The sequence below is a fragment of the Cupriavidus sp. YR651 genome (genome assembly GCF_900101625.1).
Lineage (GTDB): Bacteria > Pseudomonadota > Gammaproteobacteria > Burkholderiales > Burkholderiaceae > Cupriavidus.
The window spans coordinates 339,857-386,362 of the sequence record NZ_FMYZ01000007.1 but is presented as its reverse complement, the minus strand read 5'-3'; the positions used below and the strand labels follow the sequence as shown (position 1 = coordinate 386,362).

General features: G+C 62.9%; 49 protein-coding genes and 2 pseudogenes (1 of these 51 running past the window's edge). 26 read left to right on the top strand and 25 right to left on the bottom strand.

The genetic code is table 11. From position 1 onward, the window contains the following. The 6 genes from BLR29_RS21015 to BLR29_RS32060 form a co-directional block, all read left to right on the top strand. The coding region (locus tag BLR29_RS21015; protein WP_176861011.1) for a cbb3-type cytochrome c oxidase subunit I at positions 1-479 on the top strand (479 nt) is incomplete at its 5' end. A gap of 16 nt (positions 480-495) precedes the next feature. Continuing rightward, positions 496-1,107 (top strand): cbb3-type cytochrome c oxidase subunit II, encoded by a 612-nt coding sequence (locus BLR29_RS21010; RefSeq protein ID WP_092139117.1) that lies wholly within the window; start codon positions 496-498, stop codon positions 1,105-1,107. A gap of 16 nt (positions 1,108-1,123) precedes the next feature. Beyond that, a complete protein-coding gene (locus tag BLR29_RS21005) occupies positions 1,124-1,726 on the top strand; it encodes a c-type cytochrome (RefSeq protein ID WP_255371339.1) in 603 nt (200 codons plus the stop codon). A gap of 6 nt (positions 1,727-1,732) precedes the next feature. After that, positions 1,733-2,464, top strand: a complete 732-nt coding sequence (locus BLR29_RS21000) for an SCO family protein (RefSeq protein ID WP_092139115.1) — start codon at positions 1,733-1,735, stop codon at positions 2,462-2,464. Then, a complete protein-coding gene (locus BLR29_RS20995; protein WP_092139113.1) occupies positions 2,461-3,060 on the top strand; it encodes a hypothetical protein in 600 nt (199 codons plus the stop codon). Before BLR29_RS21000 ends, BLR29_RS20995 begins: the two co-directional genes overlap by 4 nt. Positions 3,061-5,777: 2,717 nt before the next feature. Next, positions 5,778-7,868: a hypothetical protein gene (locus BLR29_RS32060; RefSeq protein ID WP_143018493.1), complete on the top strand. Its 2,091-nt coding sequence runs from the start codon at positions 5,778-5,780 to the stop codon at positions 7,866-7,868. A 40-nt stretch (positions 7,869-7,908) separates the two neighbouring features. On the opposite strand, the pseudogene BLR29_RS20985 reads toward BLR29_RS32060, so the two are convergent. Both BLR29_RS20985 and BLR29_RS20980 read right to left on the bottom strand, forming a co-directional pair. Then, positions 7,909-8,385 (bottom strand): annotated as a pseudogene (locus BLR29_RS20985) (DUF1348 family protein). Positions 8,386-8,686: 301 nt separating this feature from the next. Beyond that, entirely contained in the window at positions 8,687-9,586 is a 900-nt protein-coding gene (locus BLR29_RS20980) for a DNA adenine methylase (protein ID WP_255371338.1), read from the bottom strand. A gap of 474 nt (positions 9,587-10,060) precedes the next feature. Here BLR29_RS20980 and BLR29_RS20975 point away from each other — a divergent pair, with 474 nt between their 5' ends. The 3 genes from BLR29_RS20975 to BLR29_RS20965 are packed head-to-tail and all read left to right on the top strand — an operon-like array spanning position 10,061 to position 11,927. After that, positions 10,061-10,492: a hypothetical protein gene (locus tag BLR29_RS20975; RefSeq protein ID WP_143018492.1), complete on the top strand. Its 432-nt coding sequence runs from the start codon at positions 10,061-10,063 to the stop codon at positions 10,490-10,492. A 56-nt stretch (positions 10,493-10,548) separates the two neighbouring features. After that, positions 10,549-11,202 carry a hypothetical protein gene (locus BLR29_RS20970; RefSeq protein WP_092139106.1) on the top strand — a complete coding sequence of 218 codons (654 nt, stop codon included), beginning with the start codon at positions 10,549-10,551 and terminating at the stop codon, positions 11,200-11,202. After that, entirely contained in the window at positions 11,199-11,927 is a 729-nt protein-coding gene (locus tag BLR29_RS20965) for a PIN domain-containing protein (protein WP_092139104.1), read from the top strand. Before BLR29_RS20970 ends, BLR29_RS20965 begins: the two co-directional genes overlap by 4 nt. Positions 11,928-11,984: 57 nt before the next feature. Here BLR29_RS20965 and BLR29_RS32055 read toward each other — a convergent pair whose 3' ends face one another. The 3 genes from BLR29_RS32055 to BLR29_RS32045 all read right to left on the bottom strand — a co-directional run bounded on the left by BLR29_RS32055 (position 11,985) and on the right by BLR29_RS32045 (position 13,349). After that, positions 11,985-12,455 (bottom strand): hypothetical protein, encoded by a 471-nt coding sequence (locus BLR29_RS32055; RefSeq protein WP_143018491.1) that lies wholly within the window; start codon positions 12,453-12,455, stop codon positions 11,985-11,987. 105 nt (positions 12,456-12,560) lie between these two features. Then, entirely contained in the window at positions 12,561-12,776 is a 216-nt protein-coding gene (locus tag BLR29_RS32050; protein ID WP_143018490.1) for a hypothetical protein, read from the bottom strand. A gap of 198 nt (positions 12,777-12,974) precedes the next feature. Continuing rightward, entirely contained in the window at positions 12,975-13,349 is a 375-nt protein-coding gene (locus BLR29_RS32045; RefSeq protein ID WP_143018489.1) for a DUF6173 family protein, read from the bottom strand. Positions 13,350-13,756: 407 nt separating this feature from the next. Here BLR29_RS32045 and BLR29_RS20960 point away from each other — a divergent pair, with 407 nt between their 5' ends. Next, positions 13,757-14,428 carry a hypothetical protein gene (locus BLR29_RS20960; RefSeq protein ID WP_092139102.1) on the top strand — a complete coding sequence of 224 codons (672 nt, stop codon included), beginning with the start codon at positions 13,757-13,759 and terminating at the stop codon, positions 14,426-14,428. A gap of 239 nt (positions 14,429-14,667) precedes the next feature. Then, positions 14,668-14,829 carry a hypothetical protein gene (locus BLR29_RS32510; protein ID WP_176861010.1) on the top strand — a complete coding sequence of 54 codons (162 nt, stop codon included), beginning with the start codon at positions 14,668-14,670 and terminating at the stop codon, positions 14,827-14,829. Between the two features lie 195 nt (positions 14,830-15,024). On the opposite strand, the gene BLR29_RS20950 is transcribed toward BLR29_RS32510, so the two are convergent. Together BLR29_RS20950 and BLR29_RS20945 are read right to left on the bottom strand one after the other, a co-directional pair. Next, positions 15,025-15,414 (bottom strand): hypothetical protein, encoded by a 390-nt coding sequence (locus BLR29_RS20950; protein ID WP_092139098.1) that lies wholly within the window; start codon positions 15,412-15,414, stop codon positions 15,025-15,027. Between the two features lie 562 nt (positions 15,415-15,976). Next, complete coding sequence (locus tag BLR29_RS20945; RefSeq protein ID WP_092139096.1) at positions 15,977-17,062, bottom strand: PA0069 family radical SAM protein; 1,086 nt, start codon at positions 17,060-17,062, stop codon at positions 15,977-15,979. Between the two features lie 147 nt (positions 17,063-17,209). On the opposite strand from BLR29_RS20945, the pseudogene BLR29_RS20940 reads away from it, so the two are divergent. After that, a pseudogene (locus BLR29_RS20940) lies at positions 17,210-18,088 on the top strand (PA0069 family radical SAM protein); the annotation flags it as partial. Positions 18,089-18,297: 209 nt separating this feature from the next. Here BLR29_RS20940 and BLR29_RS20935 read toward each other — a convergent pair. The 5 genes from BLR29_RS20935 to BLR29_RS20920 all read right to left on the bottom strand — a co-directional run bounded on the left by BLR29_RS20935 (position 18,298) and on the right by BLR29_RS20920 (position 22,011). Beyond that, positions 18,298-19,236 carry a LysR family transcriptional regulator gene (locus tag BLR29_RS20935; RefSeq protein ID WP_092139094.1) on the bottom strand — a complete coding sequence of 313 codons (939 nt, stop codon included), beginning with the start codon at positions 19,234-19,236 and terminating at the stop codon, positions 18,298-18,300. Positions 19,237-19,281: 45 nt separating this feature from the next. Beyond that, positions 19,282-19,773 (bottom strand): NINE protein, encoded by a 492-nt coding sequence (locus BLR29_RS20930; RefSeq protein ID WP_092139184.1) that lies wholly within the window; start codon positions 19,771-19,773, stop codon positions 19,282-19,284. Between the two features lie 98 nt (positions 19,774-19,871). After that, complete coding sequence (locus BLR29_RS32505; RefSeq protein WP_176861009.1) at positions 19,872-20,021, bottom strand: hypothetical protein; 150 nt, start codon at positions 20,019-20,021, stop codon at positions 19,872-19,874. 266 nt (positions 20,022-20,287) lie between these two features. Continuing rightward, positions 20,288-20,695, bottom strand: a complete 408-nt coding sequence (locus BLR29_RS20925; protein WP_092139092.1) for a hypothetical protein — start codon at positions 20,693-20,695, stop codon at positions 20,288-20,290. A 185-nt stretch (positions 20,696-20,880) separates the two neighbouring features. Then, positions 20,881-22,011 (bottom strand): PQQ-dependent sugar dehydrogenase, encoded by a 1,131-nt coding sequence (locus tag BLR29_RS20920; RefSeq protein ID WP_092139090.1) that lies wholly within the window; start codon positions 22,009-22,011, stop codon positions 20,881-20,883. 178 nt (positions 22,012-22,189) lie between these two features. On the opposite strand from BLR29_RS20920, the gene rpsP reads away from it, so the two are divergent. The 5 genes from rpsP (at position 22,190) to BLR29_RS20895 (ending at position 25,340) form a co-directional block, all read left to right on the top strand. Then, entirely contained in the window at positions 22,190-22,441 is a 252-nt protein-coding gene (gene rpsP, locus BLR29_RS20915; RefSeq protein WP_092139088.1) for a 30S ribosomal protein S16, read from the top strand. 52 nt (positions 22,442-22,493) lie between these two features. Then, positions 22,494-23,162, top strand: a complete 669-nt coding sequence (gene rimM / locus BLR29_RS20910) for a ribosome maturation factor RimM (protein WP_092139086.1) — start codon at positions 22,494-22,496, stop codon at positions 23,160-23,162. Between the two features lie 48 nt (positions 23,163-23,210). Then, positions 23,211-23,993 (top strand): tRNA (guanosine(37)-N1)-methyltransferase TrmD, encoded by a 783-nt coding sequence (gene trmD, locus BLR29_RS20905; protein WP_092139084.1) that lies wholly within the window; start codon positions 23,211-23,213, stop codon positions 23,991-23,993. A 76-nt stretch (positions 23,994-24,069) separates the two neighbouring features. Then, positions 24,070-24,459, top strand: a complete 390-nt coding sequence (gene rplS, locus BLR29_RS20900; protein WP_092139082.1) for a 50S ribosomal protein L19 — start codon at positions 24,070-24,072, stop codon at positions 24,457-24,459. 200 nt (positions 24,460-24,659) lie between these two features. Next, positions 24,660-25,340 carry a CoA pyrophosphatase gene (locus BLR29_RS20895; protein ID WP_092139081.1) on the top strand — a complete coding sequence of 227 codons (681 nt, stop codon included), beginning with the start codon at positions 24,660-24,662 and terminating at the stop codon, positions 25,338-25,340. An 88-nt stretch (positions 25,341-25,428) separates the two neighbouring features. Here the strand turns inward: BLR29_RS20895 and BLR29_RS20890 are convergent, their stop codons facing one another. Next, positions 25,429-26,292, bottom strand: a complete 864-nt coding sequence (locus BLR29_RS20890; protein WP_092139079.1) for a sulfurtransferase — start codon at positions 26,290-26,292, stop codon at positions 25,429-25,431. A gap of 196 nt (positions 26,293-26,488) precedes the next feature. Here BLR29_RS20890 and dnaE point away from each other — a divergent pair, with 196 nt between their 5' ends. Together dnaE and BLR29_RS20880 are read left to right on the top strand one after the other, a co-directional pair. Beyond that, positions 26,489-29,998: a DNA polymerase III subunit alpha gene (dnaE, locus tag BLR29_RS20885; protein ID WP_092139077.1), complete on the top strand. Its 3,510-nt coding sequence runs from the start codon at positions 26,489-26,491 to the stop codon at positions 29,996-29,998. A 4-nt stretch (positions 29,999-30,002) separates the two neighbouring features. After that, on the top strand, positions 30,003-31,238 hold the full coding sequence (locus BLR29_RS20880) for a glycosyltransferase (RefSeq protein WP_255371337.1): 1,236 nt from the start codon (positions 30,003-30,005) through the stop codon (positions 31,236-31,238). On the opposite strand, the gene BLR29_RS20875 is transcribed toward BLR29_RS20880, so the two are convergent. Further along, on the bottom strand, positions 31,171-31,953 hold the full coding sequence (locus BLR29_RS20875) for a glycosyltransferase family 2 protein (RefSeq protein WP_092139075.1): 783 nt from the start codon (positions 31,951-31,953) through the stop codon (positions 31,171-31,173). The genes BLR29_RS20880 and BLR29_RS20875 overlap by 68 nt on opposite strands. Positions 31,954-31,966: 13 nt before the next feature. Here BLR29_RS20875 and BLR29_RS20870 point away from each other — a divergent pair, with 13 nt between their 5' ends. The 3 genes from BLR29_RS20870 (at position 31,967) to BLR29_RS20860 (ending at position 34,751) form a co-directional block, all read left to right on the top strand. Then, complete coding sequence (locus BLR29_RS20870) at positions 31,967-32,308, top strand: hypothetical protein (RefSeq protein ID WP_143018488.1); 342 nt, start codon at positions 31,967-31,969, stop codon at positions 32,306-32,308. Then, entirely contained in the window at positions 32,305-34,071 is a 1,767-nt protein-coding gene (gene msbA, locus BLR29_RS20865) for a lipid A export permease/ATP-binding protein MsbA (protein ID WP_092139071.1), read from the top strand. The genes BLR29_RS20870 and msbA overlap by 4 nt, the downstream gene beginning before the upstream one ends. Before the next feature lie 86 nt (positions 34,072-34,157). Further along, complete coding sequence (locus BLR29_RS20860; protein ID WP_092139069.1) at positions 34,158-34,751, top strand: peroxidase-related enzyme; 594 nt, start codon at positions 34,158-34,160, stop codon at positions 34,749-34,751. A gap of 65 nt (positions 34,752-34,816) precedes the next feature. On the opposite strand, the gene BLR29_RS20855 is transcribed toward BLR29_RS20860, so the two are convergent. From BLR29_RS20855 to phnG, 9 genes are all read right to left on the bottom strand, one after another. Further along, complete coding sequence (locus BLR29_RS20855) at positions 34,817-35,335, bottom strand: hypothetical protein (protein ID WP_092139067.1); 519 nt, start codon at positions 35,333-35,335, stop codon at positions 34,817-34,819. 152 nt (positions 35,336-35,487) lie between these two features. Next, positions 35,488-36,060: an MOSC domain-containing protein gene (locus tag BLR29_RS20850; RefSeq protein WP_092139066.1), complete on the bottom strand. Its 573-nt coding sequence runs from the start codon at positions 36,058-36,060 to the stop codon at positions 35,488-35,490. 1 nt (position 36,061) lies between these two features. Beyond that, on the bottom strand, positions 36,062-37,276 hold the full coding sequence (locus tag BLR29_RS20845; RefSeq protein WP_092139064.1) for an alpha-D-ribose 1-methylphosphonate 5-triphosphate diphosphatase: 1,215 nt from the start codon (positions 37,274-37,276) through the stop codon (positions 36,062-36,064). A gap of 33 nt (positions 37,277-37,309) precedes the next feature. Next, entirely contained in the window at positions 37,310-38,035 is a 726-nt protein-coding gene (gene phnL / locus BLR29_RS20840) for a phosphonate C-P lyase system protein PhnL (protein WP_092139062.1), read from the bottom strand. 5 nt (positions 38,036-38,040) lie between these two features. Next, positions 38,041-38,817, bottom strand: a complete 777-nt coding sequence (gene phnK, locus BLR29_RS20835; RefSeq protein WP_092139060.1) for a phosphonate C-P lyase system protein PhnK — start codon at positions 38,815-38,817, stop codon at positions 38,041-38,043. Then, complete coding sequence (locus tag BLR29_RS20830; protein ID WP_092139058.1) at positions 38,814-39,713, bottom strand: alpha-D-ribose 1-methylphosphonate 5-phosphate C-P-lyase PhnJ; 900 nt, start codon at positions 39,711-39,713, stop codon at positions 38,814-38,816. The genes phnK and BLR29_RS20830 overlap by 4 nt, the downstream gene beginning before the upstream one ends. After that, on the bottom strand, positions 39,710-40,876 hold the full coding sequence (locus BLR29_RS20825; protein WP_092139056.1) for a carbon-phosphorus lyase complex subunit: 1,167 nt from the start codon (positions 40,874-40,876) through the stop codon (positions 39,710-39,712). Before BLR29_RS20825 ends, BLR29_RS20830 begins: the two co-directional genes overlap by 4 nt. 1 nt (position 40,877) lies before the next feature. Then, the gene (phnH, locus tag BLR29_RS20820) at positions 40,878-41,522 is read right to left on the bottom strand and encodes a phosphonate C-P lyase system protein PhnH (protein WP_255371336.1); all 645 of its coding nucleotides are present in this window, start codon (positions 41,520-41,522) and stop codon (positions 40,878-40,880) included. Position 41,523: 1 nt separating this feature from the next. Further along, on the bottom strand, positions 41,524-42,021 hold the full coding sequence (phnG, locus tag BLR29_RS20815) for a phosphonate C-P lyase system protein PhnG (RefSeq protein ID WP_092139054.1): 498 nt from the start codon (positions 42,019-42,021) through the stop codon (positions 41,524-41,526). 191 nt (positions 42,022-42,212) lie between these two features. On the opposite strand from phnG, the gene phnF reads away from it, so the two are divergent. From phnF to phnN, 4 genes are all read left to right on the top strand, one after another. After that, positions 42,213-42,947 carry a phosphonate metabolism transcriptional regulator PhnF gene (gene phnF / locus BLR29_RS20810; RefSeq protein ID WP_092139052.1) on the top strand — a complete coding sequence of 245 codons (735 nt, stop codon included), beginning with the start codon at positions 42,213-42,215 and terminating at the stop codon, positions 42,945-42,947. A 93-nt stretch (positions 42,948-43,040) separates the two neighbouring features. Continuing rightward, entirely contained in the window at positions 43,041-44,258 is a 1,218-nt protein-coding gene (locus BLR29_RS20805; protein ID WP_092139050.1) for an alpha-D-ribose 1-methylphosphonate 5-triphosphate diphosphatase, read from the top strand. Then, complete coding sequence (locus tag BLR29_RS20800; RefSeq protein ID WP_092139048.1) at positions 44,255-44,986, top strand: DUF1045 domain-containing protein; 732 nt, start codon at positions 44,255-44,257, stop codon at positions 44,984-44,986. The genes BLR29_RS20805 and BLR29_RS20800 overlap by 4 nt, the downstream gene beginning before the upstream one ends. Beyond that, complete coding sequence (gene phnN / locus BLR29_RS20795) at positions 44,983-45,600, top strand: phosphonate metabolism protein/1,5-bisphosphokinase (PRPP-forming) PhnN (RefSeq protein WP_092139046.1); 618 nt, start codon at positions 44,983-44,985, stop codon at positions 45,598-45,600. Before BLR29_RS20800 ends, phnN begins: the two co-directional genes overlap by 4 nt. Before the next feature lie 146 nt (positions 45,601-45,746). Here the strand turns inward: phnN and BLR29_RS20790 are convergent, their stop codons facing one another. Then, the gene (locus BLR29_RS20790; protein WP_092139044.1) at positions 45,747-46,202 is read right to left on the bottom strand and encodes a GNAT family N-acetyltransferase; all 456 of its coding nucleotides are present in this window, start codon (positions 46,200-46,202) and stop codon (positions 45,747-45,749) included. Then, positions 46,202-46,506, bottom strand: partial view of a phosphonate degradation HD-domain oxygenase gene (locus tag BLR29_RS20785; protein ID WP_092139042.1) — the 3' portion only. 238 nt of this gene lie beyond the right edge of the window; only the last 305 of its 543 coding nucleotides appear in the window; its start codon lies off the right edge, out of view; it ends in the stop codon at positions 46,202-46,204. Before BLR29_RS20785 ends, BLR29_RS20790 begins: the two co-directional genes overlap by 1 nt.

Genomic DNA, 46,506 nt, shown 5'->3' with positions numbered 1-46,506 from the left:
TCGGCTTTGGCGGCCTGATGTACACGGTCAGTTCGATCCAGGGGGCCTTCGAAGCGCTGCGCAGCCTCAATGTGGTCGTCCATTTCACGCACCATACAGTTGGCCACGCGCATCTGGGGCTGTACGGCTTTGTCACGATGGTGTTCTTCGGCGCCATCTACTTCATCGTGCCGCGCGTGTCCGGCCGTGAGTGGCCATCCCAGTTCCTCATCAGCGCGCACTTCTGGCTGGCTGCGATCGGCATCACGATCTACTTCGTGAGCCTGAGCTACGGCGGCTGGCTGCAGGGTGAAGCGATGCTGGACGCGAGCCGCCCGTTCATTGATTCGGTCACGTTGACGCTGCCTTACCTGAGGGCACGCAGCATAGGCGGGGCGCTGATGGTGCTCGGTCATCTCGCCTTTGTCACGCATTTCGTGATGTTGCTACGCGCCAGGCCGGCCGGCAGCAGCACGCCCGCATTGCTGAAGACCGTCTAAGCGCAGGGAAGATCAGATGGAAAACGAAGCAAAACTGTTTGCTGGCGGCATGGCAATGCTCGGCATCGCAACGAGTGCGCTGGTGGTCGTACCCTATATGACGGCACGAGATGTCAAGCCGGCCGAAGGACTCAAGCCCTATACCAGCGTCGAGCTGCGCGGGCGTCAGCATTACATCGCCAACGGCTGTGTCTACTGCCATTCGCAGCAGCCACGCGCACGCAGTTTCGCACCGGACTTCGAGCGGGGGTGGGGTCGCGCGAGCGTCGCCGGCGACTATGCCTATGACTCGCCGCTTCTGCTCGGCAGCATGCGCACCGGGCCCGACCTGCTCAATATCGGTGCGCGCCAGCCCAGCGAGCAATGGCACCTCGGCCACCTGTACCAGCCGCGCGCCTATGTGCCGGGCAGTGTCATGCCCAGTTACCGTTATCTGTTTGAAGCTAAGGACGAGGTCGGGCGCGGCGAGGTCGAAGTGCAGCTTCCGCCCGGGTATGCGCCTGTCGGAAAGCGAGTGGTCGCGCGCCAGGAGGCGCTCGAGCTGGTCGCGTACCTGAAGTCGTTGAACCGGACTTACCCCGTGCTGCCTGCTCTGCCCGAGGGCGAGGCGTCGGCCGCCACCCGCTGAACTTGAGGAATAGACCGTGCAAGATCCCGACATCCTGCCACAACAGGCGCGCGAGAACTCGGACCCCCACGAGGCCACGAATCCCATGCCGTGGTACATGATCGTGCTGACCGGCTTACTTCTGGCTTTCGGCATCAGCTATATCGTGCTCGCTGATATCGAGCAGCCTGCCAACTGGGGCGACGGACGCGCCGTGGCTGAACTGTCCGGACCAGCCAGGGGCGGTGCGGGGAAGGTCGATGGCGGTGCGCTCTTCGCCTCGCTGTGCGTGGCGTGCCACCAGGCCAACGGGCAAGGACTGCAAGGCGTGTTTCCGCCACTCGCCGGCTCGGAGTGGGTGGTCGGTCGAGACAGCACGATCGCGGCGATCGTGTTGCATGGCATCACCGGTTCGCTGACCGTCAAGGGCACCACCTACAGCGGCGCGATGCCGGCCTTCAAGGACCAACTCAGCGACGAGCAGCTGGCCGCGGTGCTCAGCCATATCCGTTCGCAGTGGGGCAATGGCGCTGCGCCTGTGCCGGTGGAGACGGTTACCCGCGCCCGCGAGGAACACAAATTGCGTACGGCCCCCTTCGCTGGAGACAAGGAACTGCCTGCACCGGGATCACCAACGTGATGTCCGATGACGCCAACGCTCCTTCCAACCCGCCAGTCCGACCGGGCTAGTACCGCCATGCCAAACGCAACGACAGGGGCGCCGATCGTCACTGCGGGCCGCCCACCGCGGCTGGGTGCGACGCTGGCCCTGTGCGCGCTGTCGCTCGCGGGCTTCGCGGCCTTGGCTGGACACCTTACCCACGGCTTCGAGGCCTGGACCTTCGAGGCGCTGCGCCGCCAGGCGGCCATGGAAGGCAAGCTGGTAGCGCCAGCTCTTGCGCTGCGCGATGCGCAGGGCAGATCGTTCCAGCTTTTCGATGCCTCAGCGGTGGGCTCGCCGGTCTATCTGGTGGACTTTGTCTACACCCGCTGCATGACCGTCTGCGCGGCGCTCGGCAGCGAGTATCAGCAGATGCAGCGAGCGATGAGTGCCAACCCATCTTCACGAGTGCGTCTGCTGTCAATATCGATCGATCCCGCACATGACAACGCGCGGGCGTTGCTGGCCTATGGCAATCGGCACCAGGCCGATCCGGCCAGATGGACACTGGCCGCCCCGCGCGACGAAGCGGCGGGGCAAGCTGCGCTGCGGCAGTTCGGCCTGATCGCCATTCCTGATGGCTTCGGTGGCTACGTGCACAACGGCGGGATCCACCTGATCGACGCCCAAGGCAAAGTGCACGGCATCTTCGACTACGGGCAATGGCCGCAGGCGCTCAAGGCGGCCAATCGGCTTGCTGAAGGGGCGCCTCAGTGAAGGGTCTCGTCACGCCTGTCGCGCGCGGTTTGCTGGGCGCTTCGCCGCTGCTGTGGCTGATGCCAGGCGTGCGGCATGTGTTTGAGGCCAGCATGAGCCTGCATATGCTGCTTCAGTTTCCCTTGCTGCTGGTGGCGGGCTGGGCGATGTCGGCCTGGGCGCCGGCACGCCTGGCCGCATGGCAGGCGCGATGCGATGTCCACGGACTGTTCAGTGCAACGCTGGTTACGGTCGTTTCGGCCTTCTGGATGATTCCAGCGGCGCTTGACCTGGCGTTGCTCGACGCGGGCGTCGCGGCACTGAAGTACGGTAGCTGGCTGCTCACCGGAATGCTGCTCGCGCAGGGCTGGCGGCGCCTGAGCCCGGAGCTGGCCACCTTCTTTCTCGGCAACGTCGCGTGGATGCTATTTACCGCCGGCCTGCTGTATCGCGATGCCGAGGCACGGCTTTGCGTCAGCTATCGCTTCGATGAACAAATCGTCGGAGGGAGCGGCCTGATGGCCTGGGGCGCAATGGTTGCCGCGCTGGCGTGGCTGAAGTTGCGGGTGGTGTTGCGCCATGACAATGCGCAGCGGAAGGAAGGAACCAGCATGTGATAGGCTGGCTTCGCCGACACTGTCCCGGCCGGCGAGATTGCCGTTCTCAGTGGTCGTCAGTTCAATGCCATCGACGCCGCAGACTGGTTCATGGCTGGTACGCGGGCCTCGGCGGCCTGAAGATCGGCCAGGAAGCTGCTGCTGTCGCGATGGGGGTCATAGCCTGCAGCCTCGACTTGCGCGAGATCCTTCTGGGGCTTGCGCCCGAGTTACCGAATGCGTATCGCTAAAGGACTGTGCGTGCGCAACAGCAGCGGCGGAAGCGGTTGCCACGGCAACACTGGCGACGAGGATACGGAACATGTATTGGGTCTTCATGGAATTCACCTTGTGGTAGGCAGTTGGGTTGCAGGCACCCCAGTAGGCTAATGTGCGGCGCTTGAGCATGCCGTGCTCCGCGCTGATGCTGTCGCCGTAGCGCACCACTTCGTCGAGCACCTTGTCGGTAAGCGCTTCGTTGTGTTTTGCGACTTAGTCGCGCTCGGCGCCAGCCGAGCCTGACTGGTTCTAGTGCGGGTTGATGTCGCCCAATTTGCCCAACCTGAACGGACGGATTTCGGCGCTGCGCGTACAGACGCGCTTCCATCAAAACCATGAATGCAGGGATGTGTTCGATCGGTAGCGAAGTCCTTGAGGTACGGTCCGTCGGCGCGTGCCCATCGCGCTCGCATCCTACCCAGACCCGAGACCCGAGACCCGAGATTGGGGATTCGAAACCCATACCCCGAGGCTCGCTGTGAAACCGGAGCCGCGAAACGAACATATGCGCGCCGTAGACCCGTCCTCCCTGGCTGCCCAACCGCGAAGCGGTCAATGCGCACGTGAGAGAAGCGACAAATCAAGATCGCGCATAGGCACAAAGGTTATTCCGATACGCTTTCTTTGCGTTGAGATTCAAAGGGAATAACCTAAGCATATCCTCACGTAAGGAGATGCAATGCTTTTGTGAGGATATCCTCCTTGAGGTATGAAAGGGAATGCCGAAGGCCCCCTACAACAACAGTAGAGAGCCTTCCATCGTTCTCGATTGAGTACGAGTCCGACAGTCATCTCGAGCCGTGCGCTATCTTCGCCCGCGTGCTGGTCATCTCAGCTCTTTCCCCACAGAGACCAGTCTCCCCTCATCGCTGCCGTATCAAGCCGACCAATGAGGCGGTCACCACCGAAGCCTTTCAGGTGGAAAGGGCGGCCCTACCGTCGGGCGGCTCGTGCTCGGCCGACGAGTGACTTAATAGTATACGTTCGGAAGGGCAGCATGATCGTGACTGAGCGACGAGAATGGTCCTGTGCACACCAAAGAAGCATCGAGAAACGCAGGTCGTGAGCGTCGTCCGATTCAATACGCTTTTATTCGTGGGTTCAGTCGATTTCACCGGCTTGCTCAAATCGCACGGACGGGGTGAAGGGTGAAGAGACACTGAGTTCTGGAAACGCAAGTCGGCTCAACGAACGTTCACGCAAGACACTAAACTTCGATACACCGGCTGAGCGATTCCATCAATCCGTTGCATCGACCGGTTGAATCTGCAGTGGCGAGTAATACCTCTCCGCGCCATTCGCTGGCGCGGAGAGGTATTACTCGCCACTGAATCTGGACGTTCGGCCGCTCCGAGTCGACGTCGATAGCTGTGTTGTAGAGTTGGCCTCCCGCTAGAACATCGATGTGACCGTGAAAGAAGCGACCGAAGTTGTTCGGCTCATCTCGATGACAGCCAGCCTTGGTACCTATGAGGACGCCGTAGTGACTGAGTGGCATGAGTTTTCCCAGGATGGCCGGCGGGTTCGGTTTCGTAGCTCTGAGGTGGATGCGTGGGAGACAGTGTGACTGGATAGTGCGGACAGGATAGGCAGCGTCGAGGCCGATTGCACTCATCCAGAGGTAGCAGTTGCGTTGCGATTTATTCAGCTCTGATATTAGTGATCCTATATCACGCCTCCTGGTGGCGCGAAACCATTGTCGTTCAACATTGCAGCAGACTCCCGCTCCCGATCAACGCCAACACTAGACTCATCGCAATGGAAGCTTTCAATTGCTTAAGGTAAGCATCCATCTCGGCGTAGTTGGTGCCCGCCCGTAGGAACGCATCAAGCTCGGCGCATAACTCAGGCGATCCGGTGTACAGAGCATACGCCGCTGAATCTGAAACTTGCTTACGGTGCGTTCGAGTTTGAGCTGCCCGTTCATATTCATTGCCTGGCCTTTTGGTTCATCCGTTCATCAAAGTTTGGGGATCTTGACAGAGTCGAGAGGCGTGAGCGGTACTTCGACCGGAGAGGAAGACAGCGAGTCTGCCAGGCAAGTGACGCGGAAATCCGTTGGATTAAGGGGAGCTTAACGCTCCTACCTTCTTGTTCAGCGTACCTTGCTCCCGGCAAGGCCACACGGGCGCGTAGCCTCTGGCTGCTGGTTCAAAAACTGACGGATCCGGATCCCCGGGGAAGGGCACAGTGTGATACCACGACACGGGCTTACACCAGGCTTGGTCAACGAGAAGCCAGGCGACCATGTCGTGCGGCGCGCTTCGTGTCGGGACTCTGTTGCAGAAACTGAACGAATTAAACCGGGCCGAACACAGCAGTAAATCCGTTTTTCTTGTTTTGCTTCACTCGAGCAGCCAGTCTTCCTTAGTTAGACGTTCCGCGCCATGGCTCCGCTCCGGTTTCATGAATGGCCAGCCTGGCTAAGTGATATGAGAACAAGATGAAGGGAGGCAAACATGGCGCTAGGAATCCCATTGGTTGTAGGCCCCATCAACGAGTGGCTTGACGCGATTGTCGTCGAAGGCTGCTTACCAGGAGTCACCGTTATCGTGCAGACGGACGAAGCGGTGCCGACGGTTGTGGCCAAAGGCGTCGCAGTTGGCGGCCGCGATTTCGTTCCCGTCACAGGGACGTTAAAGGAGGGGCAGCGGTTGGTAGCCTTCCAAAGCGTCCCGGGCGATACGAGTCCTAGTACTCCGAGTGCGTCCGCAGTTACGGTGGGGGCCGCTCCGAAGGATCACAAGCAGTTACCTGCGATGGCGTTCGTTACAACCCTATATCGTTGTGGGCGCGCGATCTGGCTGAAGGGGGCATCTCCGGGCGCCGAGGTTGCCGTCGTAGTCGGTGGCAACCCGGCCCAAAAGGTCCGTGCTGGCTCCGACGGCAATGCACGAATGCGCTTGAACTCACCGCTCACTGGCCCGGGTACTGCGGTCGAAGCCACCCAAGCGGCACCAGTGGGTCACCCTCCGCTCACCGGCGCCCCAATTGCGGTTAGTAAATCAACCCTCGGTTCGCCGCTTGGCAAGCTACCCACACCAATCGTCGGCAATCCGTCACCGCTCGGGTGTGATTCCGCGGTCCATGTTAGTGGCATCGTGGACGGTGCTGAAGTCACGATTGAGCGTTCCTCAGATGGTTTGAGAGAAACGGCCACCTTCGACCGTGATGCACTTTGGTTCAATCTATCGAAGCCATTCCCCGCCTCCGGAGACAAAATCGTTGTGTCCCAAGCGATGCCGCGGTGTCACGAACATCCATCCGACTTGCTTGAGACCATAGTCGCACCAGCAGAGACGCCAAAATCTCTTGCCGTGACGGAGCCATGCGCTGGTTCGCCATTCGTCCACGTGGAGAACCTGCGCCCCGGTGCGCGGATTTCGATTGCCGTTCCAGGGCGCCCGGTGTACGAGAACATGGTTCCACCCGATAAGACTGTCTGGGACGTTCCAGTAGACCCCCTTCCGGAAAATCAGACGGTCACAGTCACGTTGGCGTTGTGCACGTTCACCACGTCGACCACTGCCGCAATTAAAGGCAAGGCGGATCCGGTCGAACCGACGTTGATTCCGGATCTCTATCGGTGCGCCAGAGCGGTTTCCGTCAACACGACTCCGGGAGCGCAATTGGAAGTTTGGGGTGATTCAGGCAGCGGTCCTACGCCACTGTCCCTTCGTGTGTTCGCGAAATCTGCGCTTTGCAGTGTCGATGTCTTTCCATTCTTGGCCGCTGAACTCCCGCAAAAGGTTTGGGTAAAGCAGCTAACGTGCGGAGGCGAATGGGTCGAGGGACCGCCCCTCGATGTAAAAGACTATCCTCGCCTGGACTTTGTTGAGTTGTTCGACCCTCTTATCGAAGGTGCAACCGCAGTCCTGCCACGAAACGCGATCCCGGGGGCGCACGTAACGGTGTGGAGGTCAGATGCCAACGGTGGAAACCAGGAGGTTATCGGTGAGCGTGACGTGTCAAAAGCCAGCCCGACGGTCGGTCTCAATCGGCCTCTGCGAACGGACGATATCGTATGGGCAGTGCAGGAGATCTGTAAGGAGGCCACGCGTGAGGGACCTCGATACGAAGTGTGGCAGGGCACGAAGGTATTTCTCCTCCCAGCGGCCAAAGAACAATTGTCGACGAGCCTGAACGGAAAGGCTATCGTGCACTCCGCGAAACTGGAGTGCCGTTTCCGCGGCGGACGCTGGGCATTGTCCGTCGATGTGGAAAACACCGAACACGAATACGATTGCGGTCTCGTGGTAGGCGTCGACCTTAAGTTGCCGGCGCCACTGACATTTGGTGAGAATGTCGACGTAGACCTAGCTGCGGACGGTGGCCTGCCGCAGGGGTTGGCCTCGCTTGGCTATGCTTCAAAGAAAACAGCCACGAAGAACGGGACATTGGCGGCTATGAAGAACCCGGCATTCTGGCTGGAAGTCCTGAACGCTACTGCCACCTGGCGGATGTTTGCAACGTGGCGAAATTATGACGCCATCGCGGAGCAGCCGGAGAACGAAGAGAAGGAAGACAAGAATAAGCCGGACAACCACTAAAACGAAGGAGCCGGCCGGCTCCTTCGTATGTGCGTTCAGCTTAGAAGCCGAACGAGGACAGGCCCGGGTGGTCATCCGGGCGACGGCCAAGCGGCCAGAAGAACTTGCGGTCCGACTCTTTGATGGACATGTCGTGGATGCAAGCGAAGCGGCGCTGCATGACGCCCTGCTCATCGAGCTCCCAGTTTTCATTCCCAAAGGCACGGTACCAGTTGTTCGAGTCATCACGCCATTCGTAAGCGAAACGGACTGCGATGCGATTGCCTTCGTAGGCCCACAGTTCCTTGATGAGGCGATACTCCAGTTCCTTGTTCCACTTACGGGTCAGGAATTCGATAATTTCCTTGCGGCCGTTGACGAAGTCAGCGCGGTTGCGCCACTCGCTGTCCGGTGTGTAGGCGAGAGCAACTTTCTCGGGGTTGCGGCTGTTCTAGCCATCTTCGGCCAGGCGAACCTTTTCGGTAGCGCTTTCCAGGTTGACGGGAGGGAAGGGCGGACGGGACTCAATGTTGGACATGGAATTCTCCTGAACGGTCGAAAATGGTCTGCCTATGAGCGTGTTCGAGGTGTCACGCTCATCCGGAATGACGCGTCGTGCCTCTGTATGCGCGTGACGCGGAGTCGATAGCGCAAATCCGTGTCGTGGAGCTAGTTTGATTGCGAAATGGATCGAGCTATTGAGATCGCACGGTCGCGACCCAAATGGCACGAAGGCACTGCAGATTCAATCGGTCAATGCAACAGCTTGTTGGAATCGTTCGGCTGGTTGAGCCTGCGGCGAGGCGATCCGCAACGTTGTCGTGCTTGCCATAGCTACGTCACCGAGATACTGCCTCGTCATAAGCCTCGAAGACGAATATGCCCTCATCGACCAATTTTCTGCTCCCCGCTTGCGCTGCCACGCTTCTTCGCACCTCCACTTCGTGACACTCAGAGCCTCGATAAAGTTCTCGCGTTTCCATGGTGAGGTGGTTCGAGATAAGGACAGGAATGCCCCTTGCGGCGGTGATGCGAGCCAAATCCGCCAACTCCTGCTGGCGTTCTCGCGGAAAGCCTTCGGCTGTGTACTTGGTAAACGATGGTGCATCGTCCAAGTCGACGTACGGGGGATCGCAGTAGATGACATCGCCCGGTACAGCGAGCTTGAATGCGTCCACGAAGTCGCCCTGCACGATGACGGCCTTGTTTCGCACACGTTCACTGAACGCTCGAATGCTCTCTTCCGGCAGCGTTGGCGCCTGGGCGGACCGACCCCATGGCACATTGAAATTGCCCTTTGCCGAGTATCGCGACAGCCCGTTGAAGCCAAACTTGTTCAAGTACAGAAAGTAGGCGGCCCGGACGTCTGCAGGTGCTGCTCGATTGAATGCATCTCGGACATCCGAGTAGATGGCTTCGTTCGCGGCGTACTTGGAGAACAACGGTCGTGCCAGCTCGATGATTCGCTCGGGACGCGCAACCATCTGCTTGTACATGCCAATGAGATCTACGTGCGCGTCGAGCAGGAGATAGCTCGGAAAATCTGTTCCCAAGAACACGCTTGCGCCGCCAAGGAACGGTTCAATGAGGCGATTACCTGCTGGCAGCAGCTTCCTGAGCGTCGGAAGGAGTCGCATCTTTCCGCCAGGCCACTTCAAAATCGGCCCAGCCGAAGCAGGGAAATTGATGGAGGCAGAAGCGCCGGTTTGTTCGGCTTGAAGTTGAGGATGTTTTTGCATCCTCAGTATAGGTGTGCCGCGTATTCATGCCTCGCACGAAGTCGAGGTGCTTCTGGCCCAAGCGAGAGGCGGCCAAGTTGGCGAGGATGCGGAATCAGCGAAACACCGACATCCGGCTTTGTGGGGGAGCCTTACATTGAGCCCGGCGCGCTTCTCCAGGGTCGTGCCTTTCTTCATCTCCGTGGTTTGAGCGAAGCCCGTTATCGCCATGTGACGGGCTTCTTTTTTTGGAAGATGGGGATGCCTGACAACGAAGGATAACCTGGCCAACGCAACGCGCCTCGCCACTACGCGCGCTGCCGAGGCGATGCACCAGCATCGCGTAGCCAAGGGCGAGGTCGCCTGTGCGGGTTTAGCAGACCCATATCGCCGCGCTGCCGACGGGCTGGATCTACGAGCGCGAGGCGGAGATCTTGGCGGGTCGTGGCCGTGGCTGAGGTCTACTGCGAGTTCTCGCTGCGCGGAGGCACGACCATGTCCGAACACATCACAAAGGTCGCCGCGCACGCCGCGAGCGAACTAGGGGTGCAGTACGAGCAGATCCGGGTCCCTTTTACCGGGGGGCGGGAATTGGGGGCTTATGCACGGAAGTATGCCGCAGCGGACGCGGCTGGCCAGCTATCGCTGACCTTTCATTTCGAAGTGCTACGCGCAAAGACAAACCGGGACAGGGTCCTGAAAGTCATCAACGAAGCCGAGCGGTTGCTTACTGGACACGAAGTGGCAGAGCGCGCAGGCATCTCATATAAGCAGGCACTACACGCGCTGACGTTTCTCAACAACGAGCGGCGCGTGTCACGCGAGGGGCGCAAGTTCACGTCTCGCTGGGGGCGGCTCGTGCCCATTACCTCGCATACTGCGCTCGAGGATTTCTTGCAATTCATACGGGTTGCCGGGCAAGTTTGAACGGCAGAGTATCATTGCAGGTATTGACAATCCAGCGAACGAGTTGGGGAACTCTGATGCAAAACACCGATAGACTCGAAGTATTTCAGCACCTTTTGATCTCCGTATCGGAGGGCGAAAAAGAACTGCTGCGAGAACAACTGGCACTCCCGAGGCAGGGGATATGGGAACTCGACCATGCTGAAGGTTCGCGCGTGCATTCTTGGGCAGGCGCTCCGCAGCCTATTCGCTATATGTCCGACGAAGCCACTCTTTGGTTAATGGACATTGGCCCAAACCTCCAAGTCTCGAACATCGTACCGCGCAAGCGTAGTCAGTTCGATAAAGGTACGTATAACGCACTTTTGCAGAGTTTCGTTGAAGAGGTGGCTCGACCAGCGCTTCGCGGAACTAGTGCAACGCTAGAACTCACCGAACCCTATATTTCGATTTACGACTGCTTGTCGAAGGATGCTGCGGAGAAGCTTGGCCAGTTTTCTTTTGCTGCCAATAAGTCAACCGGGGCATCACACCCGATGGACAAGGCACGATGGCTTAGCTTTCTGATTGCCGCGCACAACGATGTGGAGCGAGAGCTCACGACTGAGTTCCTTGAGCGATGGCTGGTGGAAGCCTGGGACTGGCCGGAGACGGTAGCATCTGAATTGGCTTTGGAATACGACTTCGCTGGGGACTTGCTGCAAGCATACGACAAGGCGAAGCAGAAATGAGTCTGGCACGTGAAGACATTGAAAGGATCGTCGGCCTAAATGTGCCGGTCCTTTGTCTGGACACTTGCACGGTTCTTGACATCATGCGAGATCCGACCCGCGACACAAGTACAGTGGCCCGAAGCAAGTCGGCGATCCGGCTATTGGAGGCGGTTGAAGTTGAGAGTTCGGTGAGTTTGCTGATAGGCGAGCAGGTACACCGCGAGTTCGACAACCACGCCGATCGCATCGAAGCGGAAGCCGAGACGCTCATTGGTGCCTTCCGCAAGCGGATCCAGCGCGTTTCCGACATTGCGGCGCAGTACACACAGGCTCCTGCGCTAGTGCTTACCCACCTCGAAGGTCATGCTGAGCGAGCTCGTGCAGTGGTTGACCGTTACATGGCGGCGGGTACGAGAGTCCCTGTGGAGGAAGGATTCTATGCTCGTGCAGGTAGGCGTGTGCACGATGCTCGTGCTCCGGCCCGGTTAGGGAAGGATTCGATGATGGATTGCCTCGTTATCGAAACATACCTGGATGTTGCTAGGGCGCTTCGGGATGCAGGGCTTACGTCCTCAATCGTGTTTGCGTCCTCCAACACCCAAGACTATCGGGATGCAAATACGAGCGACCTGCGAGCTGATTTGGAGGCCGAGTTTGCGCCGTTAGGTATGCGGTATGCTCAAGATTTAAGCGTGGCAATGTACCAACTAGGCGTTCGGTTTCCTGATCGCGGCGGCGCATAGTGCGTGTTTTTTTAGTCGCAGGGGCGCTTCGGCGCCCCTTTTTCCAATGCGCCTGCTTCAGGCTTTCACGATTTGGACGTTGGACATTGTTGTTGGTTTTTCCAAGCCACTGTCGAGAATCGCTAGATAGCGCACGATGTCGGCTTCCGTCACTCTCCGGTACCCCTTTTTCGCTTCGTGGAACGCGGCTGTTCGAGGGCCGCCAGCCGGCATTGCCTTGATGCGTTCAGTGGTGCTCATTGCGCCCTTTGGAAAGTGGGAGCTCAAGTCTAAGCGGGAAAGATAGAGGGAATGCAGAGACGACGGTGCGCGAGTCTTATTGATTGCTTTGGAGTGGGGGAACCAAGGAGCAAGATCTTCAATTAGCCATTTGACGCGTTCAGCCTTGAACCGCTCAAGTTCAAGGAACGTTTCCAGATCGGCGCGGCCCAGCACAATGCAATCGAGGCCTCGAAGCCAAGCTTGAATGGCAAGGAAGTGTCCAAGGACCCGATGTTGTCGTCGGCAAGCATCTCGATGCGAGTTCATTTTCTTGTTCTCCTAGGTTTGGACCTCTGTCGTTGACGGATTCCATAGATATCGTGCCATTCTCCCTAAGGTTCACCCCTCCCAAAGCGGGGGATATGACTGAAACTACGAGCGCGCCGCTCGAAAGGCCGGTGTGGACTGTGCGGGCGTTGCAACAACGTCGCCACACTTGTCGCAGACTGCGACCAGAACGTTGCTTGCGAATCCATTGCCGTCGCTAAACTGAACGTCACGGCGAACGAAAGTCGTGCTGACCATCTTGGCGCAATGCGAGCAGATGGCGCGGCTCTTGTCGCCCTCGTGAAAGGTTGTAATGCTCATGGCTGGTTATCTACTACTCGACGATTTCATCGATGGAGTGTAGCCCCATGAAGTCAACCGCGGCAGGCCTCAATGGGGAGGCACATCGCTGCAAGCGGCAGGATATTACCCCTTAGCGCCGGGGGCCGAGGCAAGAGGCAGGATGTTGCCACTTGCCTATCGGCGATGTGGTCGGGGGTAGGAGTAGGGCACGCGTCCTCACTCACTCGAAAAACCGATAGGCCGCTTCTGCGCTGGTTCAGCAACAGTAACTTTCACAAGTAACACAGATACTTGGGTGTAGTGCTGCACCAGCGTTGCTTCGCCACCATCCTCTGTTGTTCCCTCCAAGCAGACGAATTGCCCTTGCCGCGAGATCGTTCTTAGTTGGAGATGCACGGAGCTGCCGAAAGAAGCCAACATCGCACCTACAGTCTCCGTTTCTGCCAAGTTCGCTTCGAACTCTCTTATACGAGTTACCAAGCTATTGAAAGCGAGAACCTCTGGCGCTGGCGGTGGGCGTAGGATGGGAGAAACGTCCGAAAGCTTAGTTGTCAGCTTCCCCCATCTGCTGTAGCCTGCTGCTGAAATCATCCAAACTCATAAAGCGCTCCTCCTCTGGTTGAGGAGACGAGCCTATCAAAGCGCAAGCACTGGGGCCATCCCGCTTCAGCGGGAATCGGCCAGGCCGCGCGCATCAGGTCGGGCAAGTACGCTGGTTCGAGCCACAGATTCGTTTCTGTTACAAATTAGTTTTCGTCTCGAAAACTCCGCGCAAGGCAGGCCGAATTCCAATTTGCCTTTGGCGAGCTCAGTGCAAATCGGGCGTCGCTGCTCCGTCATCATTGCTCCGCGCACATATACCTCTCCGCATGTCACCTCGCGTGGTGTGCGAGAGCCGAGGCGACAGTCGCAGCGCCACGCGCGCATGGGGTTTTTCTGCGTGACGCCCCAAGGGCTGAGTTCGGCATTGCCAATATTTGCTGGAGTGAGAAGTAACAATGACCAACCAAAACTACATGGTTGTATGTGAGGGCCTGAAGAAGCGAGAGCAACCGCGCAATCCGCAGCGGTGGGATGAGGACCCCGTTACGGGCAAGACGATGGAGAACGTTGTACTTGCCGTAGCGCCGCCAGACTACCCGCAGTTGGCGGATGGACTTGAGATTGGGGCCATCTACCAGTACGAGTGGAACAACTTAAGTCACTATTGTCTATTCGAGTATTCGTCCGACTACTATTTTTTCGACTGGTGCGCGAAGCTCGTTGAGTTGACCGTGGGAGTAAAGCTCGGCGGTGGCCCTCGGCGCATCATCGAATTCTGCAACGAAGTTTCCGACTTGGTGATGGACAAGGAAAAGTATCCGGAAACCGATGGGCGGGGGCCGTTCTGGGAGCTCCTTCGGTATGGCGTCAGGGGGATGTGTTTCGGCCCGGCAGCCTGCGCGAAGCTGAGCGCCGACTTTGATGAATGGGATGCAGAGCTATGGTTCACAGGCGACGAGCAGTTCTACGACTACTACTGCAAGCTCCGTGAATGCTTCAGCTTGGTCAAGGAGAACGGTCTAGTTTACTTTCCACCGCCCTGGATGACTGCAGACGAGAAAACCGGCAGAGCTGTATTCATCATTGAGCCAATGCTGGGTGCGGATCCCGACCGCAAGTGTCCTTAAGGGATGAGCCGATTCTAACCAACGGTGGCTTGGAACAGCGCCTAGCCAAGGTCAGCATGCCCAGGAAATCTTGCGTCAGCTCCCCCACAAGTGAGGGTTCAGAACTCACATCTTGGTCCGATACAACGTCGGTTGGTGTCACTCAATCAAATCTACGGGAAACGTCATGGCCGAAAAGTGTCCAAAGTGTGGAGGCAACACTGTAAAAAAGAACCTGGGACAGAAGACTGGTGGCGCGCTTGGATTCGCTGCGGGCGCAGCTGGAGTCGGGGCAGGCGCTGCCGGCGGGGCTGAAGTTGGTGCCGCGGTTGGACTTCTGGCTGGGCCTGTTGGCGCAGCAGTTGGCGCTGCTGCAGGTGGACTCTTCGGAGCGCTCGCGGCGGGAGCAGCTGGCGCGCTAGCTGGAGCGACAGCGGGAAAAGCCATCGACGACCACGTCCTCGACAACTTGCAGTGTGTCGAGTGTCAATTCTCCTTCAGCGCATCTTAGTAATCCGCGTTCGATGCGCGGGGCCTGTCATGGCCGTGAACAAACGCTCAAGGCTAGCTTCAGCTGGGGCAACAGAGCCGGCGTAAGCCGGCTCGGAGTTTAAAGCTTAGTCGTCTGCGGTTTCCGAATCATCTGCCACCGGATAGAACTTGTCGTGGGCCTCTTCAAGTTCGTCATCCGACATGGCGAGGAAGTTGTTGTCCGGGTCCGCACCCAGACGCTTCGAGCTCAGTTTGACCCACGAATCGGCCTTGTCCAGCGCGATGATTGCAAACTGCTCCCCCAGCCGGATAAGCAGCCAATTGAGGTCCTCGAGCTCTTCTTCGAGCTTTTCGAAGAAGCTCTCGCGCAGCGCTGTCCGATTCGAAATCCTCCGCAGCGTGTCATATGCGAACCGGTATCGAGTCACTTGGCGATTGCGCTCGTTTTCGTACAGCTTCGCATTGATTGCGAGAAGGAGTGCTGTTTGGCGGGCGGTACGGCGAGCTTTTTTCATGGTGGATCCTTGCGATGAAATCGCTTAGCCCCTATGCGGGGCGTTGTTCATAGAAAACCCTAAGCGGGCGCGACGTGGATGCCTTATGCAGGCGTAACGGGGGGTACAGCGGTTCAGCAGTGTTGTTACAGCTCAAGTGCCCCTTGTTGGGCAGGGCGAATTGTGCTCCGCCATTATTCAGGTGTCAATAGTAATACTTTTGGTGGCGGATCATGTTATTTGGTGTCAATCGCGCTGCGACGCGTATATTTGTGCGTCATAAGACACGTTTCAGGGAGCGAGCAATCGCGTGATGGAGGATTCATGCTCTCGCTGGCCACTCCACTTTCCTTCGATCGCCTGGCGGCAGCTTGGTCGACCTTGCGCAAACTAGTCGACAACTCATGGATAAGGGCTGCCTCGACTATTCACAGGTTGTCCACTGCTTATTCACAGGATATCCACAGGTCTGCATGTCTCGACACTCCGTTCTTGGTTCTGGATGGCGATGCACTTAGACGTTGAAGTAGCAGACCTTCTGGCGCAAAGTTGAGCAAGAAAAATCGCTAAGTATGGTGGCTGTCTAAAATAGGCTTCCCTGCGGAGATGGTTTAACCCGTACGCAGAATAGGTCGGTTCGCAGCTTCTTGCGTTCCTGGTTGAGGCCGAGCCTCTTGCACGCGAGCTCAAATCGCTTAGTAATCAGCTCTGCGAAAATGCCCGTGCCCCGCATCCTCCGTCCGAACTCGGCGTCGTAATGCTTTCCCTCCCTCATGTTCTCAATAATACTGAGGACATGGTTTTTGCGACCCGGGTAATGCTGCTCCAGCCAATTGATGAAGATGTCGTGGACCTCCAGCGGAAGTCGAAGCAAGACGTAGGCAGCAGCGGTCGCGCCAGCATTTGCCGACGCCGTTAGGATGTTCTCCAGCTCATAATCGTTGAGCGCGGGAATCATCGGGGCTGCCAATACGCCGGTGGGTATTCCGGCGGCAGTCAACATGCGAATCGCCTCCACTCGTTTTGGTGGGGTGCTGGCGCGGGGCTCCATCTTCCGTGCAAGCTCTGCGTCTAGCGTGGTGATAGAGAGATAGACGCGAGAAAGCCCCTTCTCGGCCATCCGCGAAAGGATGTCGATGTCGCGTGTCACGAGATGCGACTTGGTGGTAATTGCGACGGGGTGATTGAACGCCTCCAGGACGCCAAGGATTTTGCGCGTCAGCTGATGCTCTCGCTCAATCGGCTGGTATGGGTCGGTATTGGTCCCGAGAGCAATTACGCTGGGTATATAGGTTCGTTTCGAAAGCTCTTTTTCGAGAAGTGTAGCGGCATTTGGTTTTGCGGTGAGCTTGGTCTCAAAATCAAGGCCGGGAGAAAGTCCTAAATACGCATGCGTGGGGCGAGCAAAACAATATGAGCAACCGTGTTCACATCCACGATATGCATTAATCGATTGGTCGAACGGGACGTCAGGCGATTGGTTCCGCGAAATAATTGATTTCGCGTCTTCAAATGCTACAGTTGTTTTGCGCGCGGGGCGTTCACCCTCAAGCTCCAAAATGGCTGCGAGGGCATCGTCATCAGGCAATCTACCCCAATCGTCGAATCTAGATTCCACGTTGGTCAGTGCGCCTCGGCCCTTGCGGAGTCCTGGGCGAAGTGACGTCATGAGCGCTCCTTCCAGCTTCAATTCACTGTATATATATACAGTATTGGGCGGTGGATGACAACTTTCGTTTTTCGGAACACGCGCATAGAAGAAGCGCCTGGAAAGGTTGATAGCTCAGAGACTTATCAACTAACGTGAACAAAATGACGGACCATAGACATTGGCTGTATCTACTGCTTCGCGCGGCCGACGCACGCGTATCTCGACCTGTCGCCAGGCCTGGATTTCGAGACGAAGCTGTATGCCAAGACCAATGCAGCCGAGCGATTGCGCGAGACCCTGGCGCGGCCCTCCTATCGGTGCGAGATCATCGCGCTGGGCGTCAACACCGACGCCTACCAGCCCATCGAACGTGAGCAGCGCATCACGCGCGGCATCCTCGAAGTCCTGCACGAGACCGACCACCCGGTTGCCCTGATCACCAAGTCATCACTGATCGAACGCGATATCGATTTGCTGGCGCCGATGGCGGCCCAGCGCCTGGCCGTGGCCGCAGTCACGATCACCACGCTCGATGCCAGCATCGCCCGCACGCTGGAACCGCGCGCCGCCACGCCCGCCCGCCGCCTGCGCACGATCCGGACGCTGACGGACGCGGGCATCCCGGTTGGGGTCAGCGTGGCACCGGTCATCCCTTTCATTACGGAACCCGACATCGAGCGGGTGCTGGAAGCCGCACGCGAAGCCGGTGCGGTGTATGCGAACTACATCGTGTTGCGCCTGCCGTGGGAAGTGCGCCCGCTGTTCCAGGAATGGCTGCAGACGCATTTCCCCGACCGTGCCGAGCGGGTGATGAACCGCGTGCGCGAGATGCGGGGCGGCAAGGACTATGACGCCGACTACGCCTCGCGCATGCGCGGCACGGGTATCTGGGCGGATCTGATGCGGCAGCGTTTCTACAAGCTGGCGGACCGGCTCGGCTATCGCTATAACCGGTTCGAACTCGACACGTCGCGCTTCAAACCGCCCCCAAGGCCCACCGGGCGGCCGAAGTTGGCCGACGATGCGCAAGGCTCCTTGTTCTGAGTGCCACTATCGGCCTGTTGGTCGCCGATCATGCGGCATGCGAGTTCCAGCGCCGCCTTTGCACTGGCCACCGGCAGGCCTGACGACATGGCCAGCCTGACGGCGATTGCCGCCAGACGTCCTTCCTCATAGCTCGGCTGTTCCATCTGCAGCTCCTTTGCATCGTCCTGTCACGACAGGGCAATGCCACGTGACCATCGGGCTCGGACCTAAGCAGTATGGGCGATTTGCACGGCGGGAGGAGGGTCTCCCCGATCCCAATAGGGTGGCGATCCGAAATACGCGGCAAAGAAGTCCACAAAGGCGCGCGTCTTGGCAGGCACCAGGTGGCGGCTGGGATACACCGCCCAGATCGAGACGACTGGCAGCACCGGATACTCGTCAAGCACGGTGACGAGTTCGCCGCGGCGCAACTGGCCGGCGACGTCCCACGTGGATTTGAGCGCGATGCCCATGCCCGCCAGGATGGCGTCGCGGATGACCTCGCCGTTGTCGACGCGGAGGTTGCCGCGCACGGCAATGGCGGTCTCGCCAACCGGCGTATCGAAGCGCCAGGTGGCCTGGTCGCCAAGCACCAGGCAGTTGTGATGGTGCAGGTCTTCCGGGTGACGTGGCGTGCCGCGGCGGGCGAGATAGGCGGGTGAGGCGCAGATCGCGCGGTGACTGGGCGCGAGCGGGCGCGCAACAAGTGTGGAATCGTGCAGGGCACCCATCCGCAGCGCCACGTCGATGCCGGCATCGACCAGCCCCACGACCTGGTCGGTCAGGCGAAGATCGAGTGTGATGCCGGGGTAGGTAGCCAGGAACGCGGGAATCGCCGGCGAGACATGCTGGCGGCCAAACGATGCCGGGGCGGTGACGCGCAGCTGGCCGTATGGGGCGTCCGCGCCACGGCCCACGGATTGGGCGGCCAGGTCGGCGGTTGCCAGCAGCTGTTCGGCGTGCTCGAGGAAGCGCTCGCCGTCACCCGTGAGCGAAAGCCGGCGCGTGGTCCGGTGCAGGAGGCGAGTGCCGAGCTGTGCTTCGAGCCTGCCCAGACGTGCGCTGGCGGTGGACGTCGAGAGTGCCAGGTCGCGTGCGGCGGCGGAGAGATTGCCCAGGGCGGCCGCGCGCACGAAGACCGCGATATCGAGCAGGTCGAAGTGCATCGGCGATGCGTTCGCGGGCGTGAGCGGGGCCGAGTGACTGCGAGGTTACTGTGAAAGGGCCTTGGCGGCCTCGACCTGCGATTCGAAGAACGTCTGGAAGCTGATGGCCAGGCCTGCCATCAGCAGGCCGGTGCCAATCAGCAGCGACAGGATGACCAGGATCACGACTGGCCAGCCCGAGCGGGTGGGTTTGCCGTGCGGGTTATAACGCGCGTCCCATCTGTCATCAGGCCGCAGGCCGAAGACGATCGCGGTGAGGAACGCGCTGATCAGCGAGGTACCGCCGACGACCGCGAAGGTCCAGTTCAGCGCCGTGCTGCCTGCGCCGGTGACGAGCGAGGCAATGCCGATCGCACCGGCCAATGTCCCCAGCAGATGGGCCCAGCCAAATTTGTCGCCAAGGCCTTTCAGGTAAAAACGATGCACACCGAGGCTGCCGAACAGAAAGGCGAGCGCGACGGTGATCAGCTTCGATTTGCCGCTGGCAGGGCGGGCGGATTCTTTGGCAAGGGCGGGGGCTTGGCTGGCGGCTGGCATCGTGGGCTGGCAATCGACAGGATAGATCGGAGGGAACCGGTGGATGCCGACGGCATCGGCGCACATTGTACGCCGCCCCGCGCAGGGTCCGGAGACCGTCAGGACGGCCAGATACCGGCCAGCAGGCCTGAGAGGGTGGTGGCGATATGGGTTTCGCCGTAGAGCACCAGCGTGAGCAACAACATGAAGATGACAGACAGCGACAACTGTCCCGAGTGCCGGGCCAGGTCGGTCAGGAGGGGTGGCATGATGAACCTCGACAAGTCTTTGTTCTTGTGGAGGCCGCGCCCGACAGTGGAGTCGGAGCAGTGGGTACCGGGCAGAGGCAGGTCAGGTCGATTGCCGTCTGCGCAACGACGGCACGCTGTTGGACCCCGGACAGCGCCGGGCGGCAGCCTGTGCGACGCCGCAAGGCGGCACGCACAACCTGAGAGACAAGCAAAAACGGCCGGAGTTCCGGCCGTGATCATGTCGTGTGACGCGTAGAGAATGAAGGTGGCTGGCGGGGCGGATTTCAGCGGCCGCCGTCACGGCCACGTGCCTGCCAGCCGGGGCCGGCATTGGTCGGTCGCATGTCACTGCTGCGCAATGTGGCATCGGTCTGGCCGCCGCGATCCTGCGGCTGACGCACCGTGCGATCATCGTCACGGACCGGGGCGCCGGCGGGCCGTCCACTCAGCCGGTCATCGTTTCGCGCACGAGCTTCCATCCGCTCGATCTGCGCGCGCACATGGTCGCGGCTTTCTGCACGCACACTCGCCATTTCCCAGCCGCCGGTCGCACGACTCATGCGCACCGAGGCATCGGAGCGCGCGTGTTGCCAGAAAGCGACTTGTGCATGGCCGGTGGCAATGCTGCCAATCAGGCCGGATGCGGCCAGAATACCAGCCACCAGAAGGCGCAGGTGGGGGCGGGTAAGCATGCGAGATCCCAAGATCCTGGAAGGGGGAAAGAGTCAGGAATGGGTTCATGGTACGCAGGGGCTTTGTGATCGCCTATGCGAATCCCGTTACCGGTGTAACGGATTGTTTCGCCTTTTTTGCCATGCTTCCGGCGTTCCCTGAATCGCCATGCGCTGCACGGACTGGCGCGGTTTTGCGGCGCTGTTCAAGGGGCGTAGCGGATGCGGTAAATGACGCCGGCCATGTCGTCGCTGACCAACAGCGAGCCGTCGGGCGCGACCTGGACATCGGCGGGCCGCCCCCATGGCTTGCCGCCTTGCAGCCAGCCTTCGGCAAAGACCTCCTGGCGCACGGCGCGGCCATTCTCGTCCAGCACCACGCGCACGATCCGGTAGCCGCTGCGCTCGGTTCGATTCCAGCTCCCATGCTCTGCGATAAAGACGTTGTTTGTCCGGTATTCGGCGGGAAACTGCTTGCCGGTGTAGAAGCGCATGCCAAGCGCCGCCACGTGCGCCCCGAGCTTCGCCACCGGCGCGACGAATGCAGAGCAAGGGTGTTGCTTGCCGAATTCGGGGTCGGCGATGGTGCCGGCGTGGCAGTAGGGGTAGCCGAAGTGTTCGCCGGTGCGGGTGGCGCGGTTGAGCTCGTCATCGGGCTGGTCATCGCCCAGCCAGTCGCGGCCGTTGTCGGTGAACCAGAGTTCATGCGTCGCAGGATGCCAGTCGAACCCCACGGTGTTGCGTACGCCGCGCGCCACCACCTGAAGGTCGGAGCCATCGGGCTTCATCTTCATGATGTTGGCGTAGCGATTCTCGTCGGGTGCGCAGATATTGCAGGGCGCGCCGACCGGTATGTAGAGATAGCCGTCCGGGCCGAAGGCGATGAATTTCCAGCCGTGATGGGTTTCCGTCGGAAAGCGGTCGGTGACCGTCACCGGTTTGGGAGGCTTGTCCAGTTGGGCGTCGATGTTGTCGAGGCGGACGATGCGCGAGGTCGACGATGCGTAGATCGCGCCGTCGCGAAAGGCGACGCCCACCGGCATTGTCAGGCCCGATGCAATGACACGTACCTTCGGGTTTGGCGCCAGCGGCGAAGGCAGCGCGTACACTTTGCCCTCGCCGCGGCTGCCCACGAACAGCGTGCCGGCGGGCGAGAATGTCATCCCGCGCGCGCCGGGCACATCGTCGCTCAGGACTTCGATGCGGAAGCCTGCGGGCAGGCGGATCTGGTCGAGCGGCAAGGCCGCCCGCGCGGGCGGCGCCGACAGGATCGACCAGGCAAGGCCAAGTGCCGCGACGGCACGGACGGCGTTTCCGGGGTGCGGATTGGGGCGCATGACAGCCTCGCTCGTCGGGGTTTTTGCCACGATGCCCCGCCCCGCGTGTTGCGTCAACAGCGCACAGGCTGGAGGGCGCGTCGCGGGAAGGGCCTAAGTGTTTGTTGGGGCTCGGGAATTGGGCTATACTCTTGCGTTTCGTGTTCGCACACCCCCCGTTTTTTCGAGGAATAACCCCATGGTCGTAATCCGTCTGGCTCGCGGCGGCAGCAAGAAGCGCCCGTTCTTCAATATCGTTGCTACCGATTCGCGCAACCGTCGCGATGGCCGTTTCATCGAACGTATTGGCTTCTACAACCCGCTGGCTTCGGGCAAGGAAGAAGGTCTGCGCGTTGTGCAGGACCGCCTGACCTACTGGCAAGGCGTTGGCGCTCAACTGTCGCCGACCGTTGCCCGCCTGGTCAAGCAAGCCTCCAAGGCCGCTGCCTGATTGTTGCGATGACGCGCTGCCATTGATGGCGCGCGACTGACGCACCGTCCACGTGACTGGCAATATAACCGGCCGCAAGCCGCTGAACCGGCCGCAAGCCGCCACGCAAGGCGGGGCGCCTGGCCAGCCGGCCAAATTACCTGCCACGCTGCTGTTCACCGACAGCCTGCCCGACGATCTCGTCGAGGTAGGTTATGTGGGTGCGGCCTACGGTATCCGGGGCTGGATCAAGGTCCTGCCGCATGCCGACGACGCCTCCGCATTGCTCCACGCCCGCCGCTGGTGGCTGCTTCGTGCGCCACAGGCCGGTGTGGTATCGGCGCCGGCCCAGCAGGCCGAGGCGGTCAGCGTCAAGATTGCCCAGTCGCGGGAACATAGCGGTACCGTGGTGGCGCAAGCCACCGGCGTGTCGGACCGCAATGTGGCCGAAGCCCTCAAGGGGCGTCGCGTCTGGGTCCGGCGTGCGGATTTTCCCGCGCCGGAAGAGGATGAGTTTTACTGGGTCGACCTGATCGGTTGTGCCGTGGTCAACGAGCAGGGCGAAACGCTCGGCGAAGTGTCCGGCCTGATCGACAACGGCGCTCACCAGCTCCTTCAGGTGGCGTATACGCTGCCGGACGGTAAGGCCGCCGAGCGGCTGGTTCCGTTTGTCGACGCGTTCCTGCGTACGGTGGACATCGCCGGGAAGCGGATCGTGGTGGACTGGGGGCTCGACTACTGAAGTTGTCCGCCGGGCAGATCGCCTGACGGGCCACCATGGGAGGCGCGGATGCAGTTCGATGTAATCACGCTGTTTCCCGAGATGTTTCGCGCGCTGACCGACTGGGGCATTACCAGCCGGGCGGCCAAGCAGCAGCGCTATGCGCTGCGGGCCTGGAATCCGCGCGATTTTACCGTCGACAATTACCGCACGATCGACGATCGCCCCTACGGCGGTGGTCCTGGCATGGTGATGCTGGCCAAGCCGCTGGACGATGCGATTGATGCCGCCACAGCGGCGCAGTCGCAGGCGGGTGTCGACAAGCCGCACGTGGTGCTGATGTCGCCGCAGGGCGCCACGCTCACACACGAGAAGGTGATGTCGCTGTCACAGCGGCCAGGTCTGGTGTTGTTGTGCGGGCGGTATGAGGCAATCGACCAGCGACTGATTGACCGTCGGGTGGACGAGGAAATCAGCCTCGGTGATTTTGTGCTGTCCGGAGGCGAACTGCCCGCGATGGCGCTAATCGACGCGGTGGTACGGCATCTGCCCGGTGTATTGGGTGATGCGCAATCGGCGGTGCAGGACAGTTTCGTGAACGGCCTGCTGGATTGTCCGCACTACACGCGGCCGGAAGAATACGAAGGTGTGCGGGTTCCCGATATTCTGCTCGGGGGCCATCACGCCGAGATTGAGAAATGGCGGCGTCAACAGGCGCTGGCCAATACCGCGAGCAAGCGGCCCGACCTGATCGTGGCTGCGCGCAAGCAAGGTTTGTTGTCCAAGGCCGACGAGAAGTTCTTGTCGGAGTGGACGGCGAAAGCAGGGCGGGAGTTCGCTCCCGCCAAGTGAAAATCCCATCCTCTGCCGGGGCCCAGGCATGTCCTGGGGCATACAACGCTGGCACGATGGTCAAGGAGAAAAAACGATGAACATCATCGAGCAGATCGAGAAGGAAGAGATCGCGCGTCTCACCGCGAACAAGACCATCCCCGCATTCGCACCTGGCGACACCGTGATCGTCAACGTGAACGTGGTGGAAGGTACCCGCAAGCGTGTGCAGGCCTACGAAGGCGTGGTGATCGCCAAGCGTAACCGCGGCCTGAACTCGTCCTTCATCGTGCGCAAGATCTCGTCGGGTGAAGGCGTGGAACGTACGTTCCAGCTGTACTCGCCGCTGATCGCCGGCATCGAAGTGAAGCGTCGCGGCGACGTGCGTCGTGCGAAGCTGTACTACCTGCGCGAGCGCTCGGGCAAGTCCGCACGTATCAAGGAAAAGCTGGTCTCGAAGGCACCGAAGGCTGCTGCCGCCGAGTAAGGCAACTCCTGCCGTGTCGGGCAACCGGCATGACATGGTTTCGGAAAGGACACCCTCGGGTGTCCTTTTTGCATTGGGGCGCGCGAAGTGTGCGGCGTTGCTCGGCCGCATCAGATCCGCATATCACGGCCATCGCAGGCACCTCACGCTGCTCGTGCTGCACCGCCACATCTTGCGCATCTGTCATACTTGTTGACGTTATGCGCCCCATATTCGATCCAGAAACGCTGCCCGTCATTGAGACGGACGACAGTCGTGCACCGCTTTCCGCGCCCCGGATGCGCCCGGACTTCATCCGGCACCGGCTGCTATCTCCGCCCGCGTGGGAACCAGAACTGACCGATGAATCCCGCGTCTACGACAAGACGCGCGGCCTGCGCGAGGCCGCCGTGCTGGTACCGTTGGTCGAGCACAAGGACGGCCTGACTGTTCTGCTGACCCAGCGTAATGCCAATCTGAATGCCCATGCGGGCCAGATCAGTTTTCTCGGTGGTCGCCAGGAAACCTACGATGCGGATCGCATTGCCACGGCCTTGCGTGAGACGGAGGAAGAGATCGGGCTCGGACGCGATTATGTCGAGGTGCTGGGATCGTTGCCGGACTACATTACCGGCACGGGCTTCCACGTCAGCCCGATTGTCGGGCTGGTGCGCACCGGCTTCACGCTGCAGCCCGACGCGGGCGAAGTGGCCGATATCTTTGAAGTGCCCCTGGCGTTCCTGATGGACCCGTCACGCCACGAGCGGCGACTGCTGCGCTGGGTGGACGGCGAACGGCAGTTCTACGCGATGCCGTATCCACGCGAAGGCGGCGGTCATCGCTTTATCTGGGGCGCGACGGCGGGAATGATCCGCAACCTTTACCACCTGCTTGCTGCCTGAGATCACGGCAACGTGGGGCGCTGCGAGGCGGATGCGACGCGTGAGTGCGACGTAGGTTCGGGGCGCGCGGGGTGGCTTGTCCGCGCGATCAGGCCGCGGCGACGTGAGCGGCATTTGCCGCGGCGGTCGGCCCACAATGGGGGCATTGCTTACCCACTACGTAGTGCGGGTGCTGCTGCTCTTCCGGCGTGACAACGGCCCGGCAGGCAAAGCACTGTACCGGACCCGCCGGTTCCAGCTCGGGATTCAGAGCCGTCCGATAGTCGAAGACAAAGCAGTCGCCCTTGTAGTGGCTACCGCCGACTTCCTCGAAATACTTCAGGATGCCGCCTTCGAGCTGGTAGACGTGGTCGATGCCCACTTCCTGCATATGGATCGCCGCTTTCTCGCAGCGGATGCCACCGGTGCAGAACGACACGACGGTCTTGCCCTCGAGCTCCGCCTTGTGGGCGGCCACGGCCGGCGGGAAATCGCTGAACTTCGCGATGTCGTATTCCACCGCATTCTCAAACGTGCCGACCGCAACCTCGAACGCATTGCGTGTATCGAGCATCACCACCGGGCGGCCGTTATCGTCATGGCCCCGGTCGAGCCAGCGCTTGAGATCCGCCGGTCGCACAGACGGTGCACGACCCGACTCTGGGCGAATCAGCGGCATTTTCATCGTGATGATTTCTTTCTTCTCGCGCACCAGCATCCGCTTGAATGGCTGGTTTTCGGACAAGCTTTCCTTCGGCGCGATATCGGCAAACCGGGCATCCGCGTGCAGCCAGGCCATGAAACCGTCGATGGCTTCGCGCGAGCCTGCCAGGAACATGTTGATGCCTTCCGGGGCGAGCAGGATCGTGCCCTTGAGGCCGGCGGCCTCGCAGCGCGCGCGCATTTCCGGACGCAGGGTCTCGATGTCGTCGAGCGTGACAAACTTGTAAGCGGAAATGTTGACGATCTGCATAGGACGACGGTACCCGGCCTGCGCGGAGGGTCGCGCAGTAACTGCCTGATTGGAAAGGCGAAATTATAGCCTGTCAGGGCGGCCGCGGGCGGGTAATCCCAACTTGGCCGATCGGTCATGCGTGGCGTGTGAAGCCACATGACTTTACGAAAAGTCTCGGTCGCCGGGGCGGGGGGAGCCGGTACAATGGCGCCCTATGTCCGCACCCCGCTTCGTACACCTCCGCCTGCACTCCGAATACTCCATCGTGGACGGCATCGTCCGCCTGGAGGATGCCGTCAAGGCCGCCGCCAAGGATGGCATGGGCGCACTCGCGCTGACCGACCTCGCCAACGCCTTCGGCCTCATCCGTTTCTATAAGGAAGCGCGTGGTAGCGGCGTCAAGCCGGTAGTGGGCGCTGACGTCTGGCTGACCAATGCCGATGACCGCGACAAGCCCGCCCGCATGCTGCTGCTCGTGCAGGACCGCCTCGGCTACCTGAATTTGTGCACCCTGCTGTCGCGCGCATGGCTCGGCAACCAGCATCGCGGCCGCGCCGAATTGGAGCCGGGTTGGTTCGAAGAGCCAGGCGAAGAGGGCCTGCCGCTTGCAACCGGCCTGATCGCGCTATCCGGTGCCATGGGCAGTGACGTCGGCCAGGCGCTGGCCAACGGCAATGAGGACGGCGCACGCCGGGCCGCGCAGCACTGGGCGACCATTTTCCCGCAACGTTTCTACATCGAACTGCAGCGCGCCGGCCTGCCCGGTACCGATGCTTATGTGCAGCAGGCGGTGCAACTGGCGGCAGCGCTGCAGCTGCCCGTGGTGGCCACGCATCCTGTGCAGTTCATGACGCCTGATGACTTCACGGCGCACGAAGCCCGCGTCTGCATCGCCGAGGGCGAACTGCTGGCCAACCCGCGTCGTACCCGCAAGTTCACGACGGACCAGTATTTCAAGACGCAGGACGAGATGTGCGCGCTGTTCGCGGACATTCCCTCCGCGCTGCAGAACGCGGTGGAAATCGCAAAGCGCTGCAACCTGACGCTGGAACTCGGCAAGCCGCGCCTGCCCCTGTTCCCGACGCCGGATGGCATGTCGCTGGACGATTACCTCGTCCTCATGGCGCGCGAGGGCCTGGAAAAGCGACTCACGGTCCTGTTCCCCAATGAGGCCGAGCGCGAGACCAAACGTCCGGAGTACTACGCCCGCCTGGAGTTCGAGACCGGCACCATCATCAAGATGGGTTTCCCGGGCTACTTCCTGATCGTGGCGGACTTCATCAACTGGGCCAAGAACAACGGCGTGCCGGTGGGTCCGGGCCGTGGTTCGGGCGCCGGTTCGCTCGTTGCGTACGCCCTGGGCATTACCGACCTGGATCCGCTCAAGTACGCGCTGCTGTTCGAGCGTTTCCTGAATCCGGAACGGGTGTCGATGCCCGACTTCGACATCGACTTCTGCCAGCACGGCCGCGATCGCGTGATCACGTACGTGAAGGAAAAATACGGCAAGGATGCCGTGTCCCAGATTGCCACGTTCGGCACCATGGCCGCCAAGGCCGCCGTGCGCGACGTGGGCCGCGTGCTCGACCTCGGCTATGGCTTTGTCGATGGCGTGGCCAAGCTGATCCCGTTCAAGCCGGGCAAGCTGGTCACCATCGAGGAAGCCAAGAAGGAAGAGCCGGTCCTTGCCGAGCGCGAAAACAACGAGGAAGAAGTCCGCCAGTTGCTGGAGCTGGCGCAGCGCGTGGAAGGCATGACGCGTAACGTCGGCATGCATGCCGGCGGCGTGTTGATCGCGCCTGGCCGCCTGACCGATTTTTGCCCGCTCTACACGCAGGGCGGCCAGAACGACGGCATGAGCGGTGTGGTCAGCCAGTACGACAAGGACGACGTGGAAGCGGCCGGCCTGGTCAAGTTCGACTTTCTGGGCCTGACCACGCTGACGATCCTCGACTGGGCCGAGCGCTATATCCGCCGGCTCGATCCGTCGAAGGCCGACTGGAACTGCAGCCATATCCCGCTCGACGATGGTCCTGCGTTCGACATCCTGAAGACCGCCAACACGGTGGCCGTGTTCCAGCTGGAAAGCCGCGGCATGCAGGGCATGCTGAAGGACGCCAAGCCTGACCGCTTCGAGGACATCATTGCGCTGGTGGCGTTGTATCGCCCCGGCCCGATGGATCTGATTCCGAGCTTCTGCGCGCGCAAGCATGGCCGCGAGAAGGTGGAGTACCCCGATCCGCGCGTTGAGCCGGTGCTCAAGGAGACCTACGGCATCATGGTCTACCAGGAGCAGGTGATGCAGATGGCGCAGATCATCGGCGGCTACTCGCTGGGCGGCGCCGACCTCTTGCGCCGCGCCATGGGCAAGAAGAAGGCCGAGGAGATGGCCAAGCATCGCGAGCTGTTCCGCGAGGGCGCCGACAAGAACGGGCTGTCGTCGCAGCAGGCCGACGACATCTTCGACCTGATGGAAAAGTTCGCGGGCTACGGCTTCAACAAGTCGCACGCGGCAGCCTACGCACTGCTGGCGTACTACACCGCCTGGCTCAAGGCCCATCATCCGGCCGAATTCATGGCAGCCAACATGTCGCTGGCCATGGACGATACGGACAAGGTCAAGATCCTTTACGAAGACTGCCGGCTGAACGGGATCAAGGTGTTGCCGCCGGACGTCAACGCCAGCGAGTACCGCTTTGCGCCGACCGACGGCAAGACCATTCGCTATGGCCTGGGCGGTATCAAGGGGTCCGGGCAGGGGGCCATCGAAGACATCCTGCGCGCACGCGAGGAAAAGCCGTTCGGCGACTTGTTCGATTTTTGCGAGCGCGTGGACCGTCGTCAGGTCAATCGCCGCACGATCGAGGCGCTGATTCGCGCCGGCGCGTTTGACAGCCTCAACGACAACCGCGGCCAGCTTCTGGCGTCGGTGTCGATCGCGATGGAAGCGGCCGACCAGAAGGCCGAGTCCGCCAACCAGGTGTCGCTGTTCGACCTGATGGGCGATGCCGGCGAGGCGCATCGTCCGGAGCTGATCGACGAACCGCGATGGACGCCCAAGCGTACGCTGCAGGAAGAAAAGCAGGCGCTCGGCTACTACTTCTCGGGCCATCTGTTCGATGCCTGGCGCGATGAGGTGCGCCGGTTCGTCAAGGGCACGCTGGGCGCCCTGGAGAAGGAAGTGCAGGGTAACGGCGGCGGGTATGGTCGCGACGTGCGCGGCAAGGTGGTGGCCGGTGTAATCACTGGCATCCGCACGCAGATGACCCAGCGGGGCAAGATGCTGATCGTGCAACTCGACGACGGCACCGGCCAGATCGAGATGACGGTTTTCAACGAGCTGTTCGACGCCAACCGCCATATGTTCCGCGAGGACGAGCTGCTGATCGCGCAAGGCAACGCGCGTCACGACACGTTCACCGGCGGGGTGCGCTTTACCGCCGAATCGGTCATGGACCTGGTGGCCGCGCGGGCGAAGTATGCCGATGCTGTCTGCCTGGGCTTCAACGGCAATGCATCGACGGAGCGGCTGCGCGAACTGCTGACACCGTACCTGGCCAATACCGCTCGCGCGCCGGGCTTGCCAGTGCGCATCAGCTATGTGAGCAAGACCGCGCAGTGCGAAACCATGCTGAGCGATCAATGGCAGATCACGCCGTCCGACGACGCGCTGGCCAGTTTCCGTATTGCGCTGGGCGACAGCGTGCGCATGATCTATGGCTGATGGCATGACGCATTCCATTTCCGACGTGCGCAAGCAGAGAATCCTGTTTCACCTGACACATTTCCTGCATGGCGGCATCGAGACGTCGCTCGTTTCGCTGCTGTCCTCGCTGGATCGCAGCCGGTTCGAGATCGGCCTGACGCTGACCTATCCGACCGACGCGCTGGAATCGCATTTCCGGGAGCTTTTGCCTGCCGATGTGAAGGTGCATGTATTGGCCCCCGAGCCCTGGCTGTCGCGCTGCCGCCAGCTCAAGAAGGCACGCAAGCTCGGACCGCTCGGCAAGGTCTACGAGGAATTGCTGCTGCCGCCCGTGCGCAAGCCGCTGCTGAACCGGCGCTTCCGCCGCATCGTGGGCGACTATGACATCGTGGTGGACTACGACATGTCGCTGTCGCGCCTGACGGGGCGGCTGCCGGTGCCGATGATCGGCTACCAGCATTTCAGCGTGGCGCACCTGGCGCGCGGTCACCGACGCAAGCTGCGCAAGCTACGGCGGCAGTGCCGGGAGCACTATGACGCCGTCGTGACGTTGAACGACAGCATGCTGCGCGATGCACGCGCGCTGATCCCGGAGGCCGCCGACAAGTTCGTGCGGCTGTACAACGCGATTGACCTCGACAGCATTCGCACCCGGGCGCTGGCGTCCGTGGATGCGCCGACGCAGCCGTTTATCGTCTCTGTTGGTCGCCTGGAGGAGAGCCAGAAGGACTTCACGACGCTGCTGCGCGCCTATGCGCAACTGGTGAAGGACGGCATTGAGGAGCGACTCGTGCTGGTCGGCGATGGCGCATCGCGCGCGCAGCTGGAGGCGCTGGCGGCCTCGCTGGGCATTGCCGATCGCGTGACATTTGCCGGTTTCCAGCCCAATCCGTATGCATGGATTCGCAGGGCCCGGCTGATGGCGTTCAGCTCGAAGATGGAAGGGCTGCCCAACGTGCTGCTGGAGGCCCTGGCCGTGGGGCAGGTGGTGGTGAGCACCGACTGTCCCACCGGGCCGCGTGAGATCCTCGATGAGGGACGTGCGGGGCTGCTGGTGCCAGTGGGCGACGTGCAGGGGCTGGCTGGCGCGATCCGTCGCGGCTTGCAGGACGCCCCGCTGCGCGAGGCGTTGCTTGCGCACGCGGCGCGCCATATCGAACAGATGGGATTTGGTCCGACCGCGCTTGAGTTCAGCGTGGTTGTGGATCGCCTGACTGCGGCTGCTGCCTTGCCTGCTGCTGCAGCAGCCACAGCTTGACGTATTTGTAGTAGCTGGCCTGTCCGTTCATCAGCGCGACCCCCAGCCCCTGTGGGCCGTCGAGGAAACCGCGCCGGAACAGGTATGTGCGCAGGAACGCCCAGCTACCGTGCAGCATGGCGCCGGCCGGCGATGCGGTCTTGCCGCGCTGGAATGCCTGATGGGCGCCCAGCGTCGAATACTGGTCGATCTTGCGCAGGACCTGCGAAAAATCGTCGTAGGTGTAGTGCAGCAGCGGCGTACGCAGATGCCCGACCGTGGAGTCCGTGACGACGTTTTCGTGGACCAGATCGTCCGTGAAGCGGGCCTTGCCGCGGCGGAACAGGCGCGTGATGCGGTCCGGATACCAGCCGCCGTGGCGGATGAAGCGGCCGCAGAAGCGGGAAAGCCGGGGCATGTCATAGGCATCGGCCTGCCCGGCGTCGATGGCGGCCAGGATTTCGTCGCGCAGTTCAGGCGTGACGCGTTCGTCGGCATCGATGGAGAGTACCCATTCGCTCTGGGCCTTGGACAGGGCCAGGTTCTTCTGGGGGCCGAAGCCTGGCCATGTCGTGGTCTCCCAGACCTCGGCGCCCATGGCGCGGGCGGCCTCCACGGTGCCATCCGTGCTGCCGGAGTCCACTATAATCGCGCGGTCGCACCAGGACACGCTTTCGAGGCACTCCCGGATATTGTGCGCCTCGTTTTTTGTTATCAGTACGACAGAGATTTTCATAGAGATGCTTGCAATGGGGTACCGTCAACCGGCGCTGGCGCCACTGGCCAACGTCATCGTTCTTTCGTTTCCCGTCCTGTTGCTGTGCGTACCGCGCGGCGCCGGGGTATTCATCGGGCCCGTGCTGCCTGGCGCGCTGCTGGCCAACCGTCGGCTGGCCGGGGCATGGCGCACCTGCCGCGCGGAATTGCGCCCCCTTGGGCTCGCCATTCTAGCGGTACTCACCGCAATACTGGTTTCTCCCGCGGTAGTCCACGGTAACTGGAACATGCTGGACAACTCCTCGCGCCTGTCGCTGGCGACCGCCGTCGAGGCAAGAAATACTCCCCGCACCGCCGGGGCGGAGTCATCGTGAACGAAAACAATAAATCAACGACCCAGGAAACCGATACCCTAAAACGCGTCTGGGCCTACCTGAAGCCCGAGATGCGGGTCTTCCTGCTGGCGATCCTGGCCATGGGCGTCGTCGCCGCCTGCGAAGGGATTATCCCGAAGGTCGTCAACGACCTGCTCGACAAGGGCTTTGGTGGCGCCTATGCGGGCAAGCTCTGGCATGTGCCGGCATTGCTGACCGGCGTGGCGCTGGTGCGCGGCGTGTCGCAATTCGCCTCCGGCTTCCTGCTCGCACAGATTTCCAACCGCGTGCTGCTGAGGATGCGGATGCAGATGTTCAGCCGCATGCTGCAAGCGCCCGCGCTCTTCTATCACCGCAATACGGCCGCGTCCCTGATCAATGCGGTGATCTTCGAGGTCAACCAGGTGCTGCAGATCCTGACCGGCGTGCTGATCACGCTGGTACGCGATTCGCTGACCGTGGTGGCGCTGCTGATCTACCTGTTCTATACCAACTGGCGTCTGACACTGGTGGTGGCGGTGCTGTTGCCGGTGATCGGCTTCATCATGTCGAGGGTGAACCGCCGGCTGCGGCGGCTCAACCGCGATCATCAGGCGCTGACCAACACGGCCGCCTATGTGGTCGAAGAAGCCGCGGGTGGCTACAAGGTCGTCAAGCTGCATGGTGGCGAGACCTATGAGTTGTCCCGCTTCGAGGCCATGGCTGAACGCCTGCGCGGCTATTCGATGCGCATGGCGGTGGCTGGCGGGCTCAACCAGCCGGTGACGGCATTCCTGGCGGCGCTGGCGCTGTCCGTGATCCTGACCATCGCCATGGTCCAGGCCCAGGGTAACCAGACCACGGTGGGTGGCTTCACCGGTTTCGTGATGGCGATGCTGCTGCTGATCTCGCCGCTGAAGCACCTGACCGACCTGAATCAGCCTCTCCAGCGCGGCCTGACCGCCGCCGAGATGATCTTCGGGCTGATCGACGAACCGATCGAGCCGCAGACCGGCGGCCTGCCGCTGGACCGTGCTCAGGGCGACCTCGTCTTCAACGATGTTGGTTTCCGCTATGGCGATGCCGGACGTCCCGCGCTGAACCACGTCAGCTTCCGCGCGGCGCCCGGCGAGGTGGTGGCACTGGTTGGCCCGTCCGGCAGCGGCAAGACCACGCTGGTCAACCTGGTGCCGCGCTTCTTCGATCCGACCGAAGGGCGGATCCTGCTGGATGGCCAGTCGATCGACAAGATCGCACTGGTCGACCTGCGCCGCCAGATCGCCTTCGTAAGCCAGGATGTGGTGCTGTTCAACGACACCGTCGCGGCGAACGTGGCGTATGGCGTGCATTCGCACGAGCAGATCGATATGGCGCGCGTCGAGCGGGCGCTGGCGGCGGCGTACCTGACCGAAGTGGTCAAGGGACTGCCGGAAGGTCTGGAGACCAATATCGGCGACAACGGCATGAAACTCTCGGGTGGCCAGCGGCAGCGTCTGGCCATCGCGCGCGCGATCTACAAGGACGCGCCGATCCTGATCCTCGATGAAGCCACGTCGGCGCTCGATTCCGAATCCGAACGCCAGGTGCAGGCCGCGCTGGAATCGCTGATGGTGGGCCGGACCACACTGGTCATCGCCCACCGCTTGTCGACGATCGAGAACGCCGACCGGATCGTTGTGCTGGAGCATGGCCGCGTGGCCGAGCACGGCACGCACGCCGAACTGCTGGCGGCTAGCGGTCTCTACGCTGGCCTGCACCGTATCCAGTTCGCGACGCAGGACTAGGGGCTTCCCGTCAGGCTTTCGCGGCCGCGGCGCGCCTGCCGCGGCCGGGCATGTACCAACAGGGGGATACACCCCGAGGAGACAGCATGACCCACGCCCATCCCCCGATCAGCCGCTACCCGGTTCCCGCCATCAAGGATCTGCCGGACGATATCCGCCAGCGCATTCTCGAGGTCCAGGAGAAGGCCGGCTTTGTCCCCAACGTCTTCCTTGCCCTGGCCCATCGGCCGGACGAGTGCCGTGCGTTCTTTGCCTATCACGACGCGCTGATGCTCAAGGAGACGGGCTCGCTGACCAAGGGCGACCGCGAAATGATCGTGGTCACCACGTCGGGCGCCAACCAGTGCCTCTACTGCGTGGTGGCCCATGGCGCGATCCTGCGGATCTACGAGAAGAAGCCGCTCGTTGCGGATCAGGTTGCCGTCAACTATCGCAAGGCGGATATTTCACCGCGCCAGCGCGCGATGCTCGATTTCGCGATGAAGGTCTGCCAGTCGTCCCACGAGATCAGCGAAGCCGACTTTGACGCACTGCGCACGCACGGCTTCGACGACGAGGATGCCTGGGATATTGCCGCCATCACCGCGTTCTTCGGCCTGTCGAATCGGATGGCCAACACCATCGGCATGCGGCCGAACGACGAGTTCTTCCTGATGGGGCGCGTGCCCAAGGCAAAGTAGCCTGCCACGGCCAAAAGCCGGCGACGGCCGGTGACTGGCGAAGTCCTCGGCCGCCGGCGCCGGCGTCAGCGTATTTCCGCGCAGGCGCCGCTCTTCGGATCGAACAGGACTGGCCACGCCTGCTCATAGATGCCAGGCGTGCAATGCTTCTCGCAACTGGCGTGGGCCAGCGTGATGCGCCGTGGGTCTTGCCAGACCATCAGCTTGCAACCGCTGCCGTCCACGGCGTGCAGTTCGATGTGTGGCGTCTGCTGTACCTGCTTGAATTCATCGAGATCGAAGTGGCAGGACCCCCTCCGGGACACCCAGAGTTTCCACGTGAGCGTCTGCACGGAATTGTGCGATACGCGCACCATCGCCTCCTCGCGGAAGCCGTCTTCCTCGGTGCGCTTGCAAGCGGCGGAAATATGGATCTCATGCGGCACGATAGGCGTGGCGCGGGCCACTGGCGGTGGCGGTGGATACGATCTGGACGCGGCAGGTGGTTCCTGCGCCGGCGGGGGACGATTGACCAGCATGGGCGGCACGCACGCCGCGCACAAAAAAATAGCCAGCATGGCTGGCAGGATTGGCGTGAACGGCATGCTGGCTCCTCGATACGACACGGGCGTCATGGCATGTAGACGGACCGTCCCTTCAGTGTAGGGGATGGGTATCCGAAGGCGAGCCGCATGTGATTGGGACAAGTCCTAAGTACGCGCCGGCTGGCGATGACTATATTCAGAGAATGTGGTCGCTACACGCGTTCCAGCGCGCGATGCGGCAGCGCTGGCAGCACCGTTTCGATCACATCGCCAGGGCGCACCATGCCGCCCGCCAGCACCACTCCCATCACGCCCGCCTTGCGCACGAGTGCCTCCAGCGCATCCCGATACACCAGCTGCCGGAGCAGTCCCTTTCGGAACTGGTCGATCTGCACGCACGGATTGCGCAGGCCAGTGATTTCGATCTCGGCCGTGCCGATGTGTAGCCGTGTGCCCGTGGGCAGGCGCAGCAGATCGATTCCTTGCGTGGTGATGTTCTCGCCCAGTTCCCCGTAGCCGACGTCGAAGCCTGCCTCCGCCAGCGCGGCGTGCAGTTCCGCGTGGATCAGGTGGACCTGGCGCAGGTTCGGCTGGGTCGGATCGACGGCCACGCGTGAGCGATGCTGCACGGTGACGCCCGCGTGGGCATCGCCTTCCACCCCAAGTCCGGCGAGGAGCCGGATGGCATCCTCGCGCGGTTTGCTGAACCCGTGGGCCGGGCTGCGGCTGACGGCGACAACACGTACCCCGGCACCCACAGGCGCGTCCACGAGCCCCGTCGACATCTCAGGCCACCTCGCGCACAGCTTCACGCGGCGCCGCGTGTGCGGCCGCATGCTGCACCGCCGGGTAGCCCGCTGCAAAGACGAGCCGGCCGGCGGACCACGTATGCGTGACCAACGGCTGGCCCGCCACGCTGGCCACGGCGATCACGTCGGCGCGGGCGCCTGGCACCAGTCGCCCGCGATCCGACAGCAGGCAGGCGTCGGCCGGGTTGGCCGTGACCAGCGCCAGCGCCTTGTTGAGCGGCAACCCGGCCAGACGCGCGGCGGCGAAGGCTGCAGCAATCAGCGTCGACGGCTGGTAGTCCGAGCAGAGGATGTTGCCCACGCCGGCATGGATCGCATCGATCGCACGCATCGACCCGCTCTGGCTCTTGCCGCGCAGTACGTTGGGCGCGCCGAGGATCGTCGGCAGCGCATGGGTCGAAGCGGCCTGCGCGGTTTCGACGTTGATCGGGAACTCGCTCATGCGCACGCCCAGTGCGTGCATGGCAGCGATGCGCTGCGGGGAGTCGTCGTCGTGGCTCGCCGTGGGAATGCCCAGCGCGTGTGCCTTTGCCACCAGCCGGTTCACGCGTTCATGCGCGCCGTCGAGCTCGGCGGTCTTCTTTGTCGCGGCATCGGCGGCTTCCTGGCGGCTCATGCCGTGGTTGCCCATCATGTACGACAGATAGGCATCCAGTGTCTTGAACTGGCCCTGGCCGGGCGAGTGATCCATCACGGACAGCAGGTCGACCACGCCTTCTTCCATCAGCATCTCCAGCACCGGCACGGCGGCGGCGTCGGTGACTTCATAGCGGCAGTGGATGCGATTGTCGACGAGGCTGTGTTCGCGATATCCGGACACGGTGCGCACCAGCGTGGCCGCAGTGTCGTTGTTGCGCACGCCAAACTGATTGCTGGCGAACGACAGCGCGTGGTACGGCGTGGTGATGCCGGCCGCGGCGTTGCGGCGATCCACCTGTGCCACGGCGAAGTCCAGCGGGAACAGCACGTTGGCGCGCGGCTCGGCTTCCTTTTCGATGGCGTCGCAATGCACGTCGATCAGGCCCGGCATTACGGTATGGCCGCGAAGGTCGATCACGGTGGCGTGGGCGGGCACCGCGGAGGGTGCGGGTTCGATGGCGGCGATGCGGCCGTCGTCGATCAGCAGTGCGCTGTCTTGCAGCACGCGGTCGGGCAGCACCAGCGTGGCGTGCGTCAGATAGGTAGCAGACATGTCCGATTCCGTTTCAGGTCTGGTCAGTTCGGGTCAGGCGAGGGCGGTGACCGGCTGCAGCGGCAGCAGGCGCGTGGCCACCGCATCGCGGACGGCGTCGTCGTGAAAAATCCCGATCAGGGCGCGGCCTTCGGCCAGCGCTTCCCGGATCAGTTCGATCACCACGGCGCGGTTGTCGGCATCGAGCGAGGCGGTTGGCTCGTCAAGCAGCAGGATCGGATGACCGCCGATCAGCCCGCGCGCGATGTTCACGCGCTGCTGCTCGCCACCCGAGAACGTGGCGGGAGGCAGATGCCACAGGCGACGTGGCAGGTTCAGGCGCTCCAGCAGGACGGCGGCGCGGGCCCGGGCTTCCTCGTGGCTGGCACCGCGCTGCTGCAGGGGGTCGGCCACCACGTCCAGCGCGGACACGCGCGGAATCGCACGCAGGAATTGGCTGACGTAGCCGATCACGTCGCGGCGCAGTTTCAGCACGCGTTGCTCCGGGGCATTGGTCAGCTCGACCCACGGCTCGCCTTCGGTGCTGGTGTCGCGCAGGCGGATGGTGCCTTCGGTGGCCAGATAATTGCCGTACAGGCAGCGCAGCAGCGTGCTCTTGCCGGTGCCGGAGCGGCCCGACAGGACCAGGCATTCGCCGCGGGCGGCGTCGAAATCGATCGCACGCAGCACGGGCAGGCGGATGCCGCCCTGGTTGTGCAACGTGAACATCTTGCCGAGGCCACGGACCTCGATCAGCTTCTGTGCATTCTCTGCTTGCATCGTCGTCAGCCCTGCAGGATGGAGGAAACCAGCAGTTGCGTGTAAGGGTGCTGGGGGTCGTCGAGGATCTGGTCGGTCAGGCCTTGCTCCACCACGCGCCCGCCCTGCATGACCAGCGTGCGATGTGCCAGCAGGCGCGCCACGGCCAGGTCGTGCGTGACGAGGATGGCGGCGAGGCCAAGGTCGGTCACCAGGCGGCGCAACAGGTCCAGCAGGCGGGCCTGCACGGAGACGTCCAGCGACGCCGTCGGCTCGTCCATGAACACCAGACGCGGATGCGTGACCAGGTTGCGGGCGATCTGCAGGCGTTGCTGCATGCCACCCGAGAAGGTGCTCGGCACATCGTCGAGGCGGGCCAGGTCGATCTCCATCTTCTCGAGCCAGGCGCCGGCGACTTCCCGCAGGTCGCCATAGTGACGCTCGCCCACGGCCATCAGGCGCTCGGCGATGTTGGCGCCGGCACTGACCTGCATGCGCAGCCCGTCGCGGGCGTGCTGGCGCACGAAGCCCCAGTCGGTGCGGGCCAGCAGGCGCATGCGTGCGCTCGACAGCGTGGCCAGGTCGGTCAGGCCGGACTCGCGCATGTCGTAGCTGACGCTGCCGCGCTGCGGCGGTGCCTGCATCGACAAGGCTTGCAGCAGCGTGCTCTTGCCGGAGCCCGATTCACCGACCACGCAGAGCACCTCGCCCGGGTAGAGATCGAAATTGACGTCATGGCAGCCATGCACGCCATCCCAGGTACGCGTGAGGTTGCGTACCGACAGCAGTGGAGTCGCGCTCATTGCGCACCTCCCGCCGCCGCTTTCACGGCTTGCGCGGCCTGACGGTCGGCGCAGTACTCGGTATCCGAGCACACGAACATGCGCGTGCCGGCATCGTCGGTGATGATTTCGTCGAGGTAGCTGTCCGTGGCGCCGCATTGCGCACAGCAGCTTGACCACTTTTCCACGGTGAACGGATGATCGACGAAGTCCAGGCTCCTGACCGAGGTGTACGGCGGCACGGCATAGACGCGCTTTTCGCGCCCGGCGCCGAATAACATCAGCGCGGGGCTGCGGTCGAGCTTGGGATTGTCGAACTTGGGAATCGGCGACGGCCGCATCATGTAGCGCTGGTTGACGATCACGGGATAGTCGTAGGTGGTGGCGATGTGCCCGTGATGGGCGATGTCCTCGTAGAGCTTGACGTGCATCGCGCCGTATTCGGCCAGCGAGTGCATGGTGCGGGTTTCGGTCTCGCTCGGTTCCAGCCAGCGCAGCGGCTCGGGGATGGGCACCTGGTACACCATCGTCTGGCCGGCGCGCAGCGGCGTTTCCGGAATGCGGTGACGCGTCTGGATGATGCTCGCCTCGGCGGTGCGCTCGGTGGTTTGCACGCCGGTCACGCGGCCGAAGAAGCGGCGGATGTTGATGGCGTTGGTGGTGTCGTCCGAACCCTGGTCGATCACCTTGAGCACGTCCTGCTTGCCGATGATCGCGGCGGTGACCTGGATGCCGCCGGTGCCCCACCCGTAGGGCAGCGGCATCTCGCGGCTGCCGAACGGGACCTGGTAGCCGGGGATGGCCACGGCCTTGAGCAGCGCGCGGCGCAGCATGCGCTTGGTCGATTCGTCGAGGTAGCCGAAGTTGTAGTGATCGTCGCGGGCAACGGCGCCCGGGGTGGCGTTGACCTGACTCATGCCAGCGTCTCCTCTTGCGATTGCGGCCGGGATTGCGGCGGGGTGGGTGGCTGAACCTTCGGCACGGATTGCAGTGCGGTGGCGGCCGGGTTAGCGGCATCCGCCTCCGCGCGCAGGCGGCGCAGCAGTTCCAGGTTGGCCTGGAAGTCCACGTAGTGGGGCAGCTTCAGATGCTGCACGAAGCCGGAGGCCTCGACGTTATCGCTGTGGTACAGCATGAATTCGATGTCGTTGGCCGGGGCGTCGGCGGCTTCGCCAAGTTCTCCGGCGCGCATCGCGCGGTCCGCCAGCGCCATCGACATCGCCTTGCGTTCGTTGTAGCCAAACACCAGGCCGTAGCCGCGCGTGAAGCGCGGAGCTTCCTCGGCGTTGCCGGCAAACTGGCTGACCATCTGGCATTCGGTCAGCTCGACCTCGCCGATCGTCACGGCGAATCCAAGCTCTTCGACAAACAGCTCGACTTCGGCCGTGCCGTAGCGGATCTCAGCCGCGAACGGATGCGAGTTGCCGTAGCCGCGTTGCGTCGAATAACCCATCGACAGCAGAAAGCCTTCGTCTGCACGCGCCAGGTTCTGCAGCCGCGCGGCGCGGCTGGCGGGGAACGTCAGCGGCTCACGCGTCAGGTCCGGCGGCGTGGGGTCGCCGGCGGGAACCTCGTCGGCTTCCACCAGTTCTTCTGCTTCCAGCAGGCCCGTCACGCGCGGCATGCTTGCGGCGAGCGGTTCCGCCGATGGCGGCAGCGGTGCCGGTTCGCGGCCCGCTTCGAGCGAGAAATCCAGCAGGCGCTGCGTGTAGTCGTAGGTCGGCCCCAGCACCTGGCCGCCCGGCACGTCCTTGAACGTCGACGAGATCCGGCGTTGCAGGCGCATCGTGCCGGTGTCCACCGGCTGGGTATAGCCAAAGCGCGCGAGCGTGGTGCGATACGCGCGCAGCAGGAAGATGGCCTCGATCTGGTCGCCAGCCGCCTGCTTCAATGCCAGCGCGGCCAGGTGCGGGTCGTACAGCGAGCCCTCGGCCATCACGCGCGACACCGCCAGCGGCATCTGCTCGCGGATCTGCGCGAGCGTGAGTTCGGGCACCGACGTATCGCCGCGACGATACGTGTCGAGCATCTGGTAGGAATTCAGGATGGCGCGTTCGCCCCCTTTGACGGCAACGTACATGTCAGTCCTCCACTTGCGTGGTGCGCGTCAGTGCGCAGAATTGGTGGCCGCTGGCCAGCAGCAGGTCTACGCCGAGCGGAAAGCCCGCGTTGTTGGCGCGCCAGCGGGCGCGGAAGTCGGCGGGCAGGCCGGCGATGCGCAGCGTCTGCGTGGCCTCGATACCGGGACCGCGCAGCGTCAGCGTGTCGCCGTCGGTCAGCGAGGCGACTTCCATCATCAGCGTGGCCGAGCGATCCGGATAGGCCGGTACGCCTTGCGCGCAGTCGGCCAGGTTCGGCATGGCATGTCCTGCGGGCACGCAGACGAAGGTCGCGGCGCCGAGGTCGTCCACCAGCGGGCAGCCGCAATGGAAGCGCAGGAACGCGCGTGCCGCGGCGGGTACGTCCGCAGGCAGCCAGACCGGCGTGTCGGGATCGGCCAGCGTCAGCAGCAGCGCGGCCAGCCCGGGCGACAGGCCATCGGGCAGGCCGCTGGTGACGGGCAGGGTCTCCACGCGACCCGGATGGGCAAATGCTTCCAGCGTGGCGCGAAACACTTGCTGCGCATCGTCGACCGGGTTGTCGAAGCCGGGCAGCAGCGAGGTGGCCGGGGTGGCTCGCATGGCGGTGGTGGTCGGGATCGGCGGGATCGATGGGATGGTCGGCATGTCAGTCCTCTCCGCGGACCATGGTGAAGAACTCGACGCGCGTCTGGGCGGCGGTGGCTGCCTCGTGCGCCGCGCGCTCGGCAAGGGTCCGGGCCAGCGGCGCCAGCACGATGTCCTGTACGCGCTGATGCCAGGCTGGACGCTGCAGCAGGGCATCCAGTACGGCCGCCTGCTCCGCATGGCGCACGCCGCGCCCCTGCACGTAGGCCACGCCCGCCGTGCCATCGACGCTGCCCGCATCGCCGTCTTCCAGGACGACCGCGCAGCGCGTGACCGTGACTTCGCCCAGGTTGAACTGGGCACCGGTGCCGCCTGCGCGGGCACGCACCATCGCCATACCGGATTCCGGCTTGCGCAGCAGGCGGTAGCCGGGCAGGGCACCCGACTCGCCGAGCCGCGCGTAGGCCGCATCGAGCGCGTCCGTTTGCGCCAGCGCCAGGGTCCGCAGCCATGCGGCGCGGGCCGCGTTGGCCTGATTGGCGGTTTCGCTTTGCATCATCACCCCTATACGTCTATACGTTTAGATGTAAACTACCACAACACGGCGCTACTAGACCACAGCCAGATGAACGTTTCATGACGGGTCCGGCGATTGCTCGGACACTGGCGGAGACGCGGGACGGGCGCCCCGGGGCTGAGGCACAATCGCATGGTATTGATGAATGCTTGATGACAAGAGGGCAGGGCAAGATGTCTGATCGAGAAGTCGAACGCGGCTCCGGCGTGGCCGTGTGGCGCCAGATTGGCGAGGCGCTGGCGGACGACATCCGCAACAAGCTGTATGGCCCCGGCGAGCAGCTGCCGCCCGAGCCGGAGCTGGCTACGCGGTTCGCTGTGAACCGCCACACCATCCGGCGCGCCATGGGCGAGCTGGAACTGAGCGGGCTGGTACGGATCGAGCAAGGCCGCGGCACCTTCGTGCAGGAACACGCCATCGACTATGCGATCGGGCGCCGCACGCGGTTTTCGCAGAACCTGGCCGCGCAGGGCATGCGCGGGCACATGGAGATTCTCGACAGCCAGGTCGTGCGCGCACCGGAAGTGGCCAAGCATCTGGGCCTGCCGCGCACGGCCGAAGTCCTGCACGTGCAGATGGTCGGCAAGGCCGAGGACCGCACCATCGACGTCGCCGAGCACTATTTCGATCTCAAGCGGTTCCCGGCCATGGACGCACAACTGCGTGAGATGCAATCGATCTCGCGCGCACTGGCGCATTTCGGCATCGCGGACTACACGCGCAAGTGGTCGCGCATCACGGCCGCCATGCCCAGCGCGCCGGTGGCTCGGCTGCTGAACCAGCCGAAGACGCGTCCCGTGCTGCAGGTGGAAGCGCTGAACGTCGATATCGATGGCGTGCCGGTGCAGTACAGCATGGTGAGGTTTGCCGGCGACTGGGTTCAGCTCACCGTGTCCGACAACGACTGAGCACAAGGGTTGCGACGTTGCCGCATAGTGAGACGGCCTCGCCGCATTGGTCTAGACATCCGTCTGTCATCTGCCAGCGCTAACGTGTTGCCTATGCATACGACAAATCAAACGCAATCGCCCCCACTCGCGGGGATCACGGGCCGCCGGGTACTGGGTGCCGGTGGCATCGGCCCGGCGACGCTGGGCTTTCTGGATGGCAACGTGGCGCAGCAAGCGCCCGCATCTGGCCCCTGTATCGATGCCGGCGACCTGCTGGTGTTGCCCGGCATCGTCGACATTCACGGCGACGCATTCGAGCGCGCGGTGATGCCGCGTCCCGGTGTCAGCTTTCCGTACGCGGGGGCGCTGATCGATGTGGACCGGCAATTGCTGGCGCACGGCATCACCACCGAATTCCACGGCGTGACGCTGTCCTGGGAAGGCGGCCTGCGCGGCGAAGCGTATGCGCTCCGCATGTTCGAGGCGCTCGCGCAGTTGCAACCCGTGCTGGGTGCCGCGCACAAGGTGCATCTGCGCTTCGAGGCCTATCATCTCGCCGGCGTGGAGACCGCGCTGTCGTGGATGGCCGATGGCCGCGTGGGGCTGCTGGCCATCAACGATCACCTGCCTACCATGGCGCGCCGCATGGCCGACGACCGCAAGATGCTGCAGTACGCCGAGCGTGCCGAATGCGACGCCGAGACATTCCGCAGCCGCCTGCGCGTGGCCAGCCGCAATGCGCAGGAGGTGCCTGCCGCCATGTCGCGCCTGATCGCCGCCGCGCGCGCGGTGGGCCTGCCGGTGGCCTCGCACGATGATCCGGACGTGGCCACGCGACAGCACTATCACCGCCAGGGCTGCGGCATCGCCGAATTCCCGCTGACGATCGAAGCCGCCACGCTGGCCCGCCAACTCGGCGATGAAACCGTTTTTGGCGCGCCGAACGTCGTGCGCGGCACCAGCCATACCGGCGCACCCAACGCGACGGAGATGGTCGCGGCGGGCCTGTGCACGGTGCTGGCGTCCGACTACTACTATCCCGCCCCGTTGCAGGCCGCGTTCAAGCTGGCGCAACTGGGAGTGGTGGACCTGGCCAGCGCCTGGCATCTGGTGTCGCGCAATCCGGCCCGCGCCGCTGGCCTGCGTGATCGTGGCACGCTGCTGCCGGGCCTGCGCGCCGACGCCATCCTGGTCGATGATCGCCAGCCTGGCCTGCCGCGTGTCTGCGGCACCATCGTCCGTGGCGAGCTGAAACAGGCGACGACGGCGCTGCCGCTGATCGACATCGCCGACGCCGACTATGCCGATGCGGGCAGCCTGGCCGCGTGACCATGCAAGCGCACCGTTACGCGATCTACCTCGCGCCGGCCGAGCCGTTCCGATCGTTCGGCAGTCAATGGCTCGGCCGCAATGCCGATACGGGCGCCGCGCTGTCCATGCCGAAAGGCATGGAGCCGCGCCCCGCTGACTGGGTCAAGGCCCCGGCGCACTACGGCCTGCATGCCACGCTGAAACCACCGTTCCGGCTTGCGGCGGGCACCGATGCGCCGATGCTCGATGCCGCCGTGCGCGACTTCGTGCGTGGCCGGGAAGGATTCGATGCGCCGCTGACACTGCGCGCGTTGCGCGGCTTTGTCGCGTGGTGCCTGGACGATGGCGCCGAGGGCCCGCGCCAGATGCATGCGCTTGCGGATGCCTGCGTGCGCACGTTCGAGCGTTTCCGTGCACCGGCCACCGCTGACGAGCTCGCCAGGCGCAGGCCGGAGCGGCTGACGGCGGAGGAGCGCCGCATGCTGGACGCCTGGGGCTACCCCTACGTCTTCGAGACCTTCACGTTCCACATCACGCTGACCGGCATGCTCGATGCCGCCAACGCGGCCGCCGCGCTTGCGCGACTATCCGCCGCGGGCATCGGGTTGCTGGAGACGCCGCTCCATGTCGATGGCATCAGCGTGTTCGTGCAGCCGAAGCCGGGCGCCGACTTCATCGCCGCGCGGCACTACGGTTTCAACGGCAGTACCCTCGATGGCGCCGGCGCGGCGTACCTGGACGCATGAGCGCCCCTACGACCCCTACGACCCCTACGACCCATAGCGCCGCCGACGGGCGCGGCCTGTTCTACGTCATGGGGCCATCCGGCAGCGGCAAGGATTCGCTGCTGCGTGCGCTGCGTGAGCGTCTGGGGCCCGACGACCGCATCGTGGTCGCGCATCGCTACATCACGCGCGATGCCGATGCCAACGAGGCGTCGGTGGCACTTTCCGCCGACGAGTTCCACCGCCGCAAGGCCCTCGGCTGCATGGCGCTGGACTGGCACAGCCACGGACTGCACTACGGCATCGGCGTGGAGATCGAGCACTGGCTGGATAAAGGGCTGAAGGTCATCGTCAACGGTTCGCGCGAGTATCTGCCGGAAGCCGTCGCACGCTACCCGAAGCTGTGCGCCGTGCACGTGCGCGTGAAGCCGGAGGTGCTGGCGGCACGATTGCGCCAGCGCGGCCGCGAATCGGAAGAGGCGATCGAGAAGCGCCTGGCGCGCGCCGGGCAAGCTTTCGATGTGCCGGCAGGCTGCCAGCTCGTGGAGATCGACAACAGCGGCGCACTGGAGGCGTCCGCGGCGACGTTTGCGCAGCTGGTCGGCGTTACCTCAGCGCCAGCATCGCAAGTCTGAGTTTCGGGCCGGAGCCTCGCGCCGGAAATCCCCGGGCGAGGTTCCAGGCTTCAGTGCAAAAACCGACATCCGCGCCCGAATGGCCGGCCTGAATCGTCAGCCAGAATTGCTGGCTTGAAGCGCAGGTCGGCGATCAGACCTTCATGTCAGAGATCGGTGCTGAAGCTGATGCCGTGCTCCGTGAACCCGAGCTGGCGATAGAACTGATGCGCCTGCAGGCGGCGCGCGTTCGATGACAGCGCCAGCTTGGCGGCGCCGGCCTCGCGGGCCAGGCGCATCGCCTCCCGCATCATCGCCTTGCCGATTCCCATGCCGCGTGCCGACGGCGCGACCACCACAGCCTCGACGATCGCCTCCGGGCGACCGTCGTGGACCATCACGGGAAACACCAGCAGGCTGAAGGTGCCGAGCGGCACTTCGTTCTCGTCTACCATCAGATAGCAGCGATAGTCCGGATAGCGGCGCATCGTGGCATAGCGCTCGCGCATTGTGGCCAACGGCAGCGGTGGCTCGTCATCCATCGCGGCAAGCAATGCGGAGAGGTGCAGCAGCTCGGCATCGGAGCCGCGTACCTCCCGCAGGGTCAGGACCATCTCGCTCATCACGGCAACGCGGCAGGACGCGCGCAACGCGCGGCCATGTCGAGGTAGTGCGCCAGCGGCGGCGTGGCCAGGTCGACGACCTTCGCCAGGTCGTCGTAGCGGCGCAGACGCACCGCCGCATCGGCGTGGCGGTTGGCGGCGAAGGTGTCGGCCTGCGCGGCGTCGTACGGGCCGCCCTGCAGCGCCAGGCTGTGCACCGAGGCGGGCGACAGCGTGTCGAAGTAGGCCGCGTCGGTGGCGCACAGGTAGCGCTTGGCAGCCACGTGCAGGCGCACGGGTTCGGTGACGTCATCGCCGAACAGGG

What these genes read in the sequence shown, in the direction of transcription:
- BLR29_RS21010 (WP_092139117.1), top strand. Translation starts at nt 496, where the DNA reads ATGGAAAACGAAGCAAAACTGTTTGCTGGCGGCATGGCAATGCTCGGC.
- BLR29_RS21000 (WP_092139115.1), top strand. Translation starts at nt 1,733, where the DNA reads ATGACGCCAACGCTCCTTCCAACCCGCCAGTCCGACCGGGCTAGTACC.
- BLR29_RS32060 (WP_143018493.1), top strand. Translation starts at nt 5,778, where the DNA reads ATGGCGCTAGGAATCCCATTGGTTGTAGGCCCCATCAACGAGTGGCTT.
- BLR29_RS20980 (WP_255371338.1), bottom strand. Translation starts at nt 9,586, where the DNA reads ATGCAAAAACATCCTCAACTTCAAGCCGAACAAACCGGCGCTTCTGCC.
- BLR29_RS20975 (WP_143018492.1), top strand. Translation starts at nt 10,061, where the DNA reads ATGTCCGAACACATCACAAAGGTCGCCGCGCACGCCGCGAGCGAACTA.
- BLR29_RS20970 (WP_092139106.1), top strand. Translation starts at nt 10,549, where the DNA reads ATGCAAAACACCGATAGACTCGAAGTATTTCAGCACCTTTTGATCTCC.
- BLR29_RS20965 (WP_092139104.1), top strand. Translation starts at nt 11,199, where the DNA reads ATGAGTCTGGCACGTGAAGACATTGAAAGGATCGTCGGCCTAAATGTG.
- BLR29_RS32055 (WP_143018491.1), bottom strand. Translation starts at nt 12,455, where the DNA reads ATGAACTCGCATCGAGATGCTTGCCGACGACAACATCGGGTCCTTGGA.
- BLR29_RS32050 (WP_143018490.1), bottom strand. Translation starts at nt 12,776, where the DNA reads ATGAGCATTACAACCTTTCACGAGGGCGACAAGAGCCGCGCCATCTGC.
- BLR29_RS32045 (WP_143018489.1), bottom strand. Translation starts at nt 13,349, where the DNA reads ATGATTTCAGCAGCAGGCTACAGCAGATGGGGGAAGCTGACAACTAAG.
- BLR29_RS20960 (WP_092139102.1), top strand. Translation starts at nt 13,757, where the DNA reads ATGACCAACCAAAACTACATGGTTGTATGTGAGGGCCTGAAGAAGCGA.
- BLR29_RS20950 (WP_092139098.1), bottom strand. Translation starts at nt 15,414, where the DNA reads ATGAAAAAAGCTCGCCGTACCGCCCGCCAAACAGCACTCCTTCTCGCA.
- BLR29_RS20945 (WP_092139096.1), bottom strand. Translation starts at nt 17,062, where the DNA reads ATGACGTCACTTCGCCCAGGACTCCGCAAGGGCCGAGGCGCACTGACC.
- BLR29_RS20935 (WP_092139094.1), bottom strand. Translation starts at nt 19,236, where the DNA reads ATGCACTTCGACCTGCTCGATATCGCGGTCTTCGTGCGCGCGGCCGCC.
- BLR29_RS20930 (WP_092139184.1), bottom strand. Translation starts at nt 19,773, where the DNA reads ATGCCAGCCGCCAGCCAAGCCCCCGCCCTTGCCAAAGAATCCGCCCGC.
- BLR29_RS32505 (WP_176861009.1), bottom strand. Translation starts at nt 20,021, where the DNA reads ATGCCACCCCTCCTGACCGACCTGGCCCGGCACTCGGGACAGTTGTCG.
- BLR29_RS20925 (WP_092139092.1), bottom strand. Translation starts at nt 20,695, where the DNA reads ATGCTTACCCGCCCCCACCTGCGCCTTCTGGTGGCTGGTATTCTGGCC.
- BLR29_RS20920 (WP_092139090.1), bottom strand. Translation starts at nt 22,011, where the DNA reads ATGCGCCCCAATCCGCACCCCGGAAACGCCGTCCGTGCCGTCGCGGCA.
- rpsP (WP_092139088.1), top strand. Translation starts at nt 22,190, where the DNA reads ATGGTCGTAATCCGTCTGGCTCGCGGCGGCAGCAAGAAGCGCCCGTTC.
- trmD (WP_092139084.1), top strand. Translation starts at nt 23,211, where the DNA reads ATGCAGTTCGATGTAATCACGCTGTTTCCCGAGATGTTTCGCGCGCTG.
- rplS (WP_092139082.1), top strand. Translation starts at nt 24,070, where the DNA reads ATGAACATCATCGAGCAGATCGAGAAGGAAGAGATCGCGCGTCTCACC.
- BLR29_RS20895 (WP_092139081.1), top strand. Translation starts at nt 24,660, where the DNA reads ATGCGCCCCATATTCGATCCAGAAACGCTGCCCGTCATTGAGACGGAC.
- BLR29_RS20890 (WP_092139079.1), bottom strand. Translation starts at nt 26,292, where the DNA reads ATGCAGATCGTCAACATTTCCGCTTACAAGTTTGTCACGCTCGACGAC.
- dnaE (WP_092139077.1), top strand. Translation starts at nt 26,489, where the DNA reads ATGTCCGCACCCCGCTTCGTACACCTCCGCCTGCACTCCGAATACTCC.
- BLR29_RS20880 (WP_255371337.1), top strand. Translation starts at nt 30,003, where the DNA reads ATGACGCATTCCATTTCCGACGTGCGCAAGCAGAGAATCCTGTTTCAC.
- BLR29_RS20875 (WP_092139075.1), bottom strand. Translation starts at nt 31,953, where the DNA reads ATGAAAATCTCTGTCGTACTGATAACAAAAAACGAGGCGCACAATATC.
- BLR29_RS20870 (WP_143018488.1), top strand. Translation starts at nt 31,967, where the DNA reads ATGGGGTACCGTCAACCGGCGCTGGCGCCACTGGCCAACGTCATCGTT.
- BLR29_RS20860 (WP_092139069.1), top strand. Translation starts at nt 34,158, where the DNA reads ATGACCCACGCCCATCCCCCGATCAGCCGCTACCCGGTTCCCGCCATC.
- BLR29_RS20855 (WP_092139067.1), bottom strand. Translation starts at nt 35,335, where the DNA reads ATGCCGTTCACGCCAATCCTGCCAGCCATGCTGGCTATTTTTTTGTGC.
- BLR29_RS20850 (WP_092139066.1), bottom strand. Translation starts at nt 36,060, where the DNA reads ATGTCGACGGGGCTCGTGGACGCGCCTGTGGGTGCCGGGGTACGTGTT.
- BLR29_RS20845 (WP_092139064.1), bottom strand. Translation starts at nt 37,276, where the DNA reads ATGTCTGCTACCTATCTGACGCACGCCACGCTGGTGCTGCCCGACCGC.
- phnL (WP_092139062.1), bottom strand. Translation starts at nt 38,035, where the DNA reads ATGCAAGCAGAGAATGCACAGAAGCTGATCGAGGTCCGTGGCCTCGGC.
- phnK (WP_092139060.1), bottom strand. Translation starts at nt 38,817, where the DNA reads ATGAGCGCGACTCCACTGCTGTCGGTACGCAACCTCACGCGTACCTGG.
- BLR29_RS20830 (WP_092139058.1), bottom strand. Translation starts at nt 39,713, where the DNA reads ATGAGTCAGGTCAACGCCACCCCGGGCGCCGTTGCCCGCGACGATCAC.
- BLR29_RS20825 (WP_092139056.1), bottom strand. Translation starts at nt 40,876, where the DNA reads ATGTACGTTGCCGTCAAAGGGGGCGAACGCGCCATCCTGAATTCCTAC.
- phnH (WP_255371336.1), bottom strand. Translation starts at nt 41,522, where the DNA reads ATGCCGACCATCCCATCGATCCCGCCGATCCCGACCACCACCGCCATG.
- phnG (WP_092139054.1), bottom strand. Translation starts at nt 42,021, where the DNA reads ATGATGCAAAGCGAAACCGCCAATCAGGCCAACGCGGCCCGCGCCGCA.
- phnF (WP_092139052.1), top strand. Translation starts at nt 42,213, where the DNA reads ATGTCTGATCGAGAAGTCGAACGCGGCTCCGGCGTGGCCGTGTGGCGC.
- BLR29_RS20805 (WP_092139050.1), top strand. Translation starts at nt 43,041, where the DNA reads ATGCATACGACAAATCAAACGCAATCGCCCCCACTCGCGGGGATCACG.
- phnN (WP_092139046.1), top strand. Translation starts at nt 44,983, where the DNA reads ATGAGCGCCCCTACGACCCCTACGACCCCTACGACCCATAGCGCCGCC.
- BLR29_RS20790 (WP_092139044.1), bottom strand. Translation starts at nt 46,202, where the DNA reads ATGAGCGAGATGGTCCTGACCCTGCGGGAGGTACGCGGCTCCGATGCC.